Raw genomic sequence first — 55,862 nt, 5'->3', positions numbered from 1 at the left:
CGGCCTGGCGCGCGCCACGGTGCTGGACGCGATCAGGCCGCCGGCGCCCGGCTTGTTGTCGACCACCACGGTCTGCCCCAGCGCCGCCTTCAGCCCCGGCTGGAGCTGGCGCGCGACGATATCGACACTGCCGCCCGGCGGGAACGGCAGCACCAGCGCCAGTGGACGGTTGCCGGCCGGCGCCTCGGCGGCGGCGGCGTGCATCATCGGTACAGGCATGGCGCCCAGCGGCAGGATCTTGAGCAGCAGGCGGCGGCGCCGCGTGCGTTCGGCAGAGGACATCGGGTATTCGGGCGTTGGCGACCGCAATGCCGGTGGCCGCCGGGAAAAAAGAAGGGGCGGCATCACTGCCGCCCCCTGTATTTTGCCCGATGATCGGCCGCGTTGCAGGCAACCCGGCCGAACCTCGCCCTGATCGCCACGATCCGGTGCGATTTTCGGCCGGAGCGGTTGCCGCTCAGGCCTCGGCGCGCTGCTCTTCCGGCGCCTCGGGCGGTTCCGGCTCGATCTCGGAGAAATCGAGCTTGATCTGGTCCTGCTCGTCCAGGTCGACCACCACCTTGCCGCCGGACACCAGCCTGCCGAACAGCAGCTCGTCGGCCAGCGCCTTGCGGATCATGTCCTGGATCAGGCGCTGCATCGGACGCGCGCCCATCAGCGGGTCGAAGCCCTTGTGCGCCAGGAACTTGCGCAGCTTCTCGCTGAAGCTGGCTTCCACCTTCTTCTCGTGCAGCTGCTCTTCCAGCTGCATCAGGAACTTGTCGACCACACGCAGGATGATTTCCTCGTCCAGCGAGCGGAAGCTGATGGTGGCATCCAGCCGGTTGCGGAACTCCGGCGTAAACATGCGCTTGATGTCGGCCATCTCGTCGCCCTGCTCGCGCGAGCTGGTGAAGCCGATGGTGGCTCGGTTCATGGTTTCCGCTCCCGCGTTGGTGGTCATGATGATGATCACGTTGCGGAAGTCGGCGCGCCGGCCGTTGTTGTCGGTCAGCGAACCATGGTCCATCACCTGCAGCAGGATATTGAAGATATCCGGGTGCGCTTTCTCGATTTCATCCAGCAGCAGCACGCAGTGCGGCTTCTTGGTGACGGCCTCGGTCAGCAGGCCGCCCTGGTCGAAGCCGACGTATCCCGGCGGCGCGCCGATCAGGCGGCTCACCGCATGGCGCTCCATGTATTCGGACATGTCGAAGCGCAGCAGCTCGATGCCCATGATGAAGGCCAGTTGCTTGGCGACCTCGGTCTTGCCCACGCCGGTGGGACCCGAGAACAGGAACGAGCCGATCGGCTTGTCGGTCTTGCCCAGGCCGGCGCGCGACATCTTGATGGCCGAGGCCAGCGCCTCGATCGCGGGATCCTGCCCGAACACCACCGACTTCAGGTCGCGTTCCAGCGTCTGCAGCTTGCTGCGGTCGTCCTGGTTCACGCTCTGCGGCGGGATGCGCGCGATGCGCGAGACGATGTCCTCGATCTCGCCCTTGCCGATGGTCTTCTTCTGCTTGGACTTCGGCAGGATGCGCTGCGCCGCGCCGGCCTCGTCGATCACGTCGATCGCCTTGTCCGGCAGGTGGCGGTCGGTGATGAAGCGGGCCGACAGTTCGGCCGCGGCGGTCAGCGCCGAAGCCGCGTACTTGACGCCATGGTGCTCCTCGAAGCGCGACTTCAGGCCGCGCAGGATCTGCACGGTCTGGTCGACCGACGGCTCGACCACGTCGATCTTCTGGAAGCGCCGCGACAGCGCCGCGTCCTTCTCGAAGATGCCGCGGTATTCCGTGAAGGTGGTCGCGCCGATGCACTTGAGCTGCCCCGACGACAGCGCCGGCTTGAGCAGGTTGCTGGCGTCCAGCGTCCCGCCCGAAGCGGCGCCCGCGCCGATCAGCGTGTGGATCTCGTCGATGAACAGGATCGCGTTGGGATTGTCCTTGAGCGACTTGAGCACGCCCTTCAGGCGCTGCTCGAAATCGCCACGGTACTTGGTGCCGGCCAGCAGCGCGCCCATGTCGAGCGAGTAGACGGTGGCCTTTTCCAGGATGTCCGGGACTTCGTTCTTGGTGATGCGCCAGGCCAGGCCCTCCGCAATGGCGGTCTTGCCGACGCCGGCCTCGCCCACCAGCAGCGGGTTGTTCTTGCGCCGGCGGCAAAGCACCTGCACCACCCGCTCGACTTCGCTTTCGCGGCCGATCAGCGGATCGATCTTGCCGGCCTTGGCCAGCGCGTTCAGGTTCTGGGTGTATTGCTCGAGCGGGCTTTCCTTGCCGTCGCCGCCCTCGCCTTCGCCGGCATTGTCGCCGTGCTTGGCAGGCTCGGACTGGTCCTTGCGGATGCCATGGCTGATGAAATTGACCACGTCCAGGCGCGTCACGCCCTGCTGCTGCAGGTAGTAGACCGCGTGCGAATCCTTCTCGCCGAAGATGGCGACGAGCACGTTGGCACCGGTCACTTCCTTCTTGCCGTTGGAAGTGGATTGGACGTGCATGATCGCGCGCTGGATCACGCGCTGGAAGCCGAGGGTGGGCTGGGTATCGACTTCGTCGGTTCCCGGCACCACCGGCGTGTTATCCGCGATGAAGTTCTTAAGGCTGGTGCGCAGGTCCTCGATATTGGCCGCGCAGGCGCGCAAGACTTCAGCTGCCGTGGGATTGTCGAGCAATGCCAGCAGCAGATGCTCCACGGTAATGAACTCGTGGCGTGCCTGCCGGGCTTCGACAAAAGCCATGTGCAGGCTCACTTCCAATTCTTGCGCAATCATGCTTCCTCCATCACGCACTGCAAGGGGTGCCCCGCCTGCCGCGCGTGCGTTGACACCAGCTCGACTTTTGTCGCCGCGATATCTCTGGTGTAGATACCGCAGACGCCCTTTCCTTCCCGGTGCACGGTCAGCATGATCTGCGTCGCCGTTTCCCGGTCCCTGCTGAAATACTGCTGCAGGATCATCACGACAAACTCCATCGGAGTGTAGTCGTCGTTAAGCAGCACCACCTTGAACATGGCAGGCGGCTTGAGCGCCTGCTCTTTCCGCTCCAGGATGGTGCCCGCTTCGCGTTGTGGGACATTCGCAAGCCGTGTAGCCATGGCTTTATTCTAACCCTTACTCGCAACTCTGCAATTTGGGGAAAAGGCGCCGGATTCAAGGGCCGGGTTACCTGTTTCCGGTTATGAAAAAGCGCGGAACCGCACGCCAGAGGCATTGCAATGCACGTGACGGGAACCCGCAGGACTGATCCGGACAATACCCGATGCTTGCCGCCAAGGTACCATCCCGCGCCGTCCGTTTCCCACCACACCCTGCACGCAGTGGGGATTCCGCCAGCTTGACAGTATCTTTGTTTGACAGAAGAATCGGCCGCACACCCGCCTGAAGCCAGTCAGCCAAAGCAAAAGGCCAATGAGCGGGTGATCCGTGAGCAGGGAGGCCCACGGCCCCGGCGGCGGCGAGTCAGTATCCAGACTGGCCGCCACGCGATTGCACCTCGCCGCGCGTCATCGCCGGCCGCATCTCGGGACGCGGCCGGTCATGGCGTCGCAGTGCGTGCGCCGCAGTCCGTATCATCCGGCCGGCATCGGCTTCCCCGCTTTGAAATCTGCTATTTCGTTGGGGGAGTATATGGCAAGCGGTATCGTCAAATGGTTCAATGACGCCAAGGGTTTCGGTTTTATCAAGCCGGACGAGGGCGAAGAAGAACTGTTTGCGCACTTTTCGGCTATCCAGATGTCGGGCTTCAAGACGCTGAAGGAAGGTCAACGCGTCTCGTTCGAGGTGGTCCAGGGCCCCAAGGGCAAGCAAGCCACCAATATCCAGGACGCCGGCTAAGCTGCGCCGCGACCGCATCCCGGCCGGCAGAGCCGTGGAGCGGTCTACGAGGGTGCGGGGGGAACTCCCCCGGGACGGGATCGGCGCCAGTGCCCGCCAGGCTGTCTCAGGCGGCCGGGCAGGTGCTGGCGCATATCAGCTGCACGCACCGCATCCGACGGAAAGCCCGGCCTCGTGCCGGGCTTTCTGCTTTTCACGGCCCGGCCGCGGAGGCTGACCAGCTCAGGCCCAACCGTCGATCTTCAAGCCGCTGGCCTGCTCGGCCTCTTCCTTTGTGACCTGCCGCACAGTCTGGCCGAAGGTCCAGACATGGCCTTCCGGGTCCCTGGCCGTGTAGGAGCGGTCGCCATAGAACTCGTCCTGCGGCTCGCGCACGATCACTGCCCCGGCGGCACGGGCCCGCTCGCAGTGCTGGTCAATTCCATCCCGCAGGTGCACATGCACCGTCTGCGTATTCTTGCCGCCGATCGACGCCGGGCTGGCGGTAAAGTCCGCCCACTCGCTGCCCACCATCAGGTAGCTGTCGCCAAAGCGCATTTCCGAGTGCACCAGCTGGTCCTGCTGGTCCCGGATCACCATGACCCGCTGGAAGCCGAAGGCGCGCTCCAGCCAGTCCAGCGCGGCCAGCGGGTCCTTGTAGAAGACGGCCGCGCCGAAGGCGGTGCGGCGAAAAGGATCGTCCATGGCAGTCTCCCCGGGCCACCGGCCCGTCCGTTGCAATCCCTGAAGTTCTAGGCAACGGCGCTGGCCGGCGCAAGAAAAAAACCCCGCAGCCGGTGCACGGCAGCGGGGTCTCTCCAAGGCAGTTCGCCCGCCACAGCGGGAGTCCGTGCTTACATATTTTCGATCATCACCTGGCCAAATCCCGAGCACGAGACCTGGGTCGCGCCTTCCAGCAGGCGGGCGAAATCGTACGTGACCTTTTTGGACAGGATCGACTTTTCCATCGACGCGATGATCAGGTCCGCGGCCTCGGTCCAGCCCATGTGGCGCAGCATCATTTCCGCCGACAGGATTTCCGAGCCCGGGTTGACATAGTCCTTCCCGGCGTACTTGGGCGCGGTGCCGTGGGTGGCTTCGAACATGGCGACGGAGTCGGACATGTTGGCGCCCGGGGCAATGCCGATGCCGCCGACCTGCGCGGCCAGGGCGTCCGAAACGTAGTCGCCGTTCAGGTTCAGCGTGGCAATCACCGAGTACTCGGCCGGACGCAGCAGGATCTGCTGCAGGAAGGCGTCGGCAATCGCGTCCTTGACGACGATGTCCTTGCCGGTCTTCGGATTCTTGAACTTGCACCACGGGCCGCCGTCGACCAGCTCGGCGCCGAACTCCTTCTGCGCCAGCTCGTAGCCCCAGTCACGGAAGCCACCCTCGGTGAACTTCATGATGTTGCCCTTGTGCACCAGCGTCACCGAGGGCTTGTCGTTGTCGATGGCGTATTGGATCGCCTTGCGCACCAGGCGCTCGGTGCCTTCGCGCGAAACCGGCTTGACGCCGATGCCCGACGTGGCCGGGAAGCGGATCTTCTTCACGCCCATCTCGTCCTGCAGGAACTTGATGAGTTTCTTCGCCTGCTCGCTTTCCGCGGCCCATTCGATGCCGGCGTAGATGTCCTCCGAGTTCTCGCGGAAGATCACCATGTTGGTCTTTTCCGGCTCGCGCACCGGCGAAGGCACGCCCTTGAAGTAACGCACCGGTCGCAGGCAGACGTACAGGTCCAGCTGCTGGCGCAGCGCCACGTTCAGCGAGCGGATGCCGCCGCCCACCGGCGTCGTCAGCGGCCCCTTGATCGAGACCACGTAATCCTTGAGCACATCCAGGGTTTCGTCCGGCAGCCACACGTCCGGGCCGTAAACCTTGGTCGACTTCTCGCCGGCGTAGATCTCCATCCAGGCGATCTTGCGCTTGCCGCCGTAAGCCTTGGCCACGGCCGCGTCAACAACCTTGATCATTACCGGCGTGATATCGACGCCCGTACCGTCGCCTTCAATATAGGGAATGATGGGGTTGTCCGGGACATTCAGCGAAAAATCCTGGTTGACCGTGATCTTTTCGCCGGCCGGAACCTTGATGTGTTGATACATGACGTCTCCAGTACGGAACGGTTTAGACGGCCGCCGGTGCTCGGCCGACGGCGAGATTCGGGAGATGGCGCTGGCATTGTAGCGGGCATTGCGGCCCGCACAGTACTGCATTGCACCACCCGGCCCTGCATTCAGGCGCAAGTCTTAGTCTTATATAAGACACAAGACTGATTTCGTATTATGCAGCAATCTTTCATCATCCGCCAACCGCGGCGCGCGGCTGCGGCATACTTGCGCCCCATGACCCTGATCGCCCTGAACAAGCCGTACGGCACCCTGAGCCAGTTCTCGGAACACCCCACGCGCCCCACGCTGGCCGCTTGCGTGGACGTGCCGGGCGTGTACCCCGCCGGCCGGCTCGATGCGGACAGTGAAGGCTTGCTGCTGCTGACCGACGACGGTGCGCTCCAGGCGCGCATTGCCGATCCGCGCCACAAGCTTGAAAAGACTTACCTCGCCCAGGTCGAGGGCATTCCCGATGCGGCCGCGCTGGCGCGGCTGCGCGCCGGCGTCGATCTTGGCGACTTCGTCACGCAGCCGGCACGGGTACGTGCGATCGGTGAGCCCGAGTGGCTCTGGCCGCGCTATCCGCCGGTGCGTTATCGCGCCGCGATCCCGACGTCGTGGCTCGAGTTGAGGATTCGCGAGGGCAAGAACCGGCAGGTGCGGCGCATGACCGCGGCCGTCGGCTTCCCAACGCTGCGGCTGGTCCGCGTAGGCATCGGGCCGCTTGACCTGCGTACGCTCGGCCTCGGCCCTGGGGAATCGTGCGAGGTCGAGCCCGTTGTGCTGGGCCTGCCGGCCGCACGCGCGCCGGCCCCCCATGTCTCAAAAACCAGACAGGCGAACGACGTCAAGCGGCGTTTTCGTTACAAAAGCTAACAAACAACGCGTCAACCCGCCATCCGAACGCCTCGTTCTTGTCGGTGACACGTCCAATCACGCGTCACAACTTCCGACTGTTCTTATCCTTCGAGGTAATCGCCATGAAAAAACTGATCGCTGCTCTGGTTGTCGGCCTGTTCGCCACGGGCGCCTTCGCCCAGGCTTCGGCACCTGCCGACGCCGCAGCGCCCGCGGCCACCAAGGAAGCCCCGAAGCCCGCCAAGAAAAAGACCAGCCACAAGAAGACCAGCCACAAAAAGGCCGCGACGGCTTCGGCCCCGGCCGCACAGTAAGCCACCGTGCCGGCCATGCGCCGGCGGAAAAAAAGGCAGGCTGCCGCCAGGCGCCTGCCTTTGTTCTTTTGGCCGTCGCCAATCCATCGGCGCGGCGCGTGCGCTATGCTTGCGGCTCCCGTCCGCGCCCTTCCAGACCGAATACCATGTCCCTCCTGCCCAAGACGCCGTTGTCGCGCTGCATCCGTACCGCCGCTGTGCTGGCCGTGCTGGCTTTCGGCCAGGTCCAGGCGCAAGCCGCGCTGCCGGTAGTACCGCTGACGGCGGGCATGTACGCGATCCAGGCCGAGGTTGCTGCCACGCCGGCGGCGCGCGAACAGGGACTGATGTACCGCAAGAGCATGCCGGTCAACGGCGGCATGCTGTTCGTGTTCGAGCAGAAGGCCGGGCACTGCTTCTGGATGCGCAACACCGAACTGCCGCTGTCGATCGCCTTCCTGGCCGATGACGGGACCATCGTCAATATCGAGGACATGGCGCCGCGCAGCGAGAACAACCACTGCCCGAAGGCGGCGATCCGCTATGCGCTGGAAATGAACCAGGGCTGGTTCGCGCAGAAAGGCATCCGCGCCGGCGCGAAGATCAGCGGGCTGCCGCAGGCGCGCTGAGCGCCGCGGCGGCAAGCGTGGCGGGCATGGACGCCGACCCGGATGGGATTTCCCCTTGGGATTCCACTCAGTCGCGGAAGTTGTTGAAGTCCAGCGGCGCTTCGGACACGTCCTTGCGCAGCAGGGCGATCACGTTCTGCAGGTCGTCGCGCTTGGTGCCCGACACGCGCACCGCGTCGCCCTGGATGCTGGCCTGCACCTTGATCTTGCTGTCCTTGATCATGCGCACGATCTTCTTGGCCAGGTCGCCGGTCACGCCTTTCTTGATGGTGATGACCTGCTTGACCTTGTCGCCGCTGATCTTCTCGGTCTTGCCGTAGTCCAGGAAGCGCACGTCGACATTGCGCTTGGCCATCTTGTTGAGCAGCACGTCCTTCACCTGATCCAGCTTGAAATCGTCGTCGGCAAAGGCGGTCAGTTCGTTTTCCTTCTGCTCGACCCGGGCGTCCGAGCCCTTGAAATCGAAGCGGGTCGAGATTTCCTTGTTGGATTGCTCCACGGCGTTCTTCACCTCGACCATGTTCGCTTCGCACACTACGTCAAACGACGGCATTGCATTCTCCTTGTGATCCATATGCCCGGAAGGCGGCCGTTGGCGACGCCTTCCGTATAATTCAGGCCTACCTCGCAGCCAGGGGCCGCAACGCTCACCAACAGCGGCGGCCGCGTCACCTATCCCCTTGCATGGCAGATTTCCACGAATTTTATCCCCTGCGCCGCCACAATACATTCGGATTCGATGCGAGCGCGCGCTTCGCCGTGCATGTGCGCAGCGAAGCCGACCTGACCGAGGCCCTCGCGGACCCGCGCGCCAATGGCCTGCCGCTGGTGGTGCTGGGCGGCGGCAGCAACGTGTTGCTGACGCGCGACCTCGACGCGCTGGTGCTGCTGATGGAGATCCCGGGCTACCAGGTCGAGGATGCCGATGACGCCTGGCTGGTCACCGCCGGCGCGGGCGAGAACTGGAACGGGCTGGTCAACCGCACTATCGCCGATTGCATACCTGGGCTGGAGAACCTGGCGCTGATTCCCGGCACCGCGGGCGCCGCGCCGATCCAGAATATCGGCGCCTATGGGGTCGAACTGCGTGACCGCTTCGAAGGCGTGCGCGCCTATGACCGCCATGCCGGCGTGTTCGTCTGGCTGGACCTGCGCGCGTGCGGCTTCGGCTATCGCGACAGCCTGTTCAAGCAGGCCGGCGCCGGCCGCTACATCATTACCTCGGTGACGCTACGCTTGCCCAAAGCCTGGCAGCCGGTACTGTCCTACGGCGACCTGGCGCGCGAGCTGGCCGGCAATCCAGCCCCGGATGCCGCCACGGTTCGCGACGCGGTGGTGGCGATCCGAACGCGCAAGCTGCCCGACCCCGCGCAGATCGGCAACGCCGGCAGCTTCTTCAAGAACCCGCTGGTCAACACCGCACAGCGCGATGCGCTGCTGCAGGCCAATCCCGACCTGGTCAGCTATCCCCAGCCCGATGGCAGCTACAAGCTGGCCGCGGGCTGGCTGATCGACCGCTGCGGCTTCAAGGGCGTCAGCGACGGCCCGGTGGGTGTCTATGGCAAGCAGGCGCTGGTGCTGGTGCACCATGGCGGCGGCACCGGCGCGATGCTGCTGGCGCTTGCCAACCGCATCGCGGATACCGTCGAAGCGCGCTTCGGCGTGCGGATCGAGCCCGAGCCGGTGGTGCTGTAGCGCCGGTAGCGCCTGCTGGTCCGGCGATCAGCCGAAGTGGCAGACGTAGTCCAGCGTCTCCAGCACCTCGATGTCGAAGCTGCTGTTGCCCGGCACATCGAACTGCTGGCCAGCGCCGTAGGTCTGCCAGTCTTCCGCGCCAGCCAGGCGCACGCGGCAGCTGCCGCCATTGATTTCCATGATTTCCGGCGCGCCGGTGTTGAACGTCAGCGACGCCGGGAAAATCACGCCCAGCGTCTTGCGGGCGCCGTCCGGGAACAGCACGGTGTGGCTCACGCACTTGCCATCGAAATACAGGTTGGCTTTCTTGACGACCGATACGTTGTCGAACTGGCTCACTTCCATCTCCTTCACTGTCTTGATTAAGACGTAAAAAGAGGGGCCATCGCGGCCCCTCTCCTGTTCACTCCGCGCGCGCTCAGTAGCGGCCGCAGAGCAGGTATTCCATCAGCGCCTTCTGCACGTGCAGGCGGTTTTCCGCCTCGTCCCAGACCACACTCTTGGGGCCGTCGATCACGGCGGCCTCGACTTCCTCGCCGCGGTGCGCCGGCAGGCAGTGCATGAACAGCGCGTCGGACTCGGCGCGGTCCATCATCGCGGTGGTGACCATCCAGTCCTTGAAGGCGCGCTTGCGGGCTTCGTTCTCGGCCTCGAAGCCCATGCTGGTCCAGACGTCGGTGGTGACCAGGCTCGCGCCCTGGCAGGCGGTGAGGGGATCCTCGAAAACCTTGACCAGGCTGGCGGCGGACGCCGGCACCATGGCCGGATCGAGCTGGTATCCCGGCGGCGCCGAGAAATGGAAGTTGAAGCCCAGGCGCTCGGCCGCCTGGATCCAGGTATAGGCCATGTTGTTGGCATCGCCGATCCACGCCACCGTCTTGCCGCGGATGCTGCCGCGCTGTTCGATGTAGGTGAAGATATCGGCCAGCACCTGGCACGGGTGGTATTCGTTGGTCAGCCCGTTGATCACCGGCACGCGCGAGTGCGCGGCAAAGCGGTCGATGATGTCCTGGCCAAAGGTGCGGATCATGATGATGTCGACCATGCGCGAGATCACCTGCGCCGCATCCTCGATCGGCTCGCCGCGGCCCAGCTGCGAGTCGCGGGTGTTCAGGAACACCGCATGGCCGCCCAGCTGGTGGATGCCCGCTTCGAACGACAGGCGCGTACGCGTGGAATTCTTCTCGAAGATCATGGCCAGCGTGCGGTCATGCAGCGGGTGCCAGGTCTCGTAGTTCTTGAACTTGGCCTTCAGGATCCGCGCGCGGTCCAGCAGGTACTCGTACTCGTCGGGAGTGAAGTCGCTGAACTGGAGGTAATGCTTGATCGGGGTTGGGCTCATAAAACAAAGAAGGCGGCTCGGTGGGGGCGCGCCGTCATGAAATGTCATGACCTGAGCGTGCCGCGGAGCCGCCTTTCGCGTCGCATACGCAATTTAACTGCAAGAATCATAAGGGATTATTTCTGCTTTGCCCAGCCCGGGACAACCCGTGACAGGCGCCGCCCCGGCCGCGTTGACAGGTTCCTGACAGGATTCAGCCCTTATGCGCAAGTCTTATATAAGATATAATACTCGCTGATTCACGCGGGGCCCCGGCATACCCTTGCCGCTGCGCGCCGCCGGCATCAAAAGTGCCCCCGCAGACACCGACGCCCCGCCTTCCCGGCCGGAAAAAGCGCGAACCAAACGCGCACCAGCCGCGTCAAACGGGCGCCCGTTTCCGCGGGTTTAACCGTCGAGTCGTCGCCTCACCCGCAGTGTCCAGCCTCATGAACCCCAACGTTCGCGAATACTTTATCCAAGGCATTACCAAGGAAGGCAAGACCTTCCGACCGAGCGACTGGGCCGAGCGACTGTGCGGCGTGATGGCGCAGTTCCGCCCCGAAGGCGACACCGGCGATCCCCGCCTGACCTATTCCCCCTACGTGCGCCCCATCTTCGCCGGCAACGTCAAATGCGTGGTGGTGGATGTGCGGCTGCGCGATATCGAACCCAAGGCGCTGGATTTCGTGCTGAACTTTGCGCGCGACAACAACCTGCAACTGGTCGAGGCCTGCTCGCTCGAATGACATCGCGACAAGGCGCCAGAAGACAGGCGCCGGCAGATGGCTCACCAGAAAAGCAAAAAGCTCGTCGGATGACGAGCTTTTTTGTTTGGCGGAACCGAAGCTCCGCCGCTGCCGGGCCGCCGCAGCGGCCTGGCAACTATCAGGCAGCCATGGCCTTGATGGCGGCCGACAGGCGCGACTTGTGACGTGCGGCCTTGTTCTTGTGCACGATCTTCTTGTCGGCGATGCTGTCGATCACAGCTTGCGAGTTCTTGAACACTTCAGCGGCGGCAGCCTTGTCGCCGGCGTCGATGGCCTTGCGGACGGCCTTGACGGCGGTGCGCAGACGCGAGCGCAGGCTGGAGTTGTGAGCGTTCTGGGCAACGGCCTGGCGGGCGCGCTTGCGGGCTTGTGCGGAATTTGCCATGTCGAAAAATATCCTGAATTCAGATGCGTGCCGCGGGGGACACAACAATTAAGTCATATCGAGCGACCCGGGATGCACTGACACACGAATCCGGAACGCAACTGTCCTTGTGAATCGGCAATTATACACAGATGCTGACTCGCGGCGCAAGACCGCTGGGACTTTGCCGACGCGTGCGGGGGCCTGCGACAGGCGATCCGTATAATATGCGCCACATCGCGCCGGTGCGCGTGGCGAGCCGGCAACTTTACCGCGTTGCCCACGTCTGACAGGCGTCCCGGGCCACGTCCGGCACACGCCCCCCGGCGGCCCGCGCCCGCACCGATCCACCGTCCCGCTCCGATCCACACCTTGAACCTGCTCAAAGCGCTCGCCACCATCAGCAGCCTGACGATGCTGTCGCGCATCACCGGCCTCGTGCGCGAAATCCTGATCGCCCGCGCCTTCGGCGCGTCGGAGATGACCGATGCGTTCAACGTCGCCTTCCGCATCCCCAACCTGCTGCGCCGCATCTTCGGCGAGGGCGCGTTCTCGCAGGCCTTTGTGCCGATCCTCGGCGAATACCACAGCAAGCGTGGCGAGGAGCAGACCAAGGCGCTGATCGACGCCGTCGCCACGGTGATGACCTGGGTGCTGATGGGCGTGTCGCTGCTGGGCGTGATCGGCGCGCCGCTGGTGATGACGGCGGTGGCAACCGGCTTCCGCGGGCAGAGCGAGACTTATGCCGCCGCGGTCTTCATGACGCGGGTGATGTTCCCGTACATCGGCCTGATCTCGCTGGTGGCGCTGGCCTCGGGCATCCTGAACACTTGGCGCAAGTTTGCCGTGCCGGCGTTCACGCCGGTGCTGCTCAACCTGTGCCTGATCGTGGCCGCCCTGTTCGTCGGCCCGCACATGGACCAGCCGATCTACGCGCAGGCGTGGGGCGTGCTGGTCGGCGGCGTGCTGCAGCTGGCGATCCAGGTGCCGGCGCTGCGCCGGCTGGGCGTGATGCCGCGCCTGGGCTTCAATGTGCGCGCAGCCTGGTCCGACCCCGGCGTGCGGCGCATCCTGCGCCAGATGGGGCCGGCGCTGCTGGCGGTGTCGGTCGCGCAAATCAGCCTGATCATCAATACCAACATCGCCTCGCACCTGGCCGCGGGCAGCGTCTCGTACCTGACCTATGCCGACCGGCTGATGGAATTTCCGACCGCGCTGCTGGGCGTGGCGCTCGGCACGATCCTGCTGCCAAGCCTGTCGAAAGCGAGCGCCAAGGAAGACCATGCCGAGTACTCCGGCCTGCTCGACTGGGGCCTGCGGCTGACCTTCCTGCTGGCGGTACCCTGCGCGGTGGGGCTGTTCGTGTTCGGCGCGCCGCTGACTGCGGTCCTGTTCCACTACGGCAAGTTCGACGCCCACGCCGTCGAGATGACGCGCCAGGCGCTGGTGTCCTACGGCACCGGCCTGCTGGGGCTGATCGCCATCAAGATCCTGGCGCCGGGCTTCTATGCACGCCAGGACATCCGCACCCCGGTCAAGATCGCGCTGCTGGTGCTGGTGATCACGCAGGCATGCAACGTCGTGTTCGTGCCCTGGCTCGGCCATGCGGGCCTGGCGCTGTCGATCAGTGCCGGCGCCACCATCAATGCGCTGCTGCTGTGCTTCGGCCTGCGCCGGCGCGGCCTGTACAGGCCGGCGCCTGGCTGGTGGCTGTTCCTGGCGCAGCTGGGCACCGCGGTGATGCTCTTGTCGGGCATGCTGCTCTGGTTCACGCGCAATTTCGACTGGATCGGCCTGGGTGCCACGCCGCTGCTGCGCATCGCGCTGCTCGCGTCGTGCCTGGTACTTGCAGCGGTGGTCTACTTCGGTACACTGTGGCTCATGGGACTGCGCTATTCCGCCTTCAAGCGGCGCGCCGCCTAGGCGTGGTGACCCACGCTGCGCGCGGCGCCCCTGGCCGCACCGGGAATCCGATATGACATCCACCAAAGTCCTGGATTACTTCGCCAGCCTCGTGGCCGACGAAAACGGCATCCCGCTGACCGAGACCGCACTGTCCATCGCGCAGGATGCCTATCCGGACCTGGACCTGCAGGCCGAACTTGCCGCACTCGACGTGCTGGCGCTGCGCCTGAAGCGGCGGATCGCCGAAGGCACGCCGGCAATCCAGCGGCTGCGGCTGCTGAATCATTTCTTCTACCGCGACCTGGGCTTTGGCCCGAACGCGAACGACTACTACGATCCGGACAACTCGTACCTGAACGTGGTGGTGCGGCAGCGCCGCGGCATCCCGATCTCGCTGGCGGTGCTGTTCATGGAGCTGGGCCAGCAGATCGGCCTGCCCCTCAAGGGGGTGTCGTTTCCCAATCATTTCCTGCTGCGCATGACCATCCCCGCGGGCGAGGTGATCCTGGACCCGCTGACGGGCGAAACCCTGTCGAAGGAGCAGCTGCAGGAAATGCTGGACCCGTACCTGGAGCGCGAAGGCATCACCGACTCCGGCCAGGTGCCGCTGGGCCTGTTCCTGCGCGCGGCCAGCCATCGCGAGATCATCGCGCGCATGCTGCGCAACCTGAAGGCGATCTACCTGCAGGAGTCACGCTGGCAGCGGCTGCTGGCGGTGCAGAACCGTCTGGTGATCCTGCTGCCGGGTTCGATCGAGGAAGTGCGCGACCGCGGGCTGGCGTATGCCAACCTGGAGTGCTTCCGGCCGGCGCTGGCCGATCTGGAAGCGTATATGCAGGCGCGTCCCGATGCCGCCGATATCGGCCAGATCCGCGAGCGCATGCCGGCACTGCGCATGATGAGTCGCAGCCTCAACTGACGAGGCTGCGCCAGCTCAGGCAGGCGCTTCAGCGCTCCACGCGCGAGGGCCGGCGGCGATTGCCGCGCACCAGCTTCCACAGTCCGCCCAGCAACAGCGGCACCACCGCCGCGCCGATCCCCGCCAGCACGATCAGGTTCAGGTACTGCTTGATGAACGGCAGGTTGCCGAAGAAGTAGCCGGCAAAGACCAGCCCGACCACCCAGGCCAGCGCGCCGAGCACGTTGAACATCTGGAACCGCGCGAACGTCATCTGCGACACGCCGGCAACGAACGGCGCGAAGGTGCGCACGATCGGCACGAAACGCGCCATCACCAGTGTCTTGCCGCCGTGCCGCTCATAGAAATCATGGGTGCGGCGCAGCGCATCCTGGTCCAGGAAGCGCCACTTGTGGTCGAATACCTTGGGCCCGATCCAGCTGCCCACCCAGTAGTTGACGGTATTGCCAGTGATGGCCGCCACCAGCAGCAGGCCCACCAGCGCCCATTCGTTCATGGCGCCGGTGGCGCAGAAGGCGCCGGCGATAAACAGCAGCGAGTCGCCCGGCAGGAACGGCAGGACCACCAGCCCGGTTTCGGCGAACACGATCAGGAACAGGATCGCATACACCCAGTGGCCATACTGGTCGATGACGGTGCCGAGGTATTTGTCGACATGGACCAGCATGTCGATGAGCTGCAAAGCGAATTCCAAGTCGTTCCCCGATTTGGTTGGTTGACTGCAAACAAGTCTACGCGGCGCAATGCCACCTTGGCCTGAATCATACAAGAGCCGGCGCGCCCTTCCGCCACTTGTCGCGGACCAGTGGCGTCCGACTCTGCGTGGACGGCCACGTATAATCGCCGGATGCCCGATTCCGCCAGCCAAAGCCCCCTTCGCACCACTCAGCTGCCGCGTCCGATCCGTCCGTTGCCAGACCAGCTCATCAGCCAGATCGCCGCCGGCGAAGTGGTGGAGCGCCCGGCCTCGGTGGTCAAGGAGCTGCTGGAAAACGCGCTGGACGCCGGGGCCACGCAGCTGGGCATCCGGCTGGAAGAAGGCGGCGTGCGGCGCATCGTCATCACAGACAACGGCTGCGGCATCCCCGCCGCCGAGTTGCCGGTGGCGCTGATGCGCCACGCCACCAGCAAGATTGCGTCGCTCGACGAACTGGAATCGGTCCTGACACTGGGTTTCCGCGGCGAGGCGCTGGCCTCGATCGCTTCGGTTTCCCAGCTTGCGCTGACCAGCCGCACCGCGGGCGACGCCCATGCCACGCAGGTCAGTGCCGACACCGGCACCGTACAGCCCGCGTCTGGCGGGATCGGCACCACGGTCGACGTGCAGCATCTCTACTTCAACACGCCAGCGCGTCGAAAGTTCCTGAAGTCCGAGCAAACCGAACTCGGACATTGCCTGGAGATGGTGCGCCGGGCGGCACTGGCACGGCCCGACGTGGCCATCTCGGTCCACCACAATGGCAAGCCGCTGGAACACTGGAACGCCGGCGACGTCGCCAACCGGACCGCGCAGGTGCTGGGCGCGGACTTCGCGCGGGCGCGGCTGCCTCTGGACGAACAGGCCGACACGCTGCATGTGTACGGTTTTGCCGGCCTGCCCACCGCGTCGCGCGGGCGGCCCGACCAGCAGTACTTCTTCGTCAACGGCCGCTTCGTGCGCGACAAGCTGCTCAACCACGCGGTGCGCAGCGCCTACCAGGACGTGCTGCACGGCGACCGTTTCCCGTCGTACGTGCTGTGCCTGGACCTGCCGCCGGAAATGGTCGACGTCAATGTGCACCCGTCCAAGATCGAAGTGCGCTTCCGCGAATCGCGCGCGGTGCACCAGTTCATCTATCACGCGGTGCAGCGCAGCCTGGCACGCCAGGCCGGCGAGAACGGCGACAGCCTGCATACCGATGACGACGGCGAGATCCGGCTGCCGCCCGCGGCACCCTCGGGCGCGCGACCGTCATTCGGCGGCGGCAGCGTTGGTGGTGGCAGCCAGTGGGTCAACTACTCCGCGGCGCGGCAGACCGAGCTCGGCATTGCGCAGCCGCGCCAGGCCTACCTCGGCATGGTGCGCGACGCGACCGCGCCGGCGCCGCGCCCGTACGGCGCTTTTCCGGGCACTCCGGCGCAGCCGCCCGCCTGGCTGGCCGACGCTCAAGCGGCGCGCGCCGACGAACCGCCAGGCCTGCTCGACCGCCTGCCGCCGGCCTCCGCCGACGCGGCAGACGCCACCGACGACCACCCGCTCGGCTACGCCATCGCCCAGCTGCACGGCATCTATGTGCTGGCGCAGAATGCGCGCGGACTGGTGCTGGTGGACATGCACGCCGCCCACGAGCGCATCCTCTACGAGCAGATCAAGGCCGGCCTGGATGCGCGCGACCTGGCCGTGCAGCCGCTGCTGATCCCGGTCACGCTGCCAGCCAGCCCGGTGGAGATCGGCGCGGCAGAGGAGCACCAGGAAACGCTGACGCTGCTTGGCTTCGACATCACGCCGGTATCGCCGACCACGCTGGCAGTGCGCGCGGTGCCCGCGCTGCTGCAGCAGGCCGACGCCGAAGCGCTGGCGCGCGACGTGCTGCGCGACCTGCACGCCTACGGCGGCTCGCGCGTGCTGGCCGAGCGCCGCAACGAACTGCTGGCCACGCTGGCCTGCCACAGCGCAGTGCGCGCCAACCGCAAGCTCACCGTCGAAGAAATGAACGCGCTGCTGCGCCAGATGGAACAGACCGAGCGCGCCGACCAGTGCAACCACGGCCGCCCGACCTGGGTGCAACTGACCGTGACCGAGCTGGACCGTCTGTTCCTGCGCGGCCAGTAAGCGCCCCTCCCCTTCACTAATCTGCCGACGATGTCCGCCGTCCCTGACGATCCCGCCAAGCCACCGCCCGTGGTCTGCCTGCTCGGACCCACCGCCTCGGGCAAGACCGCCGCCGCGCTGGCGCTGGCGGCCGACGCGCCGGTGGAGATCATCAGCCTGGACTCCGCGCTGGTGTACCGCGAGATGGACATCGGCACCGCCAAGCCCACCTCCGAAGAACTGGCCGCGGCGCCGCACCACCTGATCGACATCATCGACCCGGTCGAAAGCTATTCCGCCGCGCAGTTCGTCACCGATGCCGAGCGGCTGATCGGCGAGATCCGCGCGCGCGGCAACGTGCCGCTGATCGTGGGCGGCACCATGCTCTACTACAAGGCGCTGACACAGGGGCTGAACGACTTGCCGCAGGCCGACCCCGCCGTGCGCGCCGAGCTGGACCAGCTCGCCGCCGAGCGCGGCTGGCCGGCGCTGCATGCGATGCTGGCGCAAGTCGACTCCGTCACCGCGGCGCGCCTGGCGCCCAACGATGCGCAGCGCATCCAGCGGGCGCTCGAAATCCACCGGCTTTCCGGCCAGCCGATGTCGGCGCTGCTGGCGCGCCAGGCCGAGGGCCGCACCTTTGCCGGTGCCGCCGACCAGCGCTACCGCGTGATCGCGCTCGAGCCCTCGGACCGGCTGGCGCTGCATGCGCGCATCGCGCAGCGCTACGACGCCATGCTGGCCAACGGCTTTATCGACGAAGTCCGCCGCCTGCGCACACGCGAGGACCTGCATCCTGGGCTGCCGTCGATTCGCTGCGTCGGCTACCGGCAGGTGTGGGAATACCTCGACGGCGAGTGCGATTTCGACACCATGCGCGAGCGCGGCATCGCCGCCACGCGCCAGCTGTGCAAGCGCCAGCTGACCTGGCTGCGCAGCACGCCGGAGCGGCTGGTGGTGGACTGCCTCGCGCCCGGTTATATCGATGAGGTACGCAAGCTCGCGGATTTCGGCCACTGACGGCAATGTGACGCGCAAGCGATAATCACGGATCCTGTTCTTGCCTACTTCACGAACATGTCCAGCCCCGCCTTCACCCTGCGCCCCGCCACCGCTGCCGACAGCGAAACCCTGTTCAACCTGATCCTGGCGCTGGCCGAGTACGAGAAGCTGACGCATATCGTCGAAGCCACGCCGCAAAAGATCGAGGGAGCGCTGTTCGGCGCCACGCCACACGCCGAGGCGGTGCTGGTCGAAGTCGAGGCCGACGGCGCGCCCAAGGCGGTGGGGTTCGCCCTGTTCTTCCACAACTTTTCCACCTTCCTCGCCAAACCCGGCCTGTACCTGGAAGACCTGTATGTCGACCCGGCATGGCGCGGCCATGGACTGGGCAGGGCGTTGCTGCAGCACTTGGCCGCGCTGGCGCTCGAGCGCGGTTGCGGCCGTTTCGAGTGGTCGGTGCTGGACTGGAACCAGCCGTCGATCGACTTCTATCGGGCTATGGGCGCCGACGTGTTGCCTGACTGGCGCATTTGCCGCGTTACCGGCGACGCGCTGGCCAAACTGGGCCAATCGAAGTAAATCCGCTGGCACGGCAACCGGTCCACCGCCGGTGTTATACACTTGATGGAAAACCGCCATACAATGACGGTGCCGAATGTCTTTTTTGGCCCATCCGCGCCGACCCGCCATGCCACGAACCAAAGCCGACCAGCCCATCGCGCCCGCCCCGGGCAACGCCAACGAAAACGATGCGGACATCGCACGCGGTGCGTCGGTGGAGGAAATCGCCGACCGCATCCTGACCGCGATCTGGGAACACCGGCTGCCGCCCGGCACCAAGCTGGTCGAGGAAAAACTGGGTGGCGTGTTCGGCGTCAGCCGCACCAAGGTGCGCCTCGCCTTCGGCAAGCTGGCCCATGAAGGTGTGCTGACGGTGCACCCGAACCGTGGCACCTTTGTGTCGAGCCCGAGCGTGGCCGAAGCGAGGCAGGTGCTGCATTCGCGCCGCCTGCTCGAACCGGCGCTGGTGCGCGACCTGGCCGGCGCGATTGATCCGGCGGGGCTGAAGGCGCTGCGCGCGACCACGCGCGAGGAAGCGCAGGCGCGCGACAGCAACGACCGGCGCGCCATCATCCGGCTGTCAGGCGAATTCCACTGCAGGCTGGCCGAGCTGACCGGCAACCAGTACCTGGGCAAGTACATGCGCGAGCTGTGCTCGCTGACCTGCCTGATCATCGCGCTGTATGACGCGCCCGGCGTGCCGTCGTGCCCGCATCACGAGCATGACGACATCGTCGACGCGCTGGAAGCCGGCGATGGCGAGCGCGTGGCGCGGCTGATGGACGAGCACCTCGAGCATGTCGAGAGCACGCTGCGGCTGGAATTGCCGGCTGAAGAGAAAGTGGACCTGGAAGCGGTGTTCGCCGCGGTGTAAGGCCGGCGTCATTCCCGCTGGCGCGGGAATGACGCGGTGGTGATGAGGCGGTGATGGCGCTCAGCGATGCTCGATGCGCGCCGCCAGCGCCTGCGCCAGGCCGATGGTCGGCTTGGCATCCGGACGCCGGAACGTGCCCGCGGTGGCCTTGCGCGGCTGCAGCGCTACCAGTGCCTCGGCCTGCTTGACCGCGGCGGCCATCTGGTCGACCACCGGCACCGGGATGCGATCGCGCACGCGCGCGGCAAGGCCCGCCAGCGGCGCGCCGGCCAGGATCACCACGTCGGCCTCGTCTTCCACCACGGCGCGGTTGGCCAGTTCCACCAGCACCGCTTCCTTTTCTTCCTGCACGTCCGAGACCGAGGCAAAGCTGCCGTCGAGCATGCGAATGCCGGCCAGCCGACCGCGCAGGCCGTGCATGTCCACGCATTCCTCGTACCACGGCCCGAGCGCGCGCGCGAAGGTAACGATCGAGAAGCGCCGGCCCAGCATGCAGGCCGACAGCATGGCCGCCTCGGCCATGCCTACCACCGGCAGGTCGAACAGCTCGCGCGCGCCCATCAGGCCGGGATCGCCAAAGGCGGCAATGATCGCGGCATCGAATTCCGTGTGGCGTTCCGCCAGCATCTCCAGCGCAATGGCGCCGCCGATCTGCGCCTCGGCGCGCGTGGCGATATAGGGCACGCCACGGCTGGCAGTCAGCGGCACCAGCTCGGTGCCTGACGATGCCACCGGCGTGGCCGCGGCCATCAGCCGCGCGGTAATGCCTTCGCTGGTATTGGGATTGAGGACAAGGATTCGCATATCGTTGTTATCCGTAGTTGGCCGTAGTCAGCCGTTGGCGGTGGCGGGCCGCGCCGCGAGCACGCGTTCGGCGAGCCGGGCCGCGGCCAGCACGGTGCGGTCGGCGCCTCGCGGGCCGGCAATCTGCAGGCCCACCGGCAGGCCGTCGCGGCCGCTGCCGCAGGGCACCGAGATCGCCGGTGCCAGCGCATGGTTGAAGAAAGGGGTGAAGACCGCATGGGCGCGCGGCTCGACGGCAACGCCGCCGATCCGTTCAGGCCCGAGCCGGTCGTTGCGCCACGCCACGCATGGCGTGGTCGGGCACAGCAGCAGGTCGTAGCGGGTAAAGAACTCCGCCACGGCCAGTGCGATCTGGTGGCTGGCTTCGCGCGCACGCGCCACGTCGGCGCCGGTCCACGCCAGCCCGCGCTCGATCTGGCGCGCGATATCCGGATCGAACACGTCGGGATCGCGGCGCCAGGCTTCGCCGTAGAGATTGGCCAGCCCGACGTGCTGCAGCGGCATCAGTGCCGCCTCGTCGGCGCCCTGGGGCCACACCGGGTCGGCCAGCTCGATGCTCAGGCCTGCCGCCTGCAGCCGCGCCACGGCCAGCGCGCAGGCTTCGGCGACGTCATCGTCGACCGGCGTATCGAGCCCCAGCCGCGGGCTCAGCGCGATCCTGAGCGTATGCAGCGGGCGCTCGGCCGCCAGGCTGAAGCCCAGCGTATCCGGATCGCGCGCTTCGGCGCCGGCCAGGGCCTCGAACATCAGCGCCGCATCGGACACGGTACGCGTGATCGGCGCGACCACCTGGATGCCGTTGAAGGCGTGGGCAAAGCCGATCGAATCGGGAATCGCGCCATAGGACGGCTTGAAGCCGACCACGCCGGCATGCGCCGGCGGGCGCCGGCTGGAGCCGCCGCCGTCGGTGCCCAGCGCCAGGGGCGCCATGCCGGCAGCCACCGCCACCGCGCAGCCGCCGGACGACCCGCCGGCAGTCAGCGTGGCGTCGAGCGGATGGCGCGTCAGGCCGTAGACTTTGTTGGTGGTCAGGCCCTTGCAGGCGAACTCCGAGGTATTGCCCATGCCGAGCACGATCGCGCCGGCACGGCGCAGGCGCTCGACGGCAATCGCATCGGCCGGGGCGATAAAGTCGCGGTACAGCTGCGAGCCCTGCGTGACGCGGCGGCCCTGGCTCCAGATCACGTCCTTGACGATCACCGGCACGCCCGCCAGCAGCGGACGCTCGCCCTGGGCCAGTCGTGCGCGCAGCTGCGCCAGGTCGGCGTCGACCAGCTCCTGGCGTTGTTCGAAGACGGCGTTGAGCTGGTCGTTGCGCGCCGCAATGCGGGCCTGGAACGCGGCCACGACCTCGGCGGGATCGAGGCGGCCGGCGGCCACGCGGCCGGCGATGGTGGCGGCGTCCAGGCTGTTGGTCAGTTCCATATCGGCAGTGTCGGTCAAATCATCGGAAAGGCCAGCGGGCCAGCGCCGTCACAGGCTGCCACCCGAGGTGCGGTAGCGCGGCCGCGCCATCTCCGGCAGCGCGCACGGCAGGAACTCGCCATGGCCGGCCTCGGCAAGCACTTCGCCCTCATGCGCGACGACCTTGCCGCGCACCAGCGTGGTCACCGGCCAGCCGGTCACGCACAGGCCTTCATACGGCGTGTAGTCGACCGCATGGTGCAGGTCGGCATTGCGGATCTGCACTTCGCGCTGCGGATCCCACAGCACCAGGTCGGCATCGGCGCCGATGGCGATGGTGCCCTTGCGCGGGTGCAGGCCGTACAGCTTGGCTGGGTTGGTCGAGGTCAGGGCCACGAACTGGTTCACCGAGGTGCGCCCGCCATTGACGCCGGCCGAGAACAGCAGCGGCAGGCGCGTCTCGAGGCCCGGGATGCCGTTGGGGATGTACTGGAACGGCACTTCCTTGCCACCGGGCTTCTTGCCCTCGGGATCGTCGTAGCGGAACGGCGCGTGGTCGGACGAGAAGATCGTGAACAGCCCATCGGCCAGCCCGTCCCAGATCACCTCCTGGTTGCTGCGGTCGCGCGGCGGCGGGCTGCACACGCACTTGGCGCCGTGGTAGCCGGGCTGGTCCAGGTCTTCGGCGGTCAGGAACAGGTACTGCGGGCAGGTCTCGGCAAAGATCTTCATGCCGCGGTTGCGTGCCCAGCGGATCTGCTCCACTGCTTCCTTGCCGGAGACGTGGACGATCAGGATCGGCACGTCGACCAGCTCGGAGAAAGTGATGGCGCGGTGCGTGGCCTCGCGCTCGATCGCCATCGGCCGGGCCAGCGCATGGAAGCGCGGCGCGGTGTTGCCGGCGGCCTCGAGCTTGTCGGTCAGCCACGCGATGCAGTCGGAATTCTCGGCATGCACCATCACCAGCGCGCCTTCCTGGCGCGCCACCGACAGCACCTCGAGGATCTCGCGGTCGTCGAGCTTGAGGTCGTCGTAGGTCATGTAGATCTTGAACGACGAATAGCCCTCGCGGATCAGTCCCGGCAGCTCGTCCTGGAGCACGGCATGGGTCGGGTCGGCAACGATCAGGTGGAAGGCATAGTCGACCACCGACTTGCCGCCGGCGCGGCGATGATAGTCGTCCACCGCTGCGCGCAGCGAATGGCCCTTTTCCTGCGCGGCGAACGGGATCACGGTGGTGGTGCCGCCGCAAGCGGCCGAGACCGAGCCGGTGCGGAAGTCGTCGGCCATCCTGAGGCCGTCCGGCATGGGCTGGTCCAGGTGGCAGTGCGCATCGACGCCGCCCGGCAGCACCAGCTTGCCGCTGGCGTCGATGACCTGCGCGGCATCGCCCAGGTCAAGGCCGAGCTGCACGATGCGGCCGCCGTTGATGGCGATATCGCACTGCATGGTGTCGCTGGCGGTCACCACGGTGCCGTTGCGGATGATCAGGTCGAACTGTTTCACGATGTTGGTCACGAGAGAAAATGAAGGGGCACGCGCAGGCGCGCCCAAGGCTGGTTATCGGCGGTCAGCGTCGGACAGGTGCATGCGTGCGGTTTCGCGTGCCGCAGCCGCGGCGACCGCGATCAGCGCGCACACCACCGCCAGGTAGATCGCCACCGGCGCGGTGCTGCCGAAGCGGTCGAGCAGGCCGATTGCGATCAGCGGGGCCAGCGCGCCGCCGAACACGCCGGCGAACTGGAAGCCGAGCGAGGCACCGGTGACGCGCACCCGGGTGGCAAACAGCTCGGGCAGGAATGAGGCCAGCGGCGAGAACATGAACGACACCAGCACCATGCCGACGAACGAGGCCAGCATGATCAGCGCCGGGCTGCCGGTCTTGACCATGGCGAAGAAGACAAAGGCCCACACCGCGCCGCCGATGCCGCCGATCATCAGCACCGGGCGACGGCCGATGCGGTCAGCCAGCAGTCCGGCGATCGGGATGAACAGGATCTGCGCCAGCGCGCCCAGCAGCACGGCATTGAGCGCGATGCTCTTGGGCAGGCCCAGCTTGGTCGGCACGAAGTACAGCAGGAACAGGGTGAACACGTAGAAGGCGATGTCGCCGCCCAGCCGCGCGCCGAAGGCGATCAGCAGCTGCTTCTTGTAGTTGCGCAGCACTTCCATGATGGGCGCGCGCGCTTCGGCATGCGATTCTTCCAGCTTCTCGAACATGCCGGATTCCCGCACGTTGGAGCGGATATAGAGCCCGACGCCGACCAGCAGCGCGGACAGCAGGAACGGCACGCGCCAGCCCCAGCTGAGGAACGCTTCTTCCGATACCTGCCACGTCACCAGCGCGAACACGCCGTTGGCCAGCAGCAAGCCGATCGGCGCCGCCAGCTGCACCAGGCTGCCGAGGATCCCGCGCCGCTTACCTTCGGGATCGAGCTCGTTGACCATGATCGCCGCCCCGCCCCACTCGCCGCCCAGCGCCAGGCCCTGCACCACGCGCAGCAGCACCAGCAGCAGCGGCGCCAGCGCGCCGGCCGCGGCATAGGTCGGCAGCAGGCCGATGCCGAAGGTGGCCAGGCCCATCATCAGCAGCGTGATGATCAGGATCGACTTGCGGCCCATCTTGTCGCCGTAGTGGCCAAAGATGGCCGCGCCCAGCGGCCGCGCCACGAACGCCACGCCATAGCTGGCAAAGGACAGCAGCGTCGCGGTCAGCGGATCGCTCTGCGGGAAGAACAGCTTGGGGAAGACCAGCGCGGCGGCCGATCCGTAGATGAAGTGGTCGTAGAACTCCAGCGTGGTGCCGGCCAGGCTGGCCCCGGCGACGCGCGCGACTGACTGTTTCTTGGCCGACGCGCCTTTATCCGCGGCGTCGATGCTGACTGCTTGCATGGTGGTCCTCCAATGGTCCCTGGCCTGCCCGCTGCGCACCGGTCGCCGGCTGCGCGCTGGGTTGTCTCCAGACGGGCATGCGTGTGCCTCGCCTTTGCTCAGTACATTAGGCCATAAACCGCCATACAATCAAGCAAAATATTGTTTGTCAGAAATGATGCATATGCACACTGGACTTGATGCAATGCACGAAAACGGACATCGAAGGCGAGGCGGCCAAGCGCACCGGCATGGATCGGGGTAAACACCTACGCACTGCGCAGGGGCGAAAAAAAACGGCGCATGCCTGAGGCATGCGCCGTTTTCCGTGTGGAACGCTGAGGTCGCGTCAGATCACGATGGTCTGGGCCTCGCCCTCGGCACGTTCGCGGATCTCACCGATCTGCCACACGGCTTCACCGGCGGCCTGCAGGTGGCGGATGGCGCGTTCGGCGTCTTCCTTGGCCACGATCACCACCATGCCGATGCCACAGTTGAAGACACGGTGCATTTCGTCGTCGGCCACGCGGCCCTGCGCCTGCAGCCACTGGAACAGCGGCGGCAGGGTCCAGGCATCGCGCTGCAGCACGGCCGTCACGTTCTGCGCCAGCACGCGCGGCACGTTCTCGGTCAGGCCGCCGCCGGTGATGTGGGCCATGCCCTTGACCGGCAGGGTTTCGATCAACGAAAGCAGCGGCTTCACGTAGATGCGCGTCGGCGCCATGATTGCGTCCTGCAGGCGCTGGCCGTGGAAGTCGGCGTTCAGGTCCGGCCTGGCCACCTCGATGATCTTGCGCACCAGCGAATAGCCGTTGGAATGCGCGCCCGACGACGCCAGGCCCAGCACCACGTCGCCCGGGGTGATGGTGCTGCCGTCGATGATCTTCTTCTTTTCGACCGCGCCGACGGCAAAGCCGGCCAGGTCGTATTCGCCATCCGGGTACATGCTCGGCATTTCGGCGGTTTCGCCGCCGATCAGCGCGCAGCCGGCCAGTTCGCAGCCGCGGGCGATGCCCTGGATTACGGTGGCGGCGGTGTCGACGTCCAGCTTGCCGCAGGCGAAGTAGTCCAGGAAGAACAGCGGCTCGGCGCCCTGCACCAGGATGTCGTTGACGCTCATCGCGACCAGGTCCTGGCCGACGGTGTCGTGGCGGTTCAGTTGGAACGCCAGCTTGAGCTTGGTGCCCACGCCGTCGGTGCCAGACACCAGAACGGGCTCCTGGAATTTCTTCGATAGCTCGAACAGCGCACCGAACCCGCCGATGCCGGCCATCACGCCTTCACGCATGGTGCGCTTGGCAAACGGCTTGATGCGGTCGACCAGCGCGTCGCCGGCATCGATGTCAACACCGGCGTCGCGGTAGGAAAGGCCGGCCTGGCCGTCGGTCGGGGATGCGCTCATGGGAACCTGCTTGTCCTGGAGGAATAAAGGGAGGAACTAAAGTGACAAATCCGGCGCTCGCGCAGTCGGGGCTTCCGTCGCAGCTTCCGTCGCTTGGCATCGGAAGGCGGGCGCGAGTCCAGTAGAATCGCAATTTTAACGGATAGAGGCCCCCGGCTTCCAGTTTCCGGCACACTTGGGCCGCAAACCGGCCCGACCGCCTCGTCGCTCCCTTATTGATGAACGCCCCGCTGCTGAACCAAGAGACCAAACGCATCCTGCTCTGGATCGCAGTGGCCGCCGCGCTGTTCGCCGCGATCATCGCGCTGGCGCCGGTGCTGACGCCGTTCCTGTTCGCGTTCATCTTCGCCTATATCCTGAACCCCGGCGTGGACTGGCTGCAACGGCGCCGGGTGCCGCGCGCGATCGGCGTGACGCTGATGATCCTGCTGCTGACGGTGATCTGCGTGATGCTGGTGCTGCTGCTGATCGCGGTGCTCCAGCGCGAGATCCCGCAGGTGCGCGAGCAGTTGCCGCTGTTGCTGAAGAAGCTCAATTCCGTGGTGGCGCCACGGCTGGCGGAGTTTGGCGTGCGCGTGCGCTTTGACTTCCCCGGGCTGCGCAACATGCTGTCGGACCGCTTCGCGGCCAGTCCGGAAGACTTGCTGGTGGTGTTGCTGAACTACGTCAAGATGTCGGGTTCGGCGCTGCTCGAGGTGGCAGGCATCATCTTTATCGTGCCCATCGTCATGTTCTACCTGATGATGGACTGGCACATGGTGATGCGCCGCATCGAGGGCGTGGTGCCACGCCGCTGGGTGCCCAAGGTGCGCGAGCTGACCAACGAGACCGATGCCCTGCTGTCACAATACCTGCGCGGCCAGATCCTGGTGATGGTAATCCTGGCGGCGATCTACTCGATCGGGCTGACCATTGCCGGCTTCGATATCGGCGTGCCGGTCGGAGTCTTCACCGGGCTGGCGGTCTTTATCCCGTATATCGGCTTCGGTGTCGGGCTGGTCATGGCGATCCTGGCGGCGATGCTGCAGTTCGGCAACTGGTACGGGCTGGGCGCGGTGGCGGTGGTGTACGGTTTCGGCCAGTTCATCGAGAGCTTCTACCTGACGCCGCGGCTGGTGGGCGAGCGTATCGGGCTGCACCCGCTGGTGGTGATCTTCGCGCTGCTCGCCTTCGGCCAGCTGTTCGGCTTCTTTGGCGTGCTGCTGGCGCTACCGACGTGCGCGGTGCTGCTGGTTGGCGCGCGCCAGCTGCGCCGGGTTTACCTGGCCAGCGACCTGTACCGAAAATAACGGCTGCCACGATTCCGACGCCACTCCCAGACGCCACCCCGCAAGTTAGCCATACGTCATGTCCCCGCGTCCCAACAAGCAACTGTCGCTCGAGCTGGGTAGTCCGCCGCCCTCGACCTTCGAGAATTTCGTGGTGGCGGCCAACCGCGAGCCGGTCCAGCGCCTGCAGGAGCTGCCCGCCGCGGTCGCGCAGGAGCGCGCCACCGACCGGCTGGTGTACCTGTGGGGCGAGGTCGGCTGCGGCCGCACCCACCTGCTGCACGCGGTCTGCGAGGCCGCGCCGCAACACGGCATCCGCTCGCGCTACCTGAGCCCGCACCACCCGCTGTCCGACTTTCTGTTCGACCCGTGGTGCCAGCTCTACACCGTCGACGACGTCGAGCTGCTGGACGAAGCGCGCCAGATCGCGGTGTTCTCGCTGTATAACGAGGTGCGGGCCCACGTGCGCACGGCGCTGGTGGTCGCCGGCGGCCTGGCCCCGCGCGCCATGCCGGTGCGGGAAGACCTGCGCACCCGGCTGGGCTGGGGCCTGGTGTACCAGGTCGCACCGCTGTCCGACGACGACAAGAAGGCTGCAGTGCTGCAAGCGGCACGCGAACGCGGCCTGCAGTTGTCGCCCGAGATCACGCACTGGCTGGTGACGCGCCACTATCGCGACATGCCCAGCCTGATGGCGCTGCTCGACGCGCTCGATACTTACTCGCTGGAACGCAAGCGGCCGGTCACGCTGCCGCTGCTGCGCGAGATGTTCGCTGAATTCCGGGACTAGGCGACGGCCCCGGCCCCGCCCGCTCCCTTACCCCATCCTGCCTTAAGGTAAAATCGCGCCCCATGAATCTGGCACTCTTTGACCTCGACCACACCCTGATCCCGACCGACAGCGACCATGAATGGGGCCGCTTCCTGGTCCGCCTGGGCATCGTCGACGAGGAAATTTACCGGCAGAAGAACGACGAGTTCTACAACCACTACAAGGCGGGCACGCTGGACATCCAGGCGTTCCTGCGCTTTGCGCTGGGGCCGCTGGCGGCCAATCCGCGCGACAAGCTCGACGCCATGCGCCTGCAGTTCATGCACGAGGTGATCGACCCGGTGATCACGCCGCAGGCGCGCGCGCTGGTCTACAAGCACATCGAGGCCGGCGACCTGTGCGCGGTGGTCACTGCCACCAACAGCTTCGTCACGGCGCCGATCGCCGCCGCCTTCGGCATCAAGCACCTGATCGCGACCGAGCCCGCCACCGTCGACGGCAAGCCGGAAAGCCAGTTCACCGGCGAGGTCTTCGGCGTGCCGAGCTTCCGCGAAGGCAAGATCACTCGCGTCGAAGCCTGGCTCAAGGCACAGGGCACGACCTGGGACAACTTCGAGACCACCACCTTCTACAGCGACTCGGCCAACGACCTGCCCCTGCTGGAAAAGGTCTCCGAGCCGATCGCCACCAATCCGGACGATCGCCTGCGCCACCACGCCGCCGCGGCCGGCTGGCGCATCATGGATCTGTTCTGACGTGATCAAGAAGCTCATTACCCGGCTGCTGGGCAAACCCGGCCCCAAGCAGCGCCGCACCGGCCGCGCCCATACGCCGCGCATCGTCAACGTGGACGAGCACCAGATTGACCCCACGCTGCTGTCGCGCAATGCCGTCAAGGTCACTTCCACGCTGCAGCAGGCCGGCTACCAGGCCTATATCGTCGGCGGCGCCGTACGGGACCTGCTGCTCGGCATCAAGCCCAAGGATTTCGACGTCGCGACCAATGCCACGCCCGAGCAGGTGCAGTCGCTGTTCCGCCGCTCGCGCATCATCGGCCGCCGCTTCCAGATCGTGCACGTGACCTTCTACGGCGGGCGCGAGCAGGAAATCATCGAGGTCTCGACCTTCCGCGCACTGGTCGACGCCATCGCCAGCGAGACCTTGCCCGAAGGCCGCCGCCTCAAACGTGCCGAGCTCGACAGCAAGACCCATGCGATCGACGCCTCGGGCCGCGTGCTGCGCGACAACGTGTGGGGCTCGCAGTCCGAAGACGCGGAACGCCGCGACTTCACCATCAACGCGATGTACTACGACCCGGCCGCGCAGACCGTGCATGACTACCATCACGGCATGGAAGACATCCGCGCGCGCACGCTGCGCATGATCGGCGACCCGGCCACGCGCTACCGCGAAGACCCGGTGCGGATGCTGCGCGTGGTGCGCTTCGCCGCCAAGACCGGCTTCGATATCGACGAGGCCACGCGCCACCCCGTCGCCGGCCTGGCCGAGCTGATCCACAACGTGCCGAGCGCGCGCCTGTTCGACGAGATGCTCAAGCTGCTGATGTCCGGCCACGCCTGGGCCTCGTTGCAGGAGCTGCGCAAGGCGGGCCTGCACAAGGGCCTGCTGCCACTGCTGGACGTGGCGCTGGAGCAGCCCATGGGCCAGCGCTTCGTGCAGCTGGCGCTGGACAACACCGACCGCCGCGTGCAGTCCGGCAAGCCGGTGTCGCCGGGTTTCCTGTTCGCCGCGCTGCTGTGGCACCACGTGCTGCAGCGCTGGAACCAGCTGCGCGAGGAAGGCGAACACGCCATCGCCGCGCTCAACAGCGCCATGGATTCGGTGCTGGAAAAGCAGACCGGTCAGCTCGCGATCCAGCGCCGCTTCGTCACCGACATGCGCGATATCTGGGGCATGCAGCCGCGCTTCGAGAAGCGCGTGGGCCGCATGCCGTTCCGCCTGCTGGAGTCGCCGCGCTTCCGCGCCGGCTACGATTTCCTGCAGCTGCGCTGCCAGTCCGGCGAGCTGCCGGAAGAGCTGGCCACCTGGTGGCAGGACTTCCAGAACGCCGAGCCGCATGAGCGCGAAGACCTGATCGACGCCGTGCGCAGCGCGCGGGGCCAGGGTGGCGGCCAGGGCGGAGCCCAGGGTGCTGAAGGCGAAGGCCCGGCGCGCAAGAAGCGCCGCCGACGCAGTCCGCGGAAATCGGATAAAGTTTCTTCCCGGAGCGACTCGGACGCGGGCCAGGCAGCACATGCCGGCCCCGGCCAGCCGGAGGAAACGTAAATGACTCTTGCCTTCATCGGCATCGGCGCAAATCTGGGCGATGCCCGCCAGGCCATCAAGGACGCCATCGTGTGCCTGGCCCAGCAGGTCGGCATCACGGTGCTGGCGCGCTCCTCGCTCTATCGCACCGCGCCGGTCGATGCCGGCGGCGACGACTACTACAACGCGGTGGTCAAGGTGCAGACCTCGTTCACCGCGCCGCAGCTGCTGCGCATCTGCCACCACATCGAGGACCAGTTCGGCCGCGAGCGCCCGTTCCGCAACGCGCCGCGCACCCTCGACCTCGACCTCCTTGTGTTCGGCAACGAACAATACGACGACGAGCACCTGACCGTCCCACACCCGCGCGTGACCGAGCGCGCCTTCACGCTGGTGCCGCTGGTGGAGCTCGACGCCGAGCTGTCGATCCCCGGGCGCGGCCGTGCCGCCGACTTTCTGGCCGGCGTGGTGTCCCAGCGCATCGAGAAAGTCTCCACCTGCAAGTGCCTGCGCCTGCAGGCCGAGGGCGGGACCGGCCGTACCGGCTGAGGCCAGGCAGGCCATCCGCGCGAAGCGCCATGCTCGATCACCTGCGCCGCATCGTCGTCGAAGGTCCCGTCGGATCGGGCAAGACCTCGCTGGCCCAGCGCCTGGCGCGCACGCTGCAGGCGCATGAGCTGCCTGACTGCGCGCGCCGCAGTCCCTTCCTGGAACCGTTCTACCGCGATCCCGCGCGCCACGCGCTGGCGCTGCAGCTGTGGTGCCTGACCCAGCGCGCCGTGCAGCTGCAGCAATGGCAGGCCGCGCTGCTGGCCGGCCAGCGCATGGTGAGCAATTTCCTGATGGCCAGGGACCGCCTGCACGCGGCACTGACGCTGGGGCCTGACGAACTGGCGCTGTACGACGCCATTGCCGCGCGCTTCAACCTGCCGCCGCAGCGGGTCGACCTGGTCATCGTGTTGCAGGCCACGCCGTCGCTGCTGCGCGAGCGCATCGTGCGCCGCGGCGAGCCGGGCGAGGCCGGCATCGACGAACACTACCTGCAGCGGCTGGCTGACGCCTACGGCGAACTGTTCCACCGCTACGACGAGGCCCCGGTGCTGGTCGTCGATACCGCCCACTTCAATCCGGTGGACAACGATGACGATTTCCGTACACTACTGTCGCGCATTGAAAGCATGCGCGGCCGCAAGGCCTTTCTCAATCTCGCTGCGCCCTGACAGGCCCCGCCTGCCAGCCACAACACAATAACGACGGCAGCCGTTGCCCTGCAGCATTTGCTGCGCATGGTCCCAGCGGCAAAAACCGCCGTCATACACGGGCACTGCCATGAGTTACCTCCTCGATCCTTCCCGCAAGACCATCACGATCCCCAAATTGCAGGCGATGCGCGACGCCGGCGAGAAAATCGCCATGCTGACCGCCTACGACTCCAGCTTCGCGGCGCTGCTCGATTACTGCGGCGTCGAGATGATCCTGGTCGGCGATTCGCTGGGCAACGTGATGCAGGGCCAGCAAACCACCCTGCCGGTGACGTTGGAACAGATGGCCTACCACACCGAATGCGTGGCGCGCGGCAACCAGACCGCCATGCTGGTGACCGACCTGCCATTCGGCACCTACCCGACGCCCGAAACCGCATTCGCCAGTGCCGTCACGCTGATGAAGGCCGGCGCGCAGATGGTCAAGCTCGAAGGCGGCGACTGGCTCGCACCCATCGTGAAATTCCTGGTCGAGCGCAGCATCCCGGTGTGCGCGCATATCGGCCTGACACCGCAGTCGGTGCATGCGCTGGGCGGTTTCAAGGTACAGGGCAAGACCGACGCGGGCGCCGCGCAGCTCAAGCGCGATGCGCTGGCCCTGCAGGAGGCGGGCGCGCAGGTGGTGCTGATGGAAGCGGTGCCGGCCAAGCTCGCCGGCGAGATCACGCAGCTGCTGAAGGTGCCGACCATCGGCATCGGTGCCGGCGCCGACTGCACCGGCCAGGTGCTGGTGCTGCAGGACATGATCAACGTCTACCCCGGCCGCAAGGCCAAGTTCGTGCGTAACTTCATGGAAGGCCAGACCTCGATCGAAGGCGCCGTGCGTGCCTACGTGGCCGCGGTCAAGGACGGCAGCTTCCCGGCCCCCGAGCACACCTTCTCCGCCTGACCCGGTGGAGATCGCTGCCGCCACCGCCGCTGCATTCCGCCTGCTCGGCAGCGGCGACGCGGGGCTGTGGTTCATCGTCTGGACCTCGCTGGCCATCGCGGTGCTGGGGCTGGCGATCGCCACCGTGCCCGCCATCGCCGCCGCCTGGCTGATCGCCACGCGGCAGTTCCCCGGGCGGCGCGCGGTGGTGGTGGTGGCGCAGGCCTTTCTCTCCTTCCCGACCGTGCTGGTCGGGCTGATCCTTTATCTCTTGCTGACGCGCCAGGGGCCGCTGGGCAGCCTGCACCTGCTGTTCACGCCGTCCGGCATGGTGCTGGGGCAGGCGGTGATCGGCTTTCCGGTGGTGCTGGCGTTCGCATTGTCGACACTGCAGGGTGCCGATGTGCGCTTGCGCGAAACCGCGTGGGTGCTTGGCGCCGGGCGCTGGCGCACCTTCTTCACGGTCCTGCGCGAGCTGCGCTTCGGGCTGATGGCGGCGGTGGTGGCGGGCTTCGGGCGCGTGATCGCCGAGGTCGGCTCGGCGCTGATGATCGGCGGCAATATCGAAGGCTCGACCCGCACCATCACCACCGCGATCGCGCTGGAAACCAGCAAGGGCGAATTCGCGCAAGGCATTGCATTGGGCATCGTGCTGGTGGCGCTGGCATTGCTGGTCAATATCGGCATGGCGTGGCTGCAGGGCGCGGGAGGGTTTCGGCAATGACAGCCGCATCCCAGCCGCCGGCATCATCACCCTTGCTGACCGTGCGCGGGCTGGCCCGCACCATCGGCTTGCGCCGCCTGTTTGCCATCGACGAACTGGCAATCCCGCGCGCCACCGCGATCGTGCTGACCGGCATGAACGGCGCCGGAAAGACCACGATGCTGCGCATGATGGCTGGACTGGAACGCGCGCCGGGCGCCACCGTGCAATGGAGCGATGCCAACGGCCAGACCCACAGCGCACCGCTCGATCCGCTGCCGCCGGCGGTGCGCCAGCGCATCGCTTACCTGCACCAGCATCCCTACCTGTTCCGCACCTCGGTGCGCGCGAACATCGCCTACGGCCTGCATGCGCGCCGCTTGCCGCACGACGAGATCGCGCGGCGCGTGGGCGAATCGCTGGGCTGGGCCGGCGTGTCGCACCTGCAGGACACCGCGCCTGAATTCCTGTCGGGTGGCGAGATCCAGCGCGTGGCGCTGGCGCGCGCCAAGGTGCTGGAGCCGGAACTGTTGCTGTTGGACGAACCGACCTCGAGCCTGGACGGCCATGCGCGCGAGCAGGTGATCGCGCTGGTCGGGGACCTGGCCGCCGAGGGCCGTACCGTGATCATGATCTGTCACGACCGCGAACTGATCAACCTGCCGGGCGTGGTGCGCTGGAAGCTGGGCGACGGCGTGCTGGACACGCATCACCCGTAGCGCCTAGATAAGCGTTGCCGGTATCGCCCCGCGCAGTGCATTGACTACCACGACGGCATCAGCACGCGCCAGCATGGCGCGCGTGACGACACCCTCCGCCACCGCTTCGCCTGGCGCGCCCAGCGCCACCCCGCCCTGTTCCAGCACGACCGCGCGCATCACCCCGGGCAGGATGTCGGCCGACAATGGCGGCGTCAGCCAGCGGCCATCGATGCGGACGAAGACCGAGCTGCGCCCGCCTTCCAGCAGCTCGCCGCGGGTATTGAAGAACAGGCGGTCGAAGCCGCCGGCGCGCTCGGCGGCTTGCCAGCCGGCGTCGTAGACCGCGCGGGCGCTGGTCTTGTGGCGGCGCAGCGGATCGGCGTCGGGCAATGGTTCGGGCGCCAGGTCGACTGTGACCGGCCCTTGCAACGGCACCACTGCGCCGCTGGAAAAGGACAGCGTGCCCCCCTTGTCCAGCGCCAGGCGCAGTCGCCCGGTACCGGCGCCAAGCTGCCCGGCCTGCATAGACACCGCCGCCCGTGCCGCTTCGGCATCGAAGGCAAACCCGAACGCGCGCGCCGAGGCCGCAAGGCGCGCCAGGTGGCGGTCCGCCTGCAGGCAACCGCCGTCCTGCACGCGCATGGTCTCGAACAGCGTGAAGCCGGGATCGAGCCGCGTCAGGAAGCGCGCCTTCCAGCCGCATTCCGCGAATTCCTCGGCGGCCACGCTGTCGTGGACGATGCCGCCGCCAACGCCCATTTCGCCGGCCCGCCGCCCGCTGGCCGCCGGCGGCGCCAGCACCAGGGTGCGGATCGCCACGGACAGCGCGAACGGGCCCATGGCGGCACCGGCTTGCGGGGCATCGATCCAGCCGATCGCGCCGGTGTACAGGCCGCGCGGCGTGCCTTCCAGATCGGCAATGATCTCCATGGTGCGCCGCTTGGGCGCGCCGGTGATCGAGCCGCACGGGAACAAAGCCGCCATCAGCGCGCCGAAGCCGGTGCCGGGACGCGCCGTGGCGGTGACCGTCGAGGTCATCTGCAGCACCGCGCCGAACGGCTGCACGGCAAAGCGCTCAGGCACCGCCACGCTGCCCGGCTGCGCGATGCGGCCCAGGTCATTGCGCAGCAGGTCGACGATCATCACGTTCTCGGCGCGGTTCTTGGCATCGGCGGCGAGCGCGGCCGCGGCCTGCGCGTCGCGCTGCGCATCGCCCGAACGCGGCGCGGTGCCCTTCATCGGGCGCGTCAGCAGGTGGCCGCTGCCGTCGTGGCGCACGAACAGCTCCGGCGACAGCGACAGCACCCAGGCATCGCCCGGCAACCGTGCCAGCGTGCCGTAGGGCACCGGTTGCGCGGCGCGCAGCGCAGCGTACAGCGCCACCGGATCGCCGAAGGCCTGGAAGCGCAGGCGTTGTGTGTAGTTGACCTGATAGGTGTCGCCGGCCTCGATCCACTGGTGGATGCGGGCGATGGCGTCATCGAAGGCCTCGCGCGGGGTGTCGGAGGCGACATCCATCAATCCGGCCGGCGCTGAGGCGGCGTTGGCCTGAAGCCAGTCGGCCACGGCCGCGCTGTCCAGGTGGCGCAGGTCGCGGAACCAGAGCAGGCGCAGCGCGCCGTCGTGGCATGGCAGCGCATCGCCGGTGTGAATGGGGATGCCGACCAGCGGGCCGCCGAATTCGTAGGGTGCAAACAGCGTGGCGTACCAGCCCTGGCGCCAGCCTTCGGCAAGCATGGCATCGAGCCGGGTGATATCGCTGCCGGCGGGCAGTAGGTCGTCCCGGAGAAAGCCGGTGTAGAGGCGCGATGCGGCTTGCGACGCGGGGGCGGTCGCGTCATCGAGAAGGACGAAGACCTCTCCTTCCGCTGAGGGCGTGCTCCCCTCTCCCGCGCGCGGGAGAGGGGCCGGGGGGGGGGGGGGGGGCGGGGGGGGGGGGGGGGTGGGGGGGGGGGGGGGGGGGGGGGGGCTGGATGCTTGCTACCACGGGGGCGAAACTCTGAGATTCAGCGGAACAGCCATGCATTATCGCGCGGCAATGAGCTTGGGGGAGAGCAACCGATAGGGCCTCGGTACTGCCAGCGCCGGCCCTCACCCCGGCCCCTCTCCCGCGCGCCGGAGAGGGGAGAAAACCACGTGCGACGTCGTGATCGTCGCACAAAAACAAAACCGGCCACGCTCACACGTGGCCGGCCTCATACCGCCCAAGCCGGATCAGCTGAAGAAACTCTTCACCTTGTCCAGCCAGGATTGCTCCTGCGGGCTGTGCCGCGAACCGCCCTCGTGCACCGAGCGGTCGAACTGGCGCAGCAACTCCTTCTGCGCCTCGGTCAGCTTGACCGGCGTCTCCACGTTCACATGCACATAGAGATCGCCCGGATAGCCCGACCGCACGCCCTTGATGCCCTTGCCGCGCAAGCGGAAGGTCTTGCCCGATTGCGTCGCCTCGGGCACCGGGAAGGTGGCCTTGCCGTTCAGCGTCGGCACTTCCAGGTCGCCGCCCAGCGCCGCGGTGGCGAAGGAGACCGGCATCTGGCAGTGCAGGTCATCGCCGTCGCGCTCGAACACCGTGTGCTGCTTGATGTGGACTTCCACGTACAGGTCGCCGGGCGGCCCGCCGTTGATGCCCGGCTCGCCGTTGCCGGACGAGCGGATGCGCATGCCTTCGTCGATGCCCGCCGGGATCTTCACTTCCAGCGTCTTCTGAGACTTCAGCTTGCCCTGGCCGTGGCACTTGGTACACGGCTTGGGAATGAACTTGCCGCTGCCGTGGCACTTCGGGCAGGTCTGCTGCATGGTGAAGAAGCCCTGCGACACGCGCACCTGGCCAGCGCCGTGGCAGGTCGGGCAGGTCTCGACGCTGGAGCCCGGCTCCGCGCCCTTGCCGTGGCAGTGGTCGCAGTCGTCCCAGTGCGGCACGCGGATCTGCGCCTCGTGGCCGTGCGCGGCCTGCTCCAGGCTGATCTCCATGCTGTAGCGCAGGTCGGCGCCGCGATAGGCCTGCGGGCCGCCGCCGCCGCGGCGACCGCCCTGCTGCTGGCCGAAGATATCGCCAAAGATGTCGCCGAAGGCCTCGGCGAAACCGCCATAACCCTGCGCGCCGCCGAAGCCGCCGGCCATGTTGGGGTCGACGCCGGCGTGGCCGTACTGGTCATACGCCGCTTTCTTGTCCGAATCGGAAAGCATCTCGTAGGCCTCTTTGACCTCCTTGAATTTTTCCTCGGCGACCTTGCCGTCCTTGCCTTCCGGATTGCGGTCCGGGTGGTACTTCATCGCGAGCTTGCGATAAGCCTTCTTGATTTCGTCGTCGCTCGCGTTCTTGCCTACCCCGAGCACTTCGTAGTAGTCACGTTTTGCCATGGTGGCTCATTACCCTTTGGCCGGCAGGCGCATGCGGCACCGTACCGGCGAATAGCAAAAAAGCCGAGCGAGGCATCCGACGGCGGTTTCCCGCTGGGTCCGATGGCCGCGCCCGGCGTCGGGGCGGGAGCGGTGCCGGCAAGTGCCTGCACCGCCGCCCGCGTGTCCCGATTACTTCTTGTCGTTGACTTCCTTGAATTCGGCGTCCACAACGTTGTCGTCCTGCGGCTGCGCCTGCTGCTGTGCGCCGGCACCCGCCGCACCCGCTGCGCCCTGCTCGCCGGCCTTGGCCTGCATGTCGGCGTAGACCTTCTCGCCCAGCTTCTGGCTGGCTTCCGACAGGGCGTTGACCTTGGCATCGATCTCGGCCTTGTCGCCGCCGCGGGCGGCGTCTTCCAGTTCCTTGATCGCGGCTTCGATCTTTTCCTTCTCGCCGGCTTCCAGCTTGTCGCCGTATTCGGTGACTGCCTTCTTGGTCGAGTGGATCAGCGCGTCGGCCTGGTTGCGGGCATCAGCCAGCTCGCGGGCCTTCTTGTCTTCCTCGGCGTTGGCCTCGGCGTCCTTGACCATGCGCTGGATCTCGTCTTCCGACAGGCCCGAGTTCGCCTTGATGGTGATCCGGTTTTCCTTGCCGGTCGCCTTGTCCTTGGCGCCCACGTGCAGGATGCCGTTGGCGTCGATGTCGAACGAGACTTCGATCTGCGGCGTGCCACGCGCTGCGGGCGGAATGCCTTCCAGGTTGAACTCGCCCAGCAGCTTGTTGCCCGAGGCCATTTCACGCTCGCCCTGGAACACCTTGATGGTCACGGCCGGCTGGTTGTCGTCGGCGGTCGAGAACACCTGCGCATGCTTGGTCGGGATGGTGGTGTTCTTGGTGATCATCTTGGTCATCACGCCGCCCAGGGTCTCGATCCCCAGCGACAGCGGCGTCACGTCCAGCAGCAGCACGTCCTTGCGGTCGCCCGACAGCACCGAGCCCTGGATCGCGGCACCGACTGCCACGGCTTCATCCGGGTTCACGTCCTTGCGCGCTTCCTTGCCGAAGAACTCCTTGACCTGTTCCTGCACCTTGGGCATGCGGGTCATGCCGCCGACCAGGATCACGTCGTCGATGTCGCTGACCTTGACGCCGGCGTCCTTGATCGCGGTGCGGCACGGCTCGATGGTGCGGGTGATCAGCTCTTCGACCAGCGATTCCAGCTTGGCGCGGGTGATCTTCAGGTTCAGGTGCTTCGGACCCGAGGCATCGGCCGTGATGTACGGCAGGTTGATCTCGGTCTGCTGCGAGCTCGACAGTTCGATCTTGGCCTTTTCAGCGGCTTCCTTCAGGCGCTGCAGCGCGAGCACGTCCTTGGACAGGTCGACGCCCTGGTCCTTCTTGAACTCGGCGATGATGTAGTCGATGATGCGCTGATCGAAGTCTTCGCCGCCCAGGAAGGTATCGCCGTTGGTCGACAGCACTTCGAACTGCTTCTCGCCGTCAACGTCCGCGATCTCGATGATCGAGATGTCGAAGGTGCCGCCGCCGAGGTCATACACCGCAATCTTGCGGTCGCCCTTCTCGTTCTTGTCCAGGCCGAAGGCCAGCGCGGCCGCGGTCGGCTCGTTGATGATGCGCTTGACGTCCAGACCGGCGATGCGGCCGGCGTCCTTGGTGGCCTGGCGCTGCGAGTCGTTGAAGTACGCCGGCACGGTGATCACGGCTTCGGTCACCGGCTCGCCGAGGTAGTCCTCGGCCGTCTTCTTCATCTTGCGCAGCACTTCGGCCGACACCTGCGGCGGCGCCAGCTTCTGGTCGCGCACCGACACCCATGCGTCGCCGTTGTCGGCCTTGACGATGGAATACGGCATCAGGCCGATGTCCTTCTGGACTTCCTTCTCTTCGAACTTGCGGCCGATCAGGCGCTTGACCGCGTACAGCGTGTTACGCGGGTTGGTGACGGCCTGGCGCTTGGCCGGCGCGCCGACCAGGATTTCGCCGTCTTCCATGTAGGCGATGATCGACGGGGTGGTGCGTGCGCCTTCCGAGTTTTCGATGACCTTGGGGGTGTTGCCCTCCATGATCGCGACGCAGCTATTGGTGGTACCGAGGTCGATACCGATGATCTTACCCATTATTCTCTCCTCTTGAGCCTTCGCTATCCGCGCGGCTGCAATTCAACCTGAGGCCGAAATGTGGCCGTCCGGGGTCTTTTCAAGGGCAGAAACGGCAAATCCGAGTAAATTTCTCGGATTTGCCGTTTCCTCAACGGCATTTGCGCCCGGGGCTTGAGCCAGAGCCCATGGGCGACGGAAGAAAAATGCCGCCGGGTCAACTTCTGCGACTCAGCTTCCCTGCCGGTCGCGCTGCCACAGCACGTCAGAGCCCCCGTCAACCCGGTTCAGCACCCGCGCCAGCACGAACATCAGGTCCGACAGCCGGTTCAGGTACTGGCGCGGCGCCTCGTTCAGCGGCTCGGCCGTGCCCAGCGCCACCAGCGCGCGCTCGGCGCGTCGGCACACGGTGCGGCAAACGTGGGCCTGGGCCGCGGCGCGGCTGCCGCCGGGCAGGATGAATTCGGCCAGCCGCGGCAGGTTGGCGTTGTAGTCGGCCAGCCAGGCGTCGAGCTGCGCCACCTGCCCGGGCTTGAGCAGGGTGTAGCCGGGGATGGAAAGCTCGCCGCCCAGGTCGAACAGGTCGTGCTGGATATGCAGCAGCGCGGCGCGCACGTCGTCGGGAAGCGTCTCGGTCAGTAACACGCCGACGTGGCAGTTCAGTTCGTCGACGTCGCCGATGGCGGCGATGCGCAGGCTGTCCTTGCCGGTGCGGGTGCCATCGCCCAGGCCGGTGGTGCCGGCGTCGCCGGTGCGGGTGGCAATCTTGGACAGGCGGTTGCCCATGCCGGTCTCCTCTTGGCTGGTAAGCGTGTTGGGGGAATTGCGCATTATCGCGCCGGAGCGCGTGGATCCGCCATGCGCGCGAGGGGCCGCCGGCCCCCTCCTTCGGTGCGGGCCCCGCTTGTGCGGCTATCGGCCAACCCGGCGCCGGCCAAGGGTGGATGAGCCGCCGCGCGGCGTAGAATGCCGTTATTCGTCCATTCGACAACCGGGTCGCGCCCCGCCTGCCATTCCCTTTCCGGACCACAAGACCGGAACGCCACCGCCGGCAGCCTCGCCGCGCCGACCCGCCGGAGACCCCCATGAACCACCCCACGCCGTCCGCCACGCTCGACCGCCGTCCCCTGCCGCCCGCCTTCAGCGAAGCCCTCGCGGCGCGCTTCGGCGAGCGCTTCACCACCTCGGCCGGCGTGCGCGAGCACCATGGGCGCGACGAATCGCCGTTCCCGCCCGCGGCGCCCGATGCGGTCGTGTTCGCCCACAGCACCGACGAAGTCGCCGAGGTGGCGCGCCTGTGCAACCATCACGGCGTACCGCTGATTCCCTACGGTGCCGGCTCGTCCCTGGAAGGCCACCTGCTGGCCGTGGCCGGCGGCGTCAGCCTGGACCTGTCGCAGATGAACCGCGTGCTGGCGGTGCAGCCCGAGGACCTGACCGTGACCGTGCAGCCCGGCGTCACGCGCAAGCAGCTCAACCAGGAAATCAAGGACACCGGCCTGTTCTTCCCGATCGATCCTGGCGCGGATGCGTCGCTGGGCGGCATGTGCGCGACGCGCGCCTCCGGGACCAACGCGGTGCGCTACGGCACCATGCGCGAGAACGTGCTGGCGCTGACCGTGGTGACCGCCGACGGCCGCGTGATCCGCACCGGCACGCACGCGCGCAAGTCGTCGGCCGGCTATGACCTGACCCGCCTCTTCATCGGCAGCGAAGGCACGCTCGGCATCATCACGGAGGTCACGGTGCGGCTCTACCCGCAGCCGGAGGCGATCTCGGCCGCGGTGTGCGCCTTCCCCAGCATGGGCAGCGCGGTGCAGGCCGTGATCCAGACCATCCAGCTGGGCGTGCCGGTGGCGCGCGTTGAATTTGTCGATGCGCTGGCGATCCGCGCCATCAACCGCCACGACAACCTGACGCTGCCGGAAACCCCGCACCTGTTCTTCGAATTCCACGGCACCGAGGCCGGCGTGCGCGAGCAGGCCGAGACCGTGCAGCAGATCACCGCCGAGCACGGCGGCCAGGGCTTCGAGTGGGCCACGCGCCCGGAAGACCGCAGCCGGCTGTGGAACGCGCGCCATACCGCCTACTTTGCGATGTTGCAGCTCAAGCCCGGCTGCAAGTCGGTCACCACCGACGTGTGCGTGCCGATCTCGCGCCTGGCCGAGTGCGTGACCGAGACCGAGAAGGACCTGAACGCCTCCACCCTGCCCTGCCCGATCGTCGGCCACGTCGGCGACGGCAATTTCCACGTCGCGATCCTGGTCGACCCGGACAAGCCGGAGGAAATGGCCGAGGCCGAGGCCATCAACCAGCGTATCGTCGAACGCGCGCTGGCGATGGGCGGCACCTGCACCGGCGAGCACGGCGTGGGGCTGCACAAGCAGCGCTTCCTGGTCAAGGAGCACGGCGAGGATGCGCTCGACCTGATGCGCGTGATCAAGGACGCGCTCGATCCCAACCATATTCTCAACCCGGGCAAGATCTTCAGTGCCACGCGCGGCGGCGCGCACTGAATCGGCCCGGCATGGCATCCATGTTCAACCGCGTCCCGCCGCTGCACCTGCTGATCGCCTTCGAGGCCGCGGCGCGCCTGGGCAGCTTTGCGCGCGCGGCCGAGGAACTGTCGGTCACGCCCAGCGCAGTGTCGCACCGCATCAAGAACCTCGAGGAGCTGTGGGGCGAAGACCTGTTCGTGCGCGCCAACGCCGCGCTGCGGCTGACCGCGGCCGGCACGCGCTACCTGCGCAACGTGCAGGACGCGCTCAAGTCGCTGAACGAACTGGCGCGGCCCGAGTACAACAAGCTGCGCACGCGGCTGCGCGTGGCGATCCCGCCGACCTTCGGGCGCCAGCACCTGGTGCCGCGGCTACCCGAGTTCGGCGCGCTGTACCCGCATATCGACCTGGAACTGCACCTGGCGATCCCGTTCCTCGACGTCAAGGCCGAGGACACCGATGTCGAGATCCGCTACGGCACCGGCCGCTATCCCGACCTGAAGACCACCAGGCTGCTGGTCGAGCCGGTGTTCCCGGCATGCGGGCGCGAATATTACGAGCGCGTCAACGGCCGCGCCATCACCAGGCCAGAGCACCTGCACGGCCTGGTGCTGCTGCGCAGCCCGCTGGAGCCGTGGAAGCCGTGGTTCGAGACCGCCGGGCTGGACTGGCCCGAGCCGCAGACGGGGCCGCAGTTCAACGACATCGGCCTGATGCTGGAGGCGATCGCGTCCAACCAGGGCGTGGCGCTGGTGCGCCAGCGCATGGCGCGGCACTGGCTGTCGCTGGGACAGATGGTGCGGCTGCTCGATATCGAGTCGGTATCGCCGCACGGCTATTACATCGTCGAGCGCGAACAGGCGCCGCTGAAGCCCGAGGCGCGCTATTTCGTCGACTGGCTGCTGAGCCTGGACTGGTAGGAGACCGCCCGTATGCAGAACCTGGAGATCCGGCTGCTGACCCCCGCCGATGCCGAAGCCTTCCACGCGCTGCGCCTGCAGGGCCTGGCCGAGGCCCCGGAAGCCTTTGCCGCCAGCCTGGTAGAAGAACAGGACCTGTCGCCCGAGGCGGTGGCGCAACGCCTGGCGCCGAGTGCAGACAAGGCCGTGTTCGGCGCCTTCGAGGACACCGCGCTTGCCGGCGTGGTCGGCATCATGCGCGAGCCGCGGCGCAAGCACTGGCACAAGGCCTCGATATTCGGCATGTACGTCGCCCCGGGCTGGCGCGACCGCAAGCTTGGGCGCGCGCTGATGGAGCGCGCGCTCGAGCAGGCCGCCGCCATGGAAGGCGTGCGCCAGGTGATCCTGTGTGTCAATGCCGGCAGCGCGGGCGCGGTGCGGCTGTACGAGTCGCTCGGCTTCGAGCGTTTCGGCCTGGAGCCGGAGGCGCTGTATGTCGCGCCGCACTTCTACGACAAGCTCGACATGGTGCTGCGGCTGCCGGCCCCGGCCCGCTGAGGCGGGAACGCCGCCTTTACTGCACTCGCCCAGCACCCGCCGGCCAGTGCTACGCTGAAACCGGGGCCGGTGCCTGCCTGGCCATGATGAGCATTTTTGATCGGCTTGCCATGCGGAATTCACGTGCCTGGTGATGCCCGCGGCATGAGGCCTGCGCTATAGTCAGCCGTCCCCACGGCGGGCCGCCCGCCCGGCCCGACCAGAGTCCAGGAGTCGCCATGAATGCCCCGCACGAAGCCCGCACCCTCGCCACCGAAGGCGCCGCAGGCGCGCAGGCCACCGCCGAAGGCCGCCGCAATGCGCTGCTCGCCGGCCTGGCGCAGATCCTGCCGGATGCCGCGCTGCTGTCCAAGCCAGAGGACACCGTGCCCTACGAGTGCGACGGCCTCGCCGCATACCGCCAGGTGCCGATGGCCGTGGCCCTGCCCGACACCGAGGAGCAGGTCTGCGCCATCCTGCGCCTGTGCCACAAGCTGGGCGTGCCGGTGGTGCCGCGCGGCGCCGGCACCAGCCTGTCCGGCGGTGCCATGCCGATCGCCGAGGGCCTGGTGCTGTCGCTGGCCAAGTTCAAGCGCATCCTCTCGGTCGACCCGTATTCGCGCACCGCGGTGGTCCAGCCGGGCGTGCGCAACCTGGCCATCTCCGATGCCGCCGCGCCCCACAACCTCTATTACGCGCCCGATCCCTCGTCGCAGATCGCCTGCACCATCGGCGGCAATGTCAGCGAAAATTCCGGCGGCGTGCATTGCCTCAAGTACGGCCTGACCGTGCACAACGTGCTGCGCGTGCGCGCCGTGACCATGGAAGGCGAGGTGGTGGTGTTCGGCTCCGATGCGCCCGACTCGCCCGGCCTGGACCTGCTGGCGGTGCTGATCGGCTCCGAAGGCATGCTGGCCGTGGTCACCGAGGTGACCGTGCGCCTGATCCCCAAGCCGCAGCTGGCGCAAGTCATCATGGCGTGCTTCGACGACGTCGAGAAAGGCGGCAATGCGGTTGCCGACGTGATCGCCGCCGGTATCATCCCGGCCGGGCTGGAGATGATGGACAAGCCCGCCACCGCCGCGGTGGAAGAGTTCGTGCACGCCGGCTATGACCTCGACGCCGCCGCCATCCTGCTGTGCGAATCCGATGGCACGCCCGAAGAAGTGGCGGAAGAAATCGAACGCATGAGCGCGGTGCTGAAGGCGTCCGGCTGCACCCGCATCGTGGTCTCGCAGAACGAAGCCGAGCGCCTGCGCTTCTGGAGCGGGCGCAAGAACGCCTTCCCCGCCGCGGGCCGCATTTCGCCGGACTATTACTGCATGGACGGCACCATCCCGCGCAAGCATATCGGCACGCTGCTGCGCCGCATCGAAGAGATGGAACGCAAGTACAGCCTGCGCTGCATCAACGTGTTCCATGCCGGCGACGGCAACATGCATCCGCTGATCCTGTTCGATGGCTCGGACCAGGACGAATGGCACCGTGCCGAGCTGTTCGGCTCCGACATCCTGGAAGCGTGCGTCGAGCTTGGCGGCACCGTCACCGGCGAGCACGGCGTGGGCGTGGAGAAGCTCAACTCGATGTGCGTGCAGTTTTCGCCGAGCGAGCGCGAGGCGTTCTTCGGCGTCAAGGCGGCCTTCGACCCGGCCCGCCTGCTGAACCCCGACAAGGCCATCCCCACGCTGGCGCGCTGCGCGGAATACGGCAAGATGCACGTCAGGAAGGGACTGCTGCCGCATCCGGACCTGCCGCGCTTCTGAAGCCCGCGCCATGGCCAACGAACGCCGACGCCAGCACCAGGAAGCGGTGGCTCGCCAGCGCCTGGGCCAGCCCGAGACCGGCTGGCGCCAACGCTGGTACACCATCATCTTCGAGGCCGACACGCGCGAAGGGCGACTCTTCGACGTCTCGCTGCTGATCGCCATCGTCGCCAGCGTGATGGTGGTGATGCTCGACAGCATGGCCGCGGTGCACAGCCGGCTTGGGCTGCTGTTCACGGTGCTGGAGTGGACCTTCACGCTGTTCTTCACGGCCGAATACGTCATGCGCATCCTGGTGGTGCGCCGGCCGTGGCGCTATGTCTTCAGCTTCTACGGCATCATCGACTTCATCTCCATCATGCCAACGTGGCTGGCGTTCTTCGTGCCGGAGCTGCACTTCCTGATCGACGTGCGGCTGCTGCGGCTGCTGCGCGTGTTCCGGATCCTCAAGCTGACGGTGTACTTCGAGGAAGCCGAGATCCTGTACCGGGCGCTGGTCAACAGCCGGCGCAAGATCTTCGTGTTCCTGGGCACGGTGTTCATCATCACCGTGATCCTCGGCACGGTGATGTATGTGGTCGAAGGACCAGAGCACGGCTTCCACAGCATCCCGGTAAGCATGTACTGGGCAGTGGTGACGCTGACCACCACCGGCTTCGGCGACATGGTGCCGAAGACGCCGCTGGGCCAGTTCATCACCTCGCTGACGATCCTGCTGGGCTACGGCATCATCGCCTTCCCCACCGGCATCGTCGGCGCCGAGCTGGCCGCGAGCATCCTGAAGAAGCCGCTGACCACGCGCACCTGCACCCATTGCCTGACCGAGGGCCATGAGCCCGACGCGATGTACTGCAAGCATTGCGGCAGCGCGCTGCCGGATTACCAGAACGACAGGCCTGAGGTCCCAGGCGGCCGCGACGGCAGGCCCGGATCCTGAGCCGCCAGAAACAATATCCTCCTCATCACCCACGCATATGCAAGCCACCCTCGACGCCTTCCGCGACGCCGTCAGGCAAGCCACCGAAACCCGCACGCCGCTGCGGCTGCGCGGTGGCGGCAGCAAGGATTTCTACGGCCAGGCACCTGAAGGCCGGGTGCTGGACACGCGCGCCTATGCCGGCATCGTCGACTATGACCCGGCGGAGCTCGTGATCACCGCGCGCTGCGGCACGCCGCTGGCGGAAGTCGAAGCCGCACTGGCCGATAAGCGCCAGGTGCTGGCCTTCGAGCCGCCCCACTTCGCGCTGCCCGGCCAGGCCAGCGCGGCCACGCTGGGCGGCGCGGTGGCCGCCGGCCTGTCGGGCCCGCGCCGGCAGTCGGTAGGCGCGCTGCGCGACTTCGTGCTGGGCGCGCAGCTGATGGACGGCAACGGCGAGGTGATGAGCTTCGGCGGCCAGGTGATGAAGAATGTGGCCGGCTACGATGTATCGCGGCTGCTGGCGGGGTCGCTGGGCACGCTCGGGCTGGTGCTGGAAGTATCGCTCAAGGTGCTGCCCGCGCCGTTCGACGAAGCCACGCTGCGCTTCGAGCTGGCGCAGGCCGATGCAATCAGGCAGCTGAACCAGTGGGGCGGCCAGCCGCTGCCGCTGGCCGCGTCAGCCTGGCATGACGGCGTGCTGCACGTACGCCTGGCAGGCGCCACCGCGGCGGTGCATGCCGCCCGCACACGACTGGGTGGCGAGCGTGTCGATGCCGCCGTGGCCACCGCGCTGTGGCAATCGCTGCGCGAGCAGACCCACGCCTTCTTCAGCCCGGCGCACGCGGGCCGCGCGCTGTGGCGCCTGGCGGTGCCGCCGGTTGCCGCGCCGCTGGAGCTCCCCGGCCAGCAACTGGTGGAATGGGGCGGCGGCCAGCGCTGGTGGCTGCCCGCCGATGGCGCCACCAGGACCGATGCCGAAAGCGTGCGCGCCGTGGCCCAGGCGGCCGGCGGCCACGCCACGCTGTTCCGCAACGGCGACAAGTCGGTGGGCGTGTTCACGCCGCTGGCCTCGCCGCTGGCGGCAATCCACCGCCGCCTGAAAGCGACGTTCGACCCTGCCGGCATCTTCAATCCGCAGCGCATGTATCCCGGACTCTGATCCCGACCACCCAAGCGTTCCCACGCCCAGGCAAAGACCTCCCCCATACCATGCAAACGACCCTGGCCGATTTTCTCCGCGGCACGCCCGAAGGCGAGGAAGCCAAATCCATCGTCGGCAAATGCGTGCATTGCGGCTTCTGCACCGCCACGTGCCCGACGTATCAACTGCTCGGCGACGAACTCGACGGGCCGCGCGGGCGCATCTACCTGATGAAGCAGGTGCTGGAAGGCAATGCCATCACCGAAAGCACGCGCCTGCACCTGGACCGCTGCCTGACGTGCCGCAACTGCGAGTCGACCTGCCCGTCGGGCGTGCGCTACGGGCGCCTGGTCGACATCGGCCGCAAGGTGGTCGACGACAAGCTCGAAGCCGAAGGCATCCAGCGCCCCGCCAGCCAGCGCATCGCGCGCTGGGCGCTGCGCGAGGGGCTGACGCGCCCGAAGCTGTTCGGCACCGCGCTGCGGCTCGGCCAGATGGTGCGGCCGATCCTGCCGGGCGCGCTGCGCAGCAAGGTGCCGGCGCTGTCGCAAGCCGCCGAGCCGGGCACCTGGCCCCGCACTGTCCACGCACGCAAGATGTTGTTGCTCGACGGTTGCGTGCAGCCGGCGATGTCGCCCAACATCAATGCCGCGACCGCGCGCGTGTTCGACCGTGTCGGCGTACAACTGGTGGTGGCGCGCGAGGCGGGTTGCTGTGGCGCAATCCGCTTCCACACCGGCGACCACGACGGCGGTCTCGACAATATGCGCCGCAATATCGATGCATGGTGGCCGCATATCGAAGCCGGCGCCGAGGCCATCGTGATGACGGCCTCCGGCTGTGGCGCGATGGTCAAGGATTACGGGCATCTGCTGCGCAACGATCCGAAATACGCAGAGCGCGCGCGACGCGTTTCCGCACTGACCCGCGACCTGTCCGAGATCCTGCCGGACTTTGCCAACGATCTGCATGCGCTGGCCGGCGCGGTGCCGCGCGACAGGCGGCGCGTGGCTTACCACCCGCCCTGCACGCTGCAGCATGGCCAGCAGATCCGCGGCAAGGTGGAAGCGCTCTTGACCGGCCTCGGCGTGGAGGTCAAACTCTGCGCTGACAGCCACCTGTGCTGCGGCTCGGCGGGCACGTATTCGGTGCTGCAGCCGGAACTGGCCTACCGCCTGCGCGACGACAAGCTCGGCAAACTGCAGGCCACGCAGCCCGAAGCCATCGTGTCAGCCAATATTGGCTGCATTACGCACCTGCAAAGCGGTACCGATACGCCGGTGATGCACTGGGTCGAACTGGTCGACCGGATGCTGGGCTGACTGGCACACGGGGCCAGGTCACGGCCGTGTGGTTGTCTCCCCTCTCCCGCTTGCGGGAGAGGGGCGGGGGTGAGGGTGAGCGGTTCGTCGGGCGATATCGCATCAAGACGCGCCGGCCCTCACCCCCGGCCCCTCTCCCATTCATGGGAGAGGGGAGAAACAGAGCGACCTACGACGCGACCGCCCCCATGCTCCAGACCTTTGCCATCCTGCTGGTTTTCCAATCCGTCGGCGAGGTGATCAGCTACGCGCTGCGCCTGCCGGTGCCCGGCCCCGTGCTCGGCATGATCCTGCTGTTCGGCTGGCTCATCTTCGACGACCGCCTGCTACCCATCATTCAGGGCACCACCAGCGAACTGCTCAAGCACCTGTCGCTGCTATTCGTTCCCGCCGGCGTCGGCATCATGGTCCACGCCAACCGCATCGAAGGCGAATGGATGCCGATCCTGGTGGCGCTGGTGATTTCCACCTGGCTCGCCATCGCCACCACCGCGGTGGTCACGCGCATGCTGATGCGCAAGCGCACCGGCGCGCCGAACGCCGATGCGGAGGGAGAACAGGCATGATGACACCACGCCTGAACGAGATCTGGGTCTACCTCGCCGCGAGCCCGCTGGTCGGGCTGACCGCCACGCTGCTCGCCTACGTCTTCGCCTTCCGCATCTACGAGAAATCGCGCTTCTCGCCGCTGGCCAACCCGGTGATGATCGCGGTGGCCCTGCTGGTCACGGTGCTGACCGTCACCGGCACGCCGTACAAGACCTACTTCGACGGCGCGCAGTTCGTGCACTTCCTGCTCGGGCCTGCCACCGTGGCGCTGGCGGTGCCGCTGTACATGCAACTGCCCAAGCTGCGCACCCATGTGTTCCCGCTGCTGGCCGGCCTGGTGGCCGGTTCGGTCGTCGCGGTGGTGTCGGCGGTCGGCATCGCGTACCTGCTGGGTGCCTCCCCGGAAACCGTGCGCTCCCTGGCGCCCAAGTCCGTGACCATCCCGATCGCCATGGGCGTGGCCGAGAAGATCGGCGGCCTGCCGTCGCTGACCGCGGTGCTGGTGATGGCGACCGGCATCATCGGCGCGGTCAGCGCCACCAGCCTGCTGAACCTGCTGCGCGTCCGCGACTACAGCGTGCGCGGCTTTGCCACCGGCGTGGCCGCGCACGGCATCGGCACCGCGCGTGCGTTCCAGGTGAACCAGGAAGCCGGCGCCTTCGCCGCGCTCGGCATGGGCCTGAACGGCGTGCTGACCGCGATCCTGGTGCCGGTGATGGCGGCATGGATGCCACACTGACAGCCTCCTGACAGCACGCTGTCAGCAGCCCCCGCGCATGATGCGAGCTCCTCACTGCCCATCACCCGGAACCAAGGAGCCCGTCATGAGCAACCGCCTGATCAACTGGCTGGAAATCCCCGTCGTAGACATGGTCCGCGCCATCGGATTCTACGAACAGGTCTTCAATACAAAACTGCGTCGCGAGACCATGAGCCAGGTCGACATGGCCGTGTTCCCGCACCCCGATCCCGGCGGCGCGCTGGTTGCCGGCGAAGGCTACCGCCCCAGCAACTACTACGGCACGGTGCCCTACCTGCACGCACCCGAGCTGGACGCGCTGCTGGAACGCGCCGCGCGCGCCGGAGGCAAGACCGTGTTCGGTCCGCTGCGCCTGCCGGGCGAGATCGGCCGCATCGCGCATATCACCGACAGCGAAGGCAACCGCATCGGGCTGCACGAGCCTGTTGCGGGATAAGGAACGCCGCCACGGATGAGCCGCCGCGCCGACCGCCTCTTCCAGATCGTCCAGGTCCTGCGCGGCCGCCGCCTGACCACGGCGGCGCTGCTGGCGCAGCGGCTCGGCGTGTCGGAACGCACGGTCTATCGTGATATCCAGGCGCTGTCGCTGTCGGGCGTGCCGGTCGAAGGCGAGGCCGGCATCGGCTACCGGCTGCGCGCCGATTTCGATGTCCCGCCGCTGATGTTCAGTGCCATGGAAGTGGAAGCGCTGGTGGCCGGCCTGCGGCTGCTGAAGGCGTGGGGCGGCGGTGCGCTCGCCGCCGCGGCCGATCCGGCGCTGGAGAAGCTGGTCGCCGCCTTGCCGCCGCCGCGCAGGCTCGCGGCGCAGCAAAGCCGCGTGTTCGCGCCCGAGTACGTCAACCAGTCGCACGTGCGCGACACCTTCGACGTCGTGCACGGCGCCCTGGGCGAGCAAAAGCTGCTGCTGCTCGACTACTGCGACGCGCAGCAGCGCATCACCGAACGCGTGGTGATGCCGCTGGGCCTGTTCTTCTGGGGCAATGCATGGCTGCTGGCGGCGTGGTGCACCACACGCTCGGACTACCGCAGCTTCCGCCTCGACCGCTGCCGCGCCATCCGCATGCTGGACGACCGTTTCCATGAAACCCCGGACCGGTCGCTCAACGGATTCCTGCGCGCCGTGCGCGCCAGCGGCGCGTAGCCTCAGGCCGCCGGATCGGACAGCAGCGTTTCGATATCCTTGCGCAGCTCTTCCGGCTTGGTGGTCGGGGCGTAGCGTTCGTACACCGTGCCATCGCGCCGCACTAGGAACTTGGTGAAATTCCACTTGATGCCCTGCGTGCCCAGCACGCCGCGCTTTTCGGTGGTGAGCCAGCGGTACAGCGGATGCGCCTGCTCGCCATTGACATCGATCTTGGCGAACATCGGGAAGCTCACGCTGAAGCGCGATTCGCAGAACTGGCCGATCTGCTGCGCATCGCCCGGCTCCTGCTTGCCGAACTGGTTGCAAGGGAAGCCCAGCACTTCCAGCCCGCGCTCGCGGAATTCCTCATAGAGCTTCTGCAGGCCGGCATACTGCGGCGTGAAGCCGCATTCGCTGGCGGTATTGACGACCAGCAGCACCTTGCCCTGGAACTGCGTCAGCGGCACAGGCTGCCCGGACAGCGAATTGGCTTCGAACTGGTAGATATTGCTCATGGCAGACTCCTGCGGACTCCTTGCACGTGGCCGAAGCATACGCCCATGCGCGCTGGCGTGCACGGCAGCCGGGCTCTAGATCACGTTCAGGTGCTCGGTGCCGGCGCCCAGATCCGTGTCCCGCGCACGCGCGCTGTGCAGCTTGATCATCAGGCGCAGGTCATTGAGCGAATCGGCATTGCGCAGTGCGTCCTCGTAGGTGATCTTGCCATCCTCGTACAGGTCGAACAGCGCCTGGTCGAACGAGATCATGCCCTGCTCGCGCGATTTCTTGATGACTTCCTTCAGCTCGTGGATTTCGCCCTTGAAGATCAGGTCCGCCACCAGCGGCGTGCCGATCATGATCTCGACCGCCGGCACGCGGCCCTTGCGCCCGGCGCGCGGCAGCAGGCGCTGCGACACCATTGCCTTCAGGTTCAGCGACAGGTCGATCAGCAGTTGCTGGCGCTTTTCCTCCGGAAAGAAGTTGACCACGCGGTCGATCGCCTGGTTGGCGTTGTTGGCGTGCAGCGTGGCCAGGCACAGGTGGCCGGTTTCCGCGTACTGCATCGCGTACTCCATGGTCTCGCGATCGCGGATTTCGCCGATCAGGATCACGTCGGGCGCCTGGCGCAGTGTGTTCTTCAGCGCCACGTGCCACGACTCGGTATCGATGCCGACCTCTCGCTGCGTGACGATGCAGTTCTGGTGCGCATGCACGTATTCGATCGGATCCTCGATGGTGATGATGTGGCCGTAGGAATGCGCGTTGCGGTGGTCGAGCATCGCCGCCAGCGTGGTCGACTTGCCCGAGCCGGTCGCGCCGGTCACGATCACCAGGCCGCGCTTGGACATCACGATGTCATGCAGCGTCGGGGGCAGGTCCAGGTCCGCCACTGACGGAATTCGCGTATTGATGGTCCGCACCACCATGCCGGCCTTGCCCTGCTGGATAAATGCGGACACGCGGAAGCGCCCTGCCTTGGGCGCAGTGATGGCGAAGTTGCATTCTCGGCTGGTGTCGAAGTCCTGCACCTGCCGCTCGCTCATCACCGAGCGCACCAGGCCCAGCGCCTGCGTCGGGTTCAGCGGCTGCTGCGATACCGGCGTGATCTTGCCGTCTACCTTGATCGCCGGCGGGAAGTCGGCGGTGATGAACAGGTCCGAGCCGCGGTTGCTGACCATCAGCTCCAGCAGGTCGTTGATGTACTTGGCGGCGGATTCTCGATCAAGCATGGCAGTGTCCTGCGGGAGTGCGGCCGTCGCATGCGTGCGGCGGCCTGAGGGCAAGGCGTCGGCGCGGACCTTCAGCGGCCCCCAGGGGCCTCAGCCCATGAACGCGTCGGGGTTCTTGGCAATGGCGCGCGCATCGTTGTAGCTGATGACGCTGCGCTTGATCAGGTCCGACAGGCACTGGTCCAGCGTCTGCATCCCCAGTCCGCTGCTGGTCTGCATCATCGAGTACATCTGCGCGATCTTGTTCTCGCGGATCAGGTGCCGGATTGCCGGCGTGGCGATCATGATTTCGTGCGCGGCGGTACGGCCGTTGCCGTCGCGGGTCTTGAGCAGCGTCTGCGAGATCACCGCTTCGAGCGATTCGGACAGCATGGTGCGCACCATGTCCTTCTCTTCCGGCGGGAACACGTCGACCACGCGGTCGATGGTCTTGGCGGCGGAACTGGTGTGCAGCGTGCCGAAGACCAGGTGGCCGGTTTCGGCCGCGGTCAGCGCCAGGCGGATGGTTTCCAGGTCGCGCAATTCGCCCACAAGAATGACGTCCGGATCTTCACGCAACGCGGAGCGCAGCGCGTTGGCGAACGAATGCGTGTGCGGTCCCAGTTCGCGCTGGTTGATCAGGCTCTTCTTGGAGTTGTGGACGAATTCGATCGGGTCTTCCACCGTCAGGATGTGACCCATGTCGTTTTCGTTGCGATGGTCGACCATCGCCGCCAGCGTGGTGGACTTGCCCGAGCCGGTCGGGCCCGTCACCAGCACCAGTCCGCGCGGCTTCATGCACAGGTCGGCGAACACCGCCGGCGCGCGCAGCTCTTCGAGCGTGAGGACCTTCGAGGGAATGGTACGGAACACCGCGGCGGCGCCGCGCTGCGTGTTGTAGGCATTGACCCGGAAGCGCGACAGGCCGGCGATCTCGAACGAGAAGTCGATTTCCAGCCGTTCTTCGTAGAGCTTGCGCTGGGTGTCGCTCATGATGTCGTACACCATGGCGTGGACATCCTTGTGCGCCATCGCCGCGACATTGATCCGGCGCATGTCGCCGTGGATCCGGACCATCGGCGGCATGTCCGATGACAGATGAAGATCGGACGCCTTGTTCTTGACGGCGAAAGCCAATAGCTGCGCGATGTCCATCTATAATGACCCCACCCTGGAATAGTTATCGGTACTTTAAGTACTTCTTTTATATGTCCGCCGGATTATGTCTGTGATTGCCGCCAACTTGCAAGCCGTGAACCAGCGCATTGCGGCGGCTGCACAACAGGCTGGCAGGCAGCCCGGCGACATCGCCCTGCTGGCTGTTTCCAAGACCGTATCCGCTGACCGCGTACGCGCCGCCGCCGAGGCCGGACAGCTCGCCTTTGGCGAAAATTATGTCCAGGAAGGGGCGGAGAAAATCGCCGCACTGGCCGATTTGCGGGACCGGTTGCAGTGGCACTTCATCGGCCCGCTGCAAAGCAACAAGACGCGGCTGGTGGCGGAGCATTTCGACTGGGTGCATGCCATCGACCGGCTCAAGATCGCCGAGCGGCTGTCGGCGCAGCGCCCGGCCGGGATGGCCCCGCTGCAAGTCTGCCTTCAGGTCAACATCAGTGGCGAAGCCAGCAAGAGCGGCGTCGCGCCGGCCGAAGTGCCGGCGCTGGCCCAGGCCGTTGCCGCGCTGCCCGGCCTGCGGCTGCGGGGCCTGATGGCGATTCCCGAACCTGAAGACGATCCCGTGGCCCAGCGTCGGCCCTTTGCCTCCATGCGCGCGCTGCTGGGCGAACTTCGCGAGGACGGCCTTGACGTCGACACGCTATCGATGGGCATGTCGGGCGACATGGAAGCCGCCATCGCCGAGGGCGCCACCATGGTGCGCATCGGTACCGCGATCTTCGGTGCGCGCGGCTGAGCCGGCGCTTTCCCTATCCATCAAGACACGACAGAGATTCCCATGCTCGATACCCTCACCTTCGGCTTTCTCGGCGGCGGCAATATGGCCTCCGCGCTGATCGGCGGCCTGATCGCTCGCGGCGTTCCTGCCGATTCTATCCGCGTGGTCGATCCTTTCCCGGAAGCGCAGCAGCGCCTGGCGCGGGATCTCGGCGTCCACGCCTCGGGGGCGCCGGACGCGGCGTTCGGCGCCAGCGACGTGCTGGTGCTGGCAGTCAAGCCGCAGCAGTTCCGCGAAGCTGCGGCGCAGCTGCTGCCGCACATGCCGGCTGGCGATGGCAATCTGGTGATCAGCGTGGCGGCCGGTATCCGGTTGCAGGACATGCAGCGGTGGCTGGGCGGGCGCCATCGGGTGGTGCGGGCGATGCCGAATACGCCGGCGCTGGCGGGGCTGGGGATGACCGGGCTGGCGGCGCCGGCGGCGCTGTCGGATAAGGATCGCGAAATCGCCAGCGCTGTGGCGCAGGCCGTCGGCAAATGCGTGTGGGTCGAGAACGACGCCCAAATCGACGGCGTCACCGCCATCTCCGGCAGCGGGCCGGCCTATGTCTTCTATTTCATCGAGGCGATGCAGCGTGCGGCTACTGAATTGGGCTTGAGCGCGGAGCAGGGGCGCGAGTTAGCGGTTGAGACTTTCCGCGGTGCTGCGGCGCTTGCTGGGCAGTCGGCGGAGCCGGTATCGACGCTGCGTGAACGGGTTACGTCCAAGGGTGGTACTACCTATGCTGCGCTGACGGCTATGGATGCCGCTGGAATCGGTGATGCGTTCGTTCGGGCGATGCATGCTGCTGCGGCGCGCGGGAAAGAGATGGGCGCTGAATTTGGGAAGGACTGAGAGTGGCGCAATACTCGGCGGCACGGCGGCACGGCGGCTCTCGCTGCTGATGACATTCTGTGGCAGTTGAAGCGTTGTGGTCGCTGTTGGTGACATGCTGTCGGCCGTTGAGCCGCCTGGTTCCGCCCTCCTGGGCGGGTCACTTTTTGGCCGAGCGCCAAAAAGTAACCAAAAAGCGCGTTAACGGCCCTGCG

General features: G+C 66.9%; 56 protein-coding genes (1 of these 56 running past the window's edge). 34 read left to right on the top strand and 22 right to left on the bottom strand.

Annotated elements, in window-relative coordinates; all coding sequences use genetic code 11:
• The 3 genes from J8I82_RS15385 to clpS form a co-directional block, all read right to left on the bottom strand.
• Window positions 1–282, bottom strand: the beginning of a protein-coding gene (locus J8I82_RS15385) for a tripartite tricarboxylate transporter substrate binding protein (RefSeq protein WP_209758876.1). It extends 717 nt beyond the left edge of the window; the window shows 282 of its 999 coding nt (coding positions 1–282); it begins with the start codon at window positions 280–282; its stop codon lies beyond the left edge, outside the window.
• A gap of 175 nt (window positions 283–457) precedes the next feature.
• Entirely contained in the window at window positions 458–2,752 is a 2,295-nt protein-coding gene (gene clpA / locus J8I82_RS15380; RefSeq protein WP_029045978.1) for an ATP-dependent Clp protease ATP-binding subunit ClpA, read from the bottom strand.
• The gene (clpS, locus tag J8I82_RS15375; RefSeq protein ID WP_010814998.1) at window positions 2,749–3,075 is read right to left on the bottom strand and encodes an ATP-dependent Clp protease adapter ClpS; all 327 of its coding nucleotides are present in this window, start codon (window positions 3,073–3,075) and stop codon (window positions 2,749–2,751) included. Before clpS ends, clpA begins: the two co-directional genes overlap by 4 nt.
• A 532-nt stretch (window positions 3,076–3,607) precedes the next feature.
• Between clpS and J8I82_RS15370 the strand changes: the two genes are divergently transcribed.
• Window positions 3,608–3,814: a cold-shock protein gene (locus tag J8I82_RS15370; protein WP_063240199.1), complete on the top strand. Its 207-nt coding sequence runs from the start codon at window positions 3,608–3,610 to the stop codon at window positions 3,812–3,814.
• Between the two features lie 222 nt (window positions 3,815–4,036).
• Here J8I82_RS15370 and J8I82_RS15365 read toward each other — a convergent pair whose 3' ends face one another.
• Together J8I82_RS15365 and icd are read right to left on the bottom strand one after the other, a co-directional pair.
• Complete coding sequence (locus tag J8I82_RS15365) at window positions 4,037–4,498, bottom strand: VOC family protein (protein WP_135705876.1); 462 nt, start codon at window positions 4,496–4,498, stop codon at window positions 4,037–4,039.
• 149 nt (window positions 4,499–4,647) lie between these two features.
• On the bottom strand, window positions 4,648–5,898 hold the full coding sequence (gene icd, locus J8I82_RS15360) for an NADP-dependent isocitrate dehydrogenase (RefSeq protein WP_209758874.1): 1,251 nt from the start codon (window positions 5,896–5,898) through the stop codon (window positions 4,648–4,650).
• A gap of 240 nt (window positions 5,899–6,138) precedes the next feature.
• Between icd and J8I82_RS15355 the strand changes: the two genes are divergently transcribed.
• The 3 genes from J8I82_RS15355 to J8I82_RS15345 all read left to right on the top strand — a co-directional run bounded on the left by J8I82_RS15355 (window position 6,139) and on the right by J8I82_RS15345 (window position 7,684).
• Window positions 6,139–6,780: a pseudouridine synthase gene (locus J8I82_RS15355; protein WP_209758873.1), complete on the top strand. Its 642-nt coding sequence runs from the start codon at window positions 6,139–6,141 to the stop codon at window positions 6,778–6,780.
• Between the two features lie 104 nt (window positions 6,781–6,884).
• Window positions 6,885–7,076, top strand: coding sequence for a hypothetical protein (locus J8I82_RS15350; protein WP_209758871.1), 192 nt, complete (start codon window positions 6,885–6,887; stop codon window positions 7,074–7,076).
• A 146-nt stretch (window positions 7,077–7,222) separates the two neighbouring features.
• The gene (locus tag J8I82_RS15345) at window positions 7,223–7,684 is read left to right on the top strand and encodes a DUF192 domain-containing protein (RefSeq protein ID WP_209758869.1); all 462 of its coding nucleotides are present in this window, start codon (window positions 7,223–7,225) and stop codon (window positions 7,682–7,684) included.
• Between the two features lie 67 nt (window positions 7,685–7,751).
• On the opposite strand, the gene J8I82_RS15340 is transcribed toward J8I82_RS15345, so the two are convergent.
• Window positions 7,752–8,237 (bottom strand): YajQ family cyclic di-GMP-binding protein, encoded by a 486-nt coding sequence (locus J8I82_RS15340; RefSeq protein ID WP_209758867.1) that lies wholly within the window; start codon window positions 8,235–8,237, stop codon window positions 7,752–7,754.
• A 131-nt stretch (window positions 8,238–8,368) separates the two neighbouring features.
• On the opposite strand from J8I82_RS15340, the gene murB reads away from it, so the two are divergent.
• Complete coding sequence (gene murB / locus J8I82_RS15335; protein ID WP_209758866.1) at window positions 8,369–9,379, top strand: UDP-N-acetylmuramate dehydrogenase; 1,011 nt, start codon at window positions 8,369–8,371, stop codon at window positions 9,377–9,379.
• A gap of 27 nt (window positions 9,380–9,406) precedes the next feature.
• Here murB and ppnP read toward each other — a convergent pair whose 3' ends face one another.
• Window positions 9,407–9,718 (bottom strand): pyrimidine/purine nucleoside phosphorylase, encoded by a 312-nt coding sequence (gene ppnP, locus J8I82_RS15330; RefSeq protein ID WP_209758864.1) that lies wholly within the window; start codon window positions 9,716–9,718, stop codon window positions 9,407–9,409.
• Window positions 9,719–9,797: 79 nt separating this feature from the next.
• Window positions 9,798–10,721, bottom strand: a complete 924-nt coding sequence (gene argF / locus J8I82_RS15325; protein WP_209758863.1) for an ornithine carbamoyltransferase — start codon at window positions 10,719–10,721, stop codon at window positions 9,798–9,800.
• A 428-nt stretch (window positions 10,722–11,149) separates the two neighbouring features.
• Between argF and J8I82_RS15320 the strand changes: the two genes are divergently transcribed.
• Window positions 11,150–11,449, top strand: coding sequence for a DUF3579 domain-containing protein (locus J8I82_RS15320; protein WP_063240208.1), 300 nt, complete (start codon window positions 11,150–11,152; stop codon window positions 11,447–11,449).
• A gap of 139 nt (window positions 11,450–11,588) precedes the next feature.
• Here J8I82_RS15320 and rpsT read toward each other — a convergent pair whose 3' ends face one another.
• Complete coding sequence (gene rpsT, locus J8I82_RS15315) at window positions 11,589–11,855, bottom strand: 30S ribosomal protein S20 (protein WP_029045968.1); 267 nt, start codon at window positions 11,853–11,855, stop codon at window positions 11,589–11,591.
• A 351-nt stretch (window positions 11,856–12,206) separates the two neighbouring features.
• Here rpsT and murJ point away from each other — a divergent pair, with 351 nt between their 5' ends.
• Together murJ and J8I82_RS15305 are read left to right on the top strand one after the other, a co-directional pair.
• Window positions 12,207–13,757, top strand: a complete 1,551-nt coding sequence (gene murJ / locus J8I82_RS15310) for a murein biosynthesis integral membrane protein MurJ (protein ID WP_209758861.1) — start codon at window positions 12,207–12,209, stop codon at window positions 13,755–13,757.
• 52 nt (window positions 13,758–13,809) lie between these two features.
• Entirely contained in the window at window positions 13,810–14,658 is an 849-nt protein-coding gene (locus J8I82_RS15305; RefSeq protein ID WP_209758859.1) for a SirB1 family protein, read from the top strand.
• 28 nt (window positions 14,659–14,686) lie between these two features.
• Here the strand turns inward: J8I82_RS15305 and J8I82_RS15300 are convergent, their stop codons facing one another.
• On the bottom strand, window positions 14,687–15,340 hold the full coding sequence (locus J8I82_RS15300) for a VTT domain-containing protein (protein ID WP_209759199.1): 654 nt from the start codon (window positions 15,338–15,340) through the stop codon (window positions 14,687–14,689).
• Between the two features lie 165 nt (window positions 15,341–15,505).
• On the opposite strand from J8I82_RS15300, the gene mutL reads away from it, so the two are divergent.
• From mutL to J8I82_RS15280, 4 genes are all read left to right on the top strand, one after another.
• The gene (gene mutL / locus J8I82_RS15295; RefSeq protein WP_209758858.1) at window positions 15,506–17,470 is read left to right on the top strand and encodes a DNA mismatch repair endonuclease MutL; all 1,965 of its coding nucleotides are present in this window, start codon (window positions 15,506–15,508) and stop codon (window positions 17,468–17,470) included.
• A gap of 30 nt (window positions 17,471–17,500) precedes the next feature.
• Window positions 17,501–18,469 (top strand): tRNA (adenosine(37)-N6)-dimethylallyltransferase MiaA, encoded by a 969-nt coding sequence (gene miaA, locus J8I82_RS15290; protein ID WP_209758856.1) that lies wholly within the window; start codon window positions 17,501–17,503, stop codon window positions 18,467–18,469.
• Between the two features lie 57 nt (window positions 18,470–18,526).
• Window positions 18,527–19,030 (top strand): GNAT family N-acetyltransferase, encoded by a 504-nt coding sequence (locus J8I82_RS15285; protein WP_209758854.1) that lies wholly within the window; start codon window positions 18,527–18,529, stop codon window positions 19,028–19,030.
• Between the two features lie 109 nt (window positions 19,031–19,139).
• Complete coding sequence (locus J8I82_RS15280; protein WP_209758853.1) at window positions 19,140–19,886, top strand: GntR family transcriptional regulator; 747 nt, start codon at window positions 19,140–19,142, stop codon at window positions 19,884–19,886.
• A gap of 60 nt (window positions 19,887–19,946) precedes the next feature.
• Here the strand turns inward: J8I82_RS15280 and J8I82_RS15275 are convergent, their stop codons facing one another.
• The 5 genes from J8I82_RS15275 to purM form a co-directional block, all read right to left on the bottom strand.
• The gene (locus J8I82_RS15275; protein ID WP_209758851.1) at window positions 19,947–20,690 is read right to left on the bottom strand and encodes an aspartate/glutamate racemase family protein; all 744 of its coding nucleotides are present in this window, start codon (window positions 20,688–20,690) and stop codon (window positions 19,947–19,949) included.
• A 27-nt stretch (window positions 20,691–20,717) separates the two neighbouring features.
• Window positions 20,718–22,115, bottom strand: coding sequence for an amidase (locus tag J8I82_RS15270; protein WP_209758850.1), 1,398 nt, complete (start codon window positions 22,113–22,115; stop codon window positions 20,718–20,720).
• A 48-nt stretch (window positions 22,116–22,163) separates the two neighbouring features.
• Window positions 22,164–23,600 (bottom strand): dihydropyrimidinase, encoded by a 1,437-nt coding sequence (hydA, locus tag J8I82_RS15265; protein WP_209758848.1) that lies wholly within the window; start codon window positions 23,598–23,600, stop codon window positions 22,164–22,166.
• A 54-nt stretch (window positions 23,601–23,654) separates the two neighbouring features.
• The gene (locus tag J8I82_RS15260) at window positions 23,655–24,986 is read right to left on the bottom strand and encodes an MFS transporter (RefSeq protein WP_209758847.1); all 1,332 of its coding nucleotides are present in this window, start codon (window positions 24,984–24,986) and stop codon (window positions 23,655–23,657) included.
• Between the two features lie 328 nt (window positions 24,987–25,314).
• Window positions 25,315–26,367 (bottom strand): phosphoribosylformylglycinamidine cyclo-ligase, encoded by a 1,053-nt coding sequence (gene purM, locus J8I82_RS15255; protein ID WP_151072479.1) that lies wholly within the window; start codon window positions 26,365–26,367, stop codon window positions 25,315–25,317.
• Window positions 26,368–26,585: 218 nt separating this feature from the next.
• Here purM and J8I82_RS15250 point away from each other — a divergent pair, with 218 nt between their 5' ends.
• From J8I82_RS15250 to J8I82_RS15210, 9 genes are all read left to right on the top strand, one after another.
• Window positions 26,586–27,656, top strand: a complete 1,071-nt coding sequence (locus J8I82_RS15250) for an AI-2E family transporter (protein ID WP_209758845.1) — start codon at window positions 26,586–26,588, stop codon at window positions 27,654–27,656.
• A gap of 58 nt (window positions 27,657–27,714) precedes the next feature.
• Window positions 27,715–28,425: a DnaA regulatory inactivator Hda gene (gene hda, locus J8I82_RS15245; protein WP_133092253.1), complete on the top strand. Its 711-nt coding sequence runs from the start codon at window positions 27,715–27,717 to the stop codon at window positions 28,423–28,425.
• 62 nt (window positions 28,426–28,487) lie between these two features.
• Window positions 28,488–29,162 (top strand): histidinol-phosphatase, encoded by a 675-nt coding sequence (locus J8I82_RS15240; RefSeq protein WP_209758843.1) that lies wholly within the window; start codon window positions 28,488–28,490, stop codon window positions 29,160–29,162.
• Window position 29,163: 1 nt separating this feature from the next.
• Entirely contained in the window at window positions 29,164–30,693 is a 1,530-nt protein-coding gene (gene pcnB / locus J8I82_RS15235; RefSeq protein ID WP_209758842.1) for a polynucleotide adenylyltransferase PcnB, read from the top strand.
• Window positions 30,694–31,221 carry a 2-amino-4-hydroxy-6-hydroxymethyldihydropteridine diphosphokinase gene (gene folK / locus J8I82_RS15230; RefSeq protein WP_209758840.1) on the top strand — a complete coding sequence of 176 codons (528 nt, stop codon included), beginning with the start codon at window positions 30,694–30,696 and terminating at the stop codon, window positions 31,219–31,221.
• Between the two features lie 29 nt (window positions 31,222–31,250).
• A complete protein-coding gene (locus J8I82_RS15225; protein WP_209758838.1) occupies window positions 31,251–31,892 on the top strand; it encodes a deoxynucleoside kinase in 642 nt (213 codons plus the stop codon).
• Window positions 31,893–32,001: 109 nt separating this feature from the next.
• A complete protein-coding gene (gene panB / locus J8I82_RS15220; RefSeq protein WP_209758836.1) occupies window positions 32,002–32,823 on the top strand; it encodes a 3-methyl-2-oxobutanoate hydroxymethyltransferase in 822 nt (273 codons plus the stop codon).
• A 4-nt stretch (window positions 32,824–32,827) separates the two neighbouring features.
• The gene (locus tag J8I82_RS15215; protein ID WP_209758834.1) at window positions 32,828–33,526 is read left to right on the top strand and encodes an ABC transporter permease; all 699 of its coding nucleotides are present in this window, start codon (window positions 32,828–32,830) and stop codon (window positions 33,524–33,526) included.
• Window positions 33,523–34,224, top strand: coding sequence for an ATP-binding cassette domain-containing protein (locus J8I82_RS15210; protein WP_209758832.1), 702 nt, complete (start codon window positions 33,523–33,525; stop codon window positions 34,222–34,224). Before J8I82_RS15215 ends, J8I82_RS15210 begins: the two co-directional genes overlap by 4 nt.
• A 3-nt stretch (window positions 34,225–34,227) precedes the next feature.
• Here J8I82_RS15210 and pabB read toward each other — a convergent pair whose 3' ends face one another.
• The 4 genes from pabB to J8I82_RS15190 form a co-directional block, all read right to left on the bottom strand.
• Window positions 34,228–35,943, bottom strand: coding sequence for an aminodeoxychorismate synthase component I (gene pabB, locus J8I82_RS15205; protein WP_209758830.1), 1,716 nt, complete (start codon window positions 35,941–35,943; stop codon window positions 34,228–34,230).
• A gap of 477 nt (window positions 35,944–36,420) precedes the next feature.
• Window positions 36,421–37,566, bottom strand: a complete 1,146-nt coding sequence (dnaJ, locus tag J8I82_RS15200) for a molecular chaperone DnaJ (RefSeq protein ID WP_209758828.1) — start codon at window positions 37,564–37,566, stop codon at window positions 36,421–36,423.
• A 171-nt stretch (window positions 37,567–37,737) separates the two neighbouring features.
• On the bottom strand, window positions 37,738–39,681 hold the full coding sequence (dnaK, locus tag J8I82_RS15195; RefSeq protein WP_209758827.1) for a molecular chaperone DnaK: 1,944 nt from the start codon (window positions 39,679–39,681) through the stop codon (window positions 37,738–37,740).
• Between the two features lie 210 nt (window positions 39,682–39,891).
• Entirely contained in the window at window positions 39,892–40,446 is a 555-nt protein-coding gene (locus tag J8I82_RS15190) for a cob(I)yrinic acid a,c-diamide adenosyltransferase (RefSeq protein WP_209758824.1), read from the bottom strand.
• Window positions 40,447–40,745: 299 nt separating this feature from the next.
• Here J8I82_RS15190 and J8I82_RS15185 point away from each other — a divergent pair, with 299 nt between their 5' ends.
• The 11 genes from J8I82_RS15185 to J8I82_RS15135 all read left to right on the top strand — a co-directional run bounded on the left by J8I82_RS15185 (window position 40,746) and on the right by J8I82_RS15135 (window position 51,189).
• A complete protein-coding gene (locus tag J8I82_RS15185; protein WP_209758822.1) occupies window positions 40,746–42,176 on the top strand; it encodes an FAD-binding oxidoreductase in 1,431 nt (476 codons plus the stop codon).
• A gap of 11 nt (window positions 42,177–42,187) precedes the next feature.
• A complete protein-coding gene (locus J8I82_RS15180) occupies window positions 42,188–43,078 on the top strand; it encodes a LysR substrate-binding domain-containing protein (RefSeq protein ID WP_029048947.1) in 891 nt (296 codons plus the stop codon).
• A 21-nt stretch (window positions 43,079–43,099) separates the two neighbouring features.
• Complete coding sequence (locus J8I82_RS15175) at window positions 43,100–43,615, top strand: GNAT family N-acetyltransferase (RefSeq protein WP_209759197.1); 516 nt, start codon at window positions 43,100–43,102, stop codon at window positions 43,613–43,615.
• Window positions 43,616–43,833: 218 nt separating this feature from the next.
• Window positions 43,834–45,357, top strand: a complete 1,524-nt coding sequence (locus J8I82_RS15170; RefSeq protein ID WP_209758821.1) for an FAD-linked oxidase C-terminal domain-containing protein — start codon at window positions 43,834–43,836, stop codon at window positions 45,355–45,357.
• Between the two features lie 10 nt (window positions 45,358–45,367).
• Window positions 45,368–46,294 carry an ion transporter gene (locus J8I82_RS15165; protein ID WP_209758819.1) on the top strand — a complete coding sequence of 309 codons (927 nt, stop codon included), beginning with the start codon at window positions 45,368–45,370 and terminating at the stop codon, window positions 46,292–46,294.
• 37 nt (window positions 46,295–46,331) lie between these two features.
• Window positions 46,332–47,435, top strand: a complete 1,104-nt coding sequence (glcE, locus tag J8I82_RS15160; protein WP_209758818.1) for a glycolate oxidase subunit GlcE — start codon at window positions 46,332–46,334, stop codon at window positions 47,433–47,435.
• A gap of 50 nt (window positions 47,436–47,485) precedes the next feature.
• Window positions 47,486–48,739, top strand: a complete 1,254-nt coding sequence (glcF, locus tag J8I82_RS15155) for a glycolate oxidase subunit GlcF (RefSeq protein WP_209758816.1) — start codon at window positions 47,486–47,488, stop codon at window positions 48,737–48,739.
• A 188-nt stretch (window positions 48,740–48,927) separates the two neighbouring features.
• Window positions 48,928–49,305 (top strand): CidA/LrgA family protein, encoded by a 378-nt coding sequence (locus J8I82_RS15150; RefSeq protein WP_209758813.1) that lies wholly within the window; start codon window positions 48,928–48,930, stop codon window positions 49,303–49,305.
• Window positions 49,302–50,027, top strand: a complete 726-nt coding sequence (locus tag J8I82_RS15145) for an LrgB family protein (protein ID WP_209758811.1) — start codon at window positions 49,302–49,304, stop codon at window positions 50,025–50,027. Before J8I82_RS15150 ends, J8I82_RS15145 begins: the two co-directional genes overlap by 4 nt.
• 85 nt (window positions 50,028–50,112) lie before the next feature.
• Window positions 50,113–50,484 carry a VOC family protein gene (locus J8I82_RS15140; protein ID WP_209758810.1) on the top strand — a complete coding sequence of 124 codons (372 nt, stop codon included), beginning with the start codon at window positions 50,113–50,115 and terminating at the stop codon, window positions 50,482–50,484.
• A 15-nt stretch (window positions 50,485–50,499) separates the two neighbouring features.
• A complete protein-coding gene (locus J8I82_RS15135; protein ID WP_209758808.1) occupies window positions 50,500–51,189 on the top strand; it encodes a helix-turn-helix transcriptional regulator in 690 nt (229 codons plus the stop codon).
• 2 nt (window positions 51,190–51,191) lie between these two features.
• On the opposite strand, the gene J8I82_RS15130 is transcribed toward J8I82_RS15135, so the two are convergent.
• The 3 genes from J8I82_RS15130 to J8I82_RS15120 form a co-directional block, all read right to left on the bottom strand.
• The gene (locus J8I82_RS15130; RefSeq protein ID WP_209758800.1) at window positions 51,192–51,686 is read right to left on the bottom strand and encodes a glutathione peroxidase; all 495 of its coding nucleotides are present in this window, start codon (window positions 51,684–51,686) and stop codon (window positions 51,192–51,194) included.
• 75 nt (window positions 51,687–51,761) lie between these two features.
• Complete coding sequence (locus J8I82_RS15125) at window positions 51,762–52,901, bottom strand: PilT/PilU family type 4a pilus ATPase (protein ID WP_209758798.1); 1,140 nt, start codon at window positions 52,899–52,901, stop codon at window positions 51,762–51,764.
• Between the two features lie 90 nt (window positions 52,902–52,991).
• A complete protein-coding gene (locus J8I82_RS15120) occupies window positions 52,992–54,035 on the bottom strand; it encodes a type IV pilus twitching motility protein PilT (RefSeq protein WP_209758796.1) in 1,044 nt (347 codons plus the stop codon).
• 67 nt (window positions 54,036–54,102) lie between these two features.
• Here J8I82_RS15120 and J8I82_RS15115 point away from each other — a divergent pair, with 67 nt between their 5' ends.
• The gene (locus J8I82_RS15115; protein WP_209758794.1) at window positions 54,103–54,792 is read left to right on the top strand and encodes a YggS family pyridoxal phosphate-dependent enzyme; all 690 of its coding nucleotides are present in this window, start codon (window positions 54,103–54,105) and stop codon (window positions 54,790–54,792) included.
• Between the two features lie 42 nt (window positions 54,793–54,834).
• Window positions 54,835–55,668: a pyrroline-5-carboxylate reductase gene (proC, locus tag J8I82_RS15110; RefSeq protein WP_209758792.1), complete on the top strand. Its 834-nt coding sequence runs from the start codon at window positions 54,835–54,837 to the stop codon at window positions 55,666–55,668.
• Window positions 55,669–55,862 lie beyond the last annotated feature (194 nt).

Source organism: Cupriavidus consociatus, from assembly GCF_017814975.1.
In the GTDB taxonomy this organism is placed as follows: domain Bacteria; phylum Pseudomonadota; class Gammaproteobacteria; order Burkholderiales; family Burkholderiaceae; genus Cupriavidus; species Cupriavidus consociatus.
This window is presented reverse-complemented; position numbering and strand designations above follow the sequence as displayed.

Bases quoted from the DNA above. Each gene is read 5' to 3' on its own strand.
- clpA (WP_029045978.1), bottom strand. From the start codon at position 2,752: ATGATTGCGCAAGAATTGGAAGTGAGCCTGCACATGGCTTTTGTCGAA.
- clpS (WP_010814998.1), bottom strand. From the start codon at position 3,075: ATGGCTACACGGCTTGCGAATGTCCCACAACGCGAAGCGGGCACCATC.
- J8I82_RS15370 (WP_063240199.1), top strand. From the start codon at position 3,608: ATGGCAAGCGGTATCGTCAAATGGTTCAATGACGCCAAGGGTTTCGGT.
- J8I82_RS15365 (WP_135705876.1), bottom strand. From the start codon at position 4,498: ATGGACGATCCTTTTCGCCGCACCGCCTTCGGCGCGGCCGTCTTCTAC.
- icd (WP_209758874.1), bottom strand. From the start codon at position 5,898: ATGTATCAACACATCAAGGTTCCGGCCGGCGAAAAGATCACGGTCAAC.
- J8I82_RS15355 (WP_209758873.1), top strand. From the start codon at position 6,139: ATGACCCTGATCGCCCTGAACAAGCCGTACGGCACCCTGAGCCAGTTC.
- J8I82_RS15350 (WP_209758871.1), top strand. From the start codon at position 6,885: ATGAAAAAACTGATCGCTGCTCTGGTTGTCGGCCTGTTCGCCACGGGC.
- J8I82_RS15345 (WP_209758869.1), top strand. From the start codon at position 7,223: ATGTCCCTCCTGCCCAAGACGCCGTTGTCGCGCTGCATCCGTACCGCC.
- J8I82_RS15340 (WP_209758867.1), bottom strand. From the start codon at position 8,237: ATGCCGTCGTTTGACGTAGTGTGCGAAGCGAACATGGTCGAGGTGAAG.
- murB (WP_209758866.1), top strand. From the start codon at position 8,369: ATGGCAGATTTCCACGAATTTTATCCCCTGCGCCGCCACAATACATTC.
- argF (WP_209758863.1), bottom strand. From the start codon at position 10,721: ATGAGCCCAACCCCGATCAAGCATTACCTCCAGTTCAGCGACTTCACT.
- J8I82_RS15320 (WP_063240208.1), top strand. From the start codon at position 11,150: ATGAACCCCAACGTTCGCGAATACTTTATCCAAGGCATTACCAAGGAA.
- rpsT (WP_029045968.1), bottom strand. From the start codon at position 11,855: ATGGCAAATTCCGCACAAGCCCGCAAGCGCGCCCGCCAGGCCGTTGCC.
- J8I82_RS15305 (WP_209758859.1), top strand. From the start codon at position 13,810: ATGACATCCACCAAAGTCCTGGATTACTTCGCCAGCCTCGTGGCCGAC.
- mutL (WP_209758858.1), top strand. From the start codon at position 15,506: ATGCCCGATTCCGCCAGCCAAAGCCCCCTTCGCACCACTCAGCTGCCG.
- miaA (WP_209758856.1), top strand. From the start codon at position 17,501: ATGTCCGCCGTCCCTGACGATCCCGCCAAGCCACCGCCCGTGGTCTGC.
- J8I82_RS15285 (WP_209758854.1), top strand. From the start codon at position 18,527: ATGTCCAGCCCCGCCTTCACCCTGCGCCCCGCCACCGCTGCCGACAGC.
- J8I82_RS15280 (WP_209758853.1), top strand. From the start codon at position 19,140: ATGCCACGAACCAAAGCCGACCAGCCCATCGCGCCCGCCCCGGGCAAC.
- J8I82_RS15275 (WP_209758851.1), bottom strand. From the start codon at position 20,690: ATGCGAATCCTTGTCCTCAATCCCAATACCAGCGAAGGCATTACCGCG.
- J8I82_RS15270 (WP_209758850.1), bottom strand. From the start codon at position 22,115: ATGGAACTGACCAACAGCCTGGACGCCGCCACCATCGCCGGCCGCGTG.
- J8I82_RS15260 (WP_209758847.1), bottom strand. From the start codon at position 24,986: ATGCAAGCAGTCAGCATCGACGCCGCGGATAAAGGCGCGTCGGCCAAG.
- purM (WP_151072479.1), bottom strand. From the start codon at position 26,367: ATGAGCGCATCCCCGACCGACGGCCAGGCCGGCCTTTCCTACCGCGAC.
- J8I82_RS15250 (WP_209758845.1), top strand. From the start codon at position 26,586: ATGAACGCCCCGCTGCTGAACCAAGAGACCAAACGCATCCTGCTCTGG.
- hda (WP_133092253.1), top strand. From the start codon at position 27,715: ATGTCCCCGCGTCCCAACAAGCAACTGTCGCTCGAGCTGGGTAGTCCG.
- J8I82_RS15240 (WP_209758843.1), top strand. From the start codon at position 28,488: ATGAATCTGGCACTCTTTGACCTCGACCACACCCTGATCCCGACCGAC.
- folK (WP_209758840.1), top strand. From the start codon at position 30,694: ATGACTCTTGCCTTCATCGGCATCGGCGCAAATCTGGGCGATGCCCGC.
- J8I82_RS15225 (WP_209758838.1), top strand. From the start codon at position 31,251: ATGCTCGATCACCTGCGCCGCATCGTCGTCGAAGGTCCCGTCGGATCG.
- panB (WP_209758836.1), top strand. From the start codon at position 32,002: ATGAGTTACCTCCTCGATCCTTCCCGCAAGACCATCACGATCCCCAAA.
- J8I82_RS15210 (WP_209758832.1), top strand. From the start codon at position 33,523: ATGACAGCCGCATCCCAGCCGCCGGCATCATCACCCTTGCTGACCGTG.
- pabB (WP_209758830.1), bottom strand. From the start codon at position 35,943: ATGCTTGCCGAAGGCTGGCGCCAGGGCTGGTACGCCACGCTGTTTGCA.
- dnaJ (WP_209758828.1), bottom strand. From the start codon at position 37,566: ATGGCAAAACGTGACTACTACGAAGTGCTCGGGGTAGGCAAGAACGCG.
- dnaK (WP_209758827.1), bottom strand. From the start codon at position 39,681: ATGGGTAAGATCATCGGTATCGACCTCGGTACCACCAATAGCTGCGTC.
- J8I82_RS15190 (WP_209758824.1), bottom strand. From the start codon at position 40,446: ATGGGCAACCGCCTGTCCAAGATTGCCACCCGCACCGGCGACGCCGGC.
- J8I82_RS15185 (WP_209758822.1), top strand. From the start codon at position 40,746: ATGAACCACCCCACGCCGTCCGCCACGCTCGACCGCCGTCCCCTGCCG.
- J8I82_RS15180 (WP_029048947.1), top strand. From the start codon at position 42,188: ATGGCATCCATGTTCAACCGCGTCCCGCCGCTGCACCTGCTGATCGCC.
- J8I82_RS15170 (WP_209758821.1), top strand. From the start codon at position 43,834: ATGAATGCCCCGCACGAAGCCCGCACCCTCGCCACCGAAGGCGCCGCA.
- J8I82_RS15165 (WP_209758819.1), top strand. From the start codon at position 45,368: ATGGCCAACGAACGCCGACGCCAGCACCAGGAAGCGGTGGCTCGCCAG.
- glcE (WP_209758818.1), top strand. From the start codon at position 46,332: ATGCAAGCCACCCTCGACGCCTTCCGCGACGCCGTCAGGCAAGCCACC.
- glcF (WP_209758816.1), top strand. From the start codon at position 47,486: ATGCAAACGACCCTGGCCGATTTTCTCCGCGGCACGCCCGAAGGCGAG.
- J8I82_RS15150 (WP_209758813.1), top strand. From the start codon at position 48,928: ATGCTCCAGACCTTTGCCATCCTGCTGGTTTTCCAATCCGTCGGCGAG.
- J8I82_RS15145 (WP_209758811.1), top strand. From the start codon at position 49,302: ATGATGACACCACGCCTGAACGAGATCTGGGTCTACCTCGCCGCGAGC.
- J8I82_RS15140 (WP_209758810.1), top strand. From the start codon at position 50,113: ATGAGCAACCGCCTGATCAACTGGCTGGAAATCCCCGTCGTAGACATG.
- J8I82_RS15135 (WP_209758808.1), top strand. From the start codon at position 50,500: ATGAGCCGCCGCGCCGACCGCCTCTTCCAGATCGTCCAGGTCCTGCGC.
- J8I82_RS15130 (WP_209758800.1), bottom strand. From the start codon at position 51,686: ATGAGCAATATCTACCAGTTCGAAGCCAATTCGCTGTCCGGGCAGCCT.
- J8I82_RS15125 (WP_209758798.1), bottom strand. From the start codon at position 52,901: ATGCTTGATCGAGAATCCGCCGCCAAGTACATCAACGACCTGCTGGAG.
- J8I82_RS15120 (WP_209758796.1), bottom strand. From the start codon at position 54,035: ATGGACATCGCGCAGCTATTGGCTTTCGCCGTCAAGAACAAGGCGTCC.
- J8I82_RS15115 (WP_209758794.1), top strand. From the start codon at position 54,103: ATGTCTGTGATTGCCGCCAACTTGCAAGCCGTGAACCAGCGCATTGCG.
- proC (WP_209758792.1), top strand. From the start codon at position 54,835: ATGCTCGATACCCTCACCTTCGGCTTTCTCGGCGGCGGCAATATGGCC.